Below are 57,671 nucleotides of genomic sequence, written 5' to 3' on the forward strand. Positions count from 1 at the left end.
CAAGGATGGATGGAGAATAATCTACCTAAACTCTTCCATGATATGGGTTGTATCTCTTTTATTGTGGATTGACTATAATAATAAAGCCTAATATGAAAATAGGTCACTTAGATGCTGAAAGCGACCATAAGTTTTTATCCGAATGTTACGTCGATAAAAAATCGATGGGCTTATTGATTAATGCTAGTGATAGTGAAGCATTAATTTTAGGAAGAACAGGAGCTGGAAAAACCGCTTCTTTGTTGAAGATAAAAGAAAAAGTTGATAGCGAGCGATCGAAAATAATAAACTTAGAAGAAATTTTTCTAAAATATATTGATAACTCTAATATAATAAAATTCCTATCTGAGTTAAACATTAATTTAGAGTTATTTTATAAATATCTTTGGAGACATATTTTAACTATAGAGTTTTTAAAACTAAAGTATCCAAAAATAAACGATAAGAATAAATTTTCACAACTCATTCAAGAATTAAGAAACTTAATAAGAAGAACGGAAGAAAAGTCTGCTTTACATTATTTGGAGCAATGGTCTGACAAATACTGGATTGAATCAGTAGAGAATATTGAGGAAATAGTAAAGAAATTTACTAAAGATGTGAAAGCGGGTTTTGATGCTTCTCTTTTCGAAAGTAAAATAACAGCTGAAGCCGCTAAAAACATTACGGAAGATCAGAAATCTCAGATTGAAAATAGAGTTAGAAATATCGTGAGCGATCTTCAAATAACAGAGTTGTCAAAAGTTATAAGTTTGCTCAACGAGCATATCTTTACAGATAATAAAAAACCATACTATATTTTGATGGATAAGCTTGACGAAAACTGGGTATCTATTGATGTAAAGTATAGTTTAATAAAGAGTTTGATTGAAGAAATTAAATACTTTAGAAATATTAATAACGTTAAAATCCTTGTGTCATTAAGGTTGGATTTATACCAACTAACTCTAGATAAAGTTTCCTCTCATGGGTTTCAAGAAGAAAAGCTATCTTCTTATATATATAAATTAAATTGGACTGATAAAGAACTGAAGGAGATTGTAGATAAACGTATAAACTTTTTGTTTAAACATCAATACTCGAACAATATGGATATAACTTTCGAAGATATATTTCCTTCCACAGTTAATAATAGAAATAGAGATCCTTGGCAGTACCTAATAACTAGAACTTTTTGGCGTCCAAGAGACATACTTCAATTTATTAATTACTGTCTAGAACAAGCAGTTGATAAAAGTCGTATCGAGTGGGGAAGTATTCATAAAGCAGAAAAAGAATACTCAAAGAATAGACTCAAAAATCTTAATGAGGAATGGCAAGATATTTATGAGTCTTTAAAATATACAGCATATTTAATATCTAATTGCGATGAAGTCTTATCAATTGATGGTTTTAAGGCGATGGTAAGTGATGATGCCTTAATTAATATTTATCCTTTATTAAAAAAAGAAAATATCAATGATTCAGTTGCTTTAGTAATTTATGAATATATTGATCGTAATGGTAGCAGGGAAGATATTATCACTGAACTTATCAGTTGCTTTTATAGGATAGGTATTATTGGAGTTTCAGATATGTATCCAGATAGCTTTGATTGGTCTTTTAGAGACATGTCTCACAAAACAAGCTTTGAATGTAGCAGAACTAGTTATATAAAAATCCACAAAATGTTTCATCAAGCTTTAAGAATTTCTATAACTTCTGTCTAATTTTAAGGATTATAAGTTCTACAAAATATATAGATTAACAAATAAGACCTAATTTTCGTGCTAAAATTAGCCCTATATTTAGGACACAATATTAGCGGAGAATGAATCATGCAACCGATATTTGCGACACAGACAGCTAGCATCTCAGAGCTCAAGACCAACCCTTCAGCACTGATTAAACAATCGGATGGTGAATCTGTGGCTATTTTAAATCACAATAAACCCGTGGCTTACTTAGTTTCCACAGACATGTACGAGCGTATGATGGAAGCCATGGACGATATGGCACTTAGCCAAACCGCTAATGCTCGCATGAATGACGGGCAGACACCGATAAAGGTTACATTGGATGACTTATAGTCTTGAGTTTCATCCTTTGGCATTAAAAGAATGGAAAAAGCTAGCGCCCAGTATTCAGCAGCAGTTTAAAAAAAAGCTGCAGCAGCGATTATCAAACCCACGTGTGCCTGCGTCAAAACTCTCAGGGCATCCAGATACCTATAAAATCAAATTGCGTACTGTGGGTTATCGTTTGGTCTATAGCGTCAAAGATGACGTTGTGGTGGTCTATGTGCTGGCCGTCGGCAAAAGAGAAAACAATAAGGTATATGAGAGCCTTGCAGTACGCCAACCATAGCTCAAGCATAATCAAAAAAAACCCTTTAACTTTACCGCTATAATCGCAACACATAAAGAATAAAAATGACGGAGGTCATAGACGTGCACTATACCGCAATCATCAAAGACGGTGGTTTGTTTATCCCTAACGTATTTTCAGATATTAATGATGGTAGCTCGCACATCGTACAAATAGAAGTCGATATCGAAGCGGTGCGCGAGCAATTGAACCCAAGCGTTGCCTTAAATCAAGAAAGCGCAAAAAAAGAGGTCGCAAAAGCCGCGAAAAAACCAGCAAAGCGTGTCACTAAAAAAACAGCGGCAAAACAGCCTCAAGACGAAGGATTAAGCCCGCAGCGTAAAAGCGCTATCGATGAATTGGAAGCTTTGGATGATGGTGAGCTCAGCGAGATGCTCAAAGCTTATGTCAACGAAGGGCAGATATCTTTGGAGAACTTGTAGGTTATTTGGTAAGACACCCTGTAGAATGTATTTAACGTTTATATCAATCAACTAGATATTTAAAAAGGCAGTTTCATGACTTATTCAATCTTTAATCAAACCCCGAATAATGCGCTTACAGAGCCGATGTTTTTTGGTCAGCCGGTCAATGTCGCCCGCTATGACCAACAAAAGCACCCGATCTTTGAGCAACTGATTGAAAAGCAGCTGTCGTTTTTTTGGCGTCCTGAGGAAGTCGATGTCTCAAAAGACCGTATCGACTTTAGTAATTTATCCTCGCACGAGCAGCATATCTTTATCAGTAACCTCAAGTATCAGACCCTACTCGACTCCATTCAAGGTCGTAGCCCCAACATCGTGCTGCTGCCACTGGTGTCGATACCTGAGCTTGAAACGTGGATTGAGACTTGGTCTTTCTCCGAGACCATTCACTCGCGCAGCTACACGCATATCATTCGTAATATCGTTAATGATCCGGGCCTTGTCTTCGACGATATTATGCAAAACGAGCATATTCTAGAGCGCGCCTCTGACATCGCAGGCTACTATGATGAGCTGTATCGTAACTCGCAGCTGTATAGCTTGTACGGTGCCGGCACGCATAAGGTCAATGGCGAAGAGATCAGTGTTGATTTGCGCTCATTAAAGAAGCAGCTCTATCTATGCATCATGGCGGTCAACGTGCTTGAGGCGATTCGTTTTTATGTGTCGTTTGCTTGCTCGTTTGCCTTTGCTGAGCGTAAGCTGATGGAAGGTAATGCCAAGATTATTAAACTGATTGCTCGTGATGAGGCGCTACATCTAACCGGTACACAGCATATGCTGAACCTCATGCGCAATGGTAAGGATGATCCTGAAATGGTAGAGATTGCCGCTGAGTGTTATGAGCAAGGGATCGAGATCTTCCGTAAGGCCGCTGAGCAAGAGAAGGAATGGGCGGGATATTTGTTCAAAGACGGCTCAATGATTGGCCTGAATAAAGATATTTTATGCCAGTATATTGAGTACATTACCAACCTGCGTATGGAAGCAGTCGGCCTGCCCTCCGCCTTCCCAAATTCGAAGTCCAATCCTATTCCTTGGATCAATACTTGGCTGTCATCTGATAACGTACAGGTGGCGCCGCAAGAGACTGAGATCAGCTCATATCTGGTCGGTCAAATCAATTCAGACTTATCCGATAGCGATTTTGATGATTTTGAGCTATAAGATTATCAGTTATAAGAGAGTTTTGATTTAGGTTTTATACTTGTAGCCAAGTTTAGGCTTCACTATGGAGCAATGACGCGTTATTGATGATGCTAGATGAATAATGTTAGGTGAATTATGACATGGGTGATGACCAGTAAGCAGCAGTTCTATTTACATGACGACGAGAGTCTATTGGATGGGCTTTTGCGTACCGGCCATGAGGTCAATTTTCAATGTCGAGAAGGTTATTGTGGTAGCTGCCGCGTACGCCGTATCGCAAGCTCTCACGTAGTGGACTATCCTTTTGCGCCACTGGCGATGATTGAGGACAATGAGATATTGGCCTGCTGCTGCCGCGTACAAGGCGTTATCTATATCGATCATGAAATGGTAAAAAATTGATTTATAAATAAACAAACCGCTCATAAAAAACGCGCTATCTTTAAAAGACAGCGCGTTTTTTTATTGATGAGTATTGCATATCACTCAAGACTACTTGGACAGTAGCGCTTAAGCAATATGAATCATTATTGAGGTGCGCCTTCGTTTTCGAATAGCTTCATTAGCTCCTCGCGCATACGGTCGCGCTCTTCTTCAGTCATCATCGGTCGATCTTGTGACTCACCGTGATAGTTATCTTCAGGGCCGCCTTCCATGATGACAGGACGCTGCACCGCTTCTTGCGTAGGCCGTTCTGCTAGCGTCACATCAATGCTCGCATTTTTACCATTGCGCAAAATTTGCGTATTCAATACCGTATTAGGGGGCTTGCGTGCTACGTACTGAATTAAAGTATTGGCATCGGTCATCTCAACCCCATCGATAGTCAAAATAATATCACCAGTCTCTAGACCACTAAGCGCGGCAGGACCTTGCGGTACGACGTTGAGCACTTCGACGCCAGTTGACGTCTCAAGCTGAGTTGGATCACGCAGCTGCGACTGAATTTCAATACCAAGCCAGCCACGGCTGACGCGGCCGTCTTTGATCAGTGCGTTCATTACTTGCTCAACGAGCGCGGTTGGGATGGCAAAACCAATACCCATAGAGCCGCCTGAGCGCGAAAAGATGACGGTGTTAATACCGACCAGCTCACCGCGCGCATCAACGAGTGCACCACCTGAGTTACCTGGATTGATAGCGGCGTCCGTCTGAATAAAGTCCTCAAACTTATTGACCCCAAGGCCTGTACGACCAGTAGCTGAGATGATGCCTTGCGTCACCGTTTGACCAACGCCAAAGGGGTTACCAATTGCTAGCGCAAGATCGCCAACGCGAATAGGCTCTTCACGAAACCCTAATGGCGTCAGCCCAGTCATATCGACTCGAATCACCGCCAAATCACTATCTGGATCCGTACCGATGACTTTGGCACGGCTCTTGCGCCCATCACTGAAAGCAACGGTAATCTCATCGGCTTTTTCGACCACGTGCGCATTGGTAACGATATAACCGTCTTCGGAAACAATAACCCCTGAGCCTAAATTAGTAGGTCCTGGGCCTTGCTGCTGGTCACCATGGTTTTCAAAGAATCGGCGCAATACTGGATCGTCAATGTAGGGATGCTCTGCCATCGCCTGCGTAGTATAGATATTGACCACCGACTGGGAAGCGCGCGCCACGGCATTGTGATAAGAAGAGATCGGCGCTGGCGTATCAGCGACTGGCGCTGAGGCTTCTTGTTCAGTAGGTGTCGTCCTTGGTGGCTCCCATGTTGCCTTCGAGGGCGTCTTCATGCTCATAAATAGCCAAACAAACGCTGCAATTACTATTAATAATAAAGCCCAAGGTAACCACTTTAAAAGCGATGTCTGGCTGTTAGGCTTTTGGGAAGACGACATAGAGAACCTCTGTAAATTTTATACTAATGAATAAAACGGTGATAAATATTATAGTTTAGATAAGGCTGCGATAAGCTTTTTTAAAGGCAAGGGCTATATGAAATAGCTGCGCTCACCAATTATAACTGTGCTTATTATACAGTAGTGAGGCATCGTGTAGCCTTTCAGTTATTATCCTCAAAGGTAATTTTATACCCGCTTCAAATAAGCTCAATTAATTGCCTTAATAGCAATATGCTAAACTAACCCCCGTTTAAACACTTCATTTCAGCTGAAACGCAAAACCTTTGCCCTACTTATTTAATTTTTACTACTTATATAAAGAATTAAAGCCATCAAATCATGAAAGCAATCAGGAGAGATCATGAACCAAACACATATCTTAGATTCTAATAACCCAACTGCTAGTGCTAGTAACAGCAGCAATAACGAAGCGCGATCCATAAGCGCACAGGCCTTGGCCAAATTCTGTGATGATTATCTAGACACTAATGCGTTTAAAGACTATTGCCCTAATGGTCTACAAGTCGATGGCGGACGTCCTATCCAGCGTATTATCACTGGCGTAACCGCTTGTGAGGCGCTAATAGATGCTGCGATCAAGGCTAATGCTGATGCCATTATGGTGCATCATGGCTATTTTTGGAAAGGTGAACCTGAGCCTATCACGGGTATGAAAGGTAAGCGTATCCGTAAACTCATGCAGCATGGTATCTCCTTAATTGCTTATCATCTACCGCTTGACGCGCACCCACTAATAGGCAATAACGCCAAACTTGCTGAAAGTTTAGGACTGACCATAACTGGTGCTCTCTACCCTCATGAGACGCATCCCGTTGGTAATATTGCTACTGGTAAGCCGCAAAGTGCAGCAGATTTGATTGAGACGATTACCCAAACTCTACAGCGTAAACCTTTGCACATTGCAAGTGACTTTTCACTCGCTTACAGCAATACTGATCAGTCACTTGCCCATAACACAGAAAAGAATAGTACAAACGCTACCCTCACAGCAAAATCAACGCCTAAGCAAATTGAGCGTATCGCTATATGTACCGGGGGCGCGCAAGATATGATCGAGCAAGCAGCGCTGATGCATTGCGATGCTTATATTTCAGGAGAAATATCTGAGCGCACCACACACAGTGCTCGCGAATTAGGTGTCGATTACTTTGCTTGTGGTCATCATGCGACCGAACGCGGCGGTATACAAGCGCTAGGAGAATTAGTTGCTGAGCAGTTTGGTTTGCCTGTTACTTTTGTCGATATTGTCAACCCTGCGTGACTGTTAAGTTTTATTACTGCTTTGTTAACGTAACTTGAATAATTGCTATATATTCCTCATAAAGTATAATTGTAAGAGAATGTTCTGTCATGAGACTTTTCATTAATATAGCCTCCGGTTATGACCTTGATTGAGTCCCTTTTTAGGTTTTAGCTATGATGATTTTCATAGCAATAAAGGTATTCATTTCAATGTTGCGCGAGATGCTAGTTTTTTGAAGATAGTCAATTACCATAGATTATCATTATAAAAAGTTAACATCGGCGCTGGATAAGGGCTTATGAGTAGCAGGCGCAATATTGTTAGCGGCTTGTTATTCATAGAAGGGAATGCTGATTAAAGGTTTATTTACTTTTGATCCGGTCTATCGCTTCTGCTTTTATCGCAATAACTTTTTCATGGCCTTACCTTAGTATCTTATAGCCTTACTGCATAAGTATTTTGATGCCTAGTGAAGAAACTATACCAAGTTACTCTCTTCATTGAGTTTAGTGCATCCTTAAGCTTATGGATGTTAAAGGCTATTGATAGCACTGCTCTAACCAGCAGCTTCGACAAGCTCGTTTAGTCGACTATCTTATAAAGGTACCAAGCAACACTTTGCTTATCAAACTATTGTCTTAGTGATGAGTTTGAGAGTGTTGAAGACCTACATTTATGTGAAAACAGAGAACTTTGAGTATAAATGTCAGTCTAAGGGTAAGCAGGATGGCTACAATTAGGAGACATCCATGCAGCGTATTACTTATCGTGTAAAAGTATCCGCGCAAGGTGCTAGACGTCGTATTTCATATATATTACGTCCAGCCAGCCGCACACTTAGCACCAAAAGTAAGATCGTTCCATCGGCTAAAGTAACTCGTTTTGCCAAATCCAAAAAAATTGCTCAAATATCTAGTATTGCGTTATTATCTTTGCCCGCTAGAAGCCTTACCACTATGGAGGTACCGATACCGGCTTATGATCAGGTCATGTTAGATAAAACCTTGACTATAGCTGCTGTACCTGGCGATAGCACCTACTTCGCTACTGATGGTTTTCAGCACGGTTTTGGTTATGATCTGGTGCGCAGCTATGCCGACGAGCTTGGCGTCACTATCGATTTAAAAGCTTATGCGACAGAAGAGACGGCGCTTGCGGCATTAAAAAACGGCGAGGCTGATATGGCTTTGACTACAGCTAGTACTCAGCTCACCAATCAGCTTAATCTTGCTTCAGTGAATCTAAGCTGTGGTTATGATACTAGCTTGACTAATAACGGTCTAAATCCAAAGGTAAGCTGGACGTTCAACGATGCTAGTGATTTGTTATCACAAACGGCTAGTAGCTACCTGTGTGATAATATCAAGATCAATAACACACAGAAATTGGCGGCTTTTTATAATCAAAAACTGCTCAAAGATGCTTATAGTCAAAATCACTTTCAGCAGACCTTGACAGAGAAACTACCTGATTATCAGACTCAGTTCGAGCAGCAAGCACAGAACTACAATCACGATTGGGAGCTGCTAGTAGCGATGGGCTATCAAGAGTCGCATCTAGACGCTAACGCTGTCTCCCCCACTGGGGTACGAGGTATCATGATGCTGACCAATAGCACCGCAAAAGCTATGGGCGTCTCTGATCGTGTCGATCCGTATCAAAGCATCGGCGGCGGCGCTCGCTATTTAGAGCAAGTAAAAGCTGACTTTGCTGATGTGCCAGAATCGGATCGGATTTGGTTCGCGCTTGCCGGCTACAATATGGGGCCTAATGCAGTTAAACGAATTCAGCGTAAGCTACGTGAGCAAGGGATCGATGATAAAAGCTGGGCGAACGTATATGCCTACTTATCAGATAACAGAGCTTCCAACAGCCGCTACGGTCAAGCCATGCATTACGTCAGTAATATCAGAAGCTATCTTGAAACTATCAAGACTTATAGCGTGTAATAGAAAATATACTTAACTTCTGGTTTCTTATAAAAAGCATTGAACAATAAAAAGCTGCTCTTAATAATAAGAGCAGCTTTTTATATTCTCATCAATTAGCTCAGTGAGCTGACTTAAAGAACAACTAGCGATTAGGCACGGTTAGACGCTGACCGCGCTGTAGCATCGTATCAGTGGCAATATTATTCATATCAGCCAGCTCTTTGGTAGAAACGCCATATTTACGCGCTAGCCCAATCAAACTATCGCCAGAACTCACTGTATAGCTGACCGTCATTTTTGGCACTTTAAGCGTCTGACCGCGCTGCAATTGCGCGTTTGTGGCTAGGTTATTGGTAGCAGCAAGGTCTGCAACTGGTACCCCGAAGCGTGCGGCCAAAGCTATTAAGCCATCGCCTGATTGTACTTTATAGTTCTCGGTATTACTGAGGCTTTTACCGGTACTGGCTTTACTAGTCGATGAAGCGCTACTAGCAGTGCTCGTCGTAGTATTAGAGCGACCGCCTTCGGCTGGAATCGTCAAGCTGCGTCCTAATATTAGATTCGAGGTGGTGCTTAAATTATTAGCAGCGGCCAAATCACTGACGCCAATCTTATAGCGATTGGCTACGCCAATGAGAGTATCGCCCGAACGAATCTTATAGCTAATGGGCTTATCATTGAGCTTATTATCCACTTGTGATGCTGATACTGGTACTTTAATCGTTTGACCGCGTTGCAGGCGAGCTCGTTCATCAAAGCTACTATTAACAGCTGCCACTTGCGCTGCGCTCACACCTAAACTATTGGCGATACCTATGAGCGTCTCCCCAGATTTTACTTTATAGTTAGTGGTTGCGACCGAGCTATTTGAACGACTAGCCGAGTTGTTACTTGACGCTGTCGTATCGGCATTTGCAGGTATCTTTAGCGTCTGGCCAACATATAGCGAATCTGTACTGCTTAGACCATTGAGATCAGCTAAAGCCTGGGTTGAGATACCAAACTGCTTAGCAAGTGCTATAAGACCGTCGCCTGATTGGACTCTATAGCTCTTGGTCGCGGTAGTCGACTTTGCCCGATTACGCGGAGGAGCAGCAGGAGTAATAGCAGGCGCGGTTACTTTACCTGGCACTAACCAAAGCTTTTGACCTCGCAGTAAATCAGCGCGGCTACTTAGATTATTATAAGTCGCTAACTGAGTGACTGATAAGCCAAAGCGATTGGCCGTACCTATCAGCGTATCGCCGCCTTGCACCACATAGCTCTCAGGCTGAGCTGGTGTATTAGCACTGCTTAAAGGCTCGATAGGTTTGGCATTATATAAGTATAGAGTACTGCCAGAGAGTAAGTTAGCTTTAGGATCTATTTGATTCCACTCGGCAATCTCACGCCAGCTTATCCCAGCACGGCTGGCAATATTAGATAAAGTATCGCCACGTTTTACGGTATAAGTGCTGCGTTTGCCTTGTGGCTTTGCTTTACTGTTAGCGTTAGTTGCAAAACTAAGCCTTTTTTCTTTACCGCTAGCTTCTAATACAGATTGCTGAGTCTGTACGGCTGATAATTTGATATTACCATCAACCGAGCTGACCACCTCACGCTGATCTGGAGTTTGTAATTGAATCTGTTTGGCAATAAAGTCGCGCTCTTCTTGGCTAAGCGGCGGCTCTTGCACAATAGTGTTGTTGCTGGTTATCTGCGCAGAAGTCGTCGGTAAGCTGTTACTGCTTTTTAGCTCAGCGTTGATTTTTTGGGTTTCGCTACTAGTGATTGGTGGCTCAGTTCTACTATTGTTATTACTGCTATACACCGAGCTACTCGATGGCGTAGCAGCCGGCGAGATATAACTGGTCGTTTGCTGCGGTACGCTAGCGCTAGCAGCATATTCAGCCAGTCCGCCTCCCGTTGAAGGTAGCGATCCGCTGCTATAAGGCTTGCTATTATAAGTAGTCGATCCTGATGTGCTTGGCGTAGCTGAGGTGCTAGAGGCAATGACGTTACTACTGCCATTACCTCGTAGTGCGCTTAGTTTTGCGTCTATATTGACCGCGACATCATTAGGGATAATGACTCGCTGTGGGCCTGAACCATCAATACGGCCAGAAGTAAGTGCGGTATTTAATCTTTCAAGCTCATCGTAGCTGACACCAGTGATCTGAGAGACTTCAGCCAAACTGACGCCATAGTTGGCAGGGACACTGCGAAAATGCTGACGGTTGGCGATGGCAGGCAGATAAACCCCAAACTGTGACGGATTCGCGACAATTTCAGCGACTGCTAAAAAGCGTGGCACATAATTCATCGTCTCAGTAGGTAATCTTAGTGACCAATAATCTGTTGGCAATCCTCGCGCAGCATTGGCATCAATAGCTTTTTGAACGCGTCCAGGACCTGCGTTATAAGCCGCCAAGGCCAGCTCCCAACTGCCGAACTGATTGTGTAGTGCCGTCAAAAAGTCATAAGCGGCCCGCGTCGATTCAATAACATCGCGGCGACCGTCGTAAGTACTGCTCTGATTAAGACCATAGATGCGACCAGTACTTGGGATGAACTGCCACAGGCCTGCGGCGGCCGCACTACTAGTACCACTAGGATCATACGAGCTCTCGATAACTGGTAATAATGCCAACTCGGTAGGAATGTTGCGGCGCTCCGCCTCGCGCACGGTATGATATAAATAGCGACTGGCGCGCGCGGTCAAACGGTTAAGATAGTCTTGTCTACTCGTAAACCAACCCTTTTGACCCTCAATGCGTTGATTATAGATAGGGCGTCCAGCATTCATCCGATAACCGGCGCGCAGGCGATTCCATAAATCACCGTACTGCTGAATGGCAAGTTTATTGCCTTCAACCATAGTCATGTCACTGGCTTCTAATAGATCTGCCAATTCATCTAAGCTTTCTGCATCCAAATAAGCCGTTGAATAGTCATCGCTAGCTGTTGTTTGCGACGCCGCAGTTGGCCGTTTGACAACGACAGGGGTTTGGTTTTTAACGCCCGTGTTTTTTACTGCTGAGGTATTACTACAAGCACTGATAAGTAGAGCTGATACGGCAAGAGTCAAGGGCAATGCGATGAACGAACGGGAGTTTGACGGCACAATAGACATGATAATGGCGGCTTCCTAGCAACAAGAATAGATAAAAATGAGAATGGATAGCTGACTTAAGGTAAATCCTCAAGACCTAGATAACAGTAAGCTCTTAATAAAGCATAGTATAGCTCTTAACAAAGTTAGCTTCTAGAAGATAGTATAGTATGCAACATGAGACAAAAACCATAACTATTGCAAAGTTAATTGCCGGTTAAGCGTATGGTTATCATGCCTCTTTTTGCTTACTTTGATAAGTCTAAACTCGCATTTTATAAGCGACCATATCGCGAGCTTTAGCAAATGACTCAATAGTTCAGACCAACTCATCAGTCATCATTCACTACTTATCATTCAGCAATTACAGTTTATTGATTACGACTTATTAATTAATAATCACTTGTGACACCGCTCTTAATAGTACGGCATTACCCGTTGACAAGGTTAATGTCACTCTTGAGGTAGTCACGAATGAGACATTATTGCCATCCTTAACCCAGCTCTCCGTCGTGTTAACGTTAGCTTTGGCTTGGTCTCCGGTAATAACAATATTATCGATATTAATATCGTAACGATAATTGGAGGTCTGATTCCAACTGTTTTGTAATAATTTTAGATACGCATCTTTATCTAGGCTGGTTGATTTACCTTTTCTAGATAAAGAGATAAGCGCATCATCAGACACCAAACGCGACACTTGGCTGATATTTTTATTATTAGCGGCGGTCTTCATTGAGCTGGCATAGTTTTGTACTAAACTTTGGCTCATCGTAGCGGCTTGCGCGTTAATAGCGACTACGCTTACACCGGTGGCTAATGCTGTGATACTAGCGCCTTTGATTAACAAAGCCAGTAAACCCTTACTCCCCAATCGTCTCATTTTCGTCCTCAGCGGTTATCTTGAAAGTTTTAGCCTATCACTAATTTCTCACAGTCATGTAACACCCTGTGTGATAATTGCATGTCTAATAACGCGATCTTATCTTGCCTTTTAGCCCTATTTGAATCACTTTACCCAGTTTCCTGACTTATCAATTATTAACTAAAGCTTAGGTTTGTCAGTACTTTTGTCAGTACTATGGTTCTCACCCACTCCGGGGTAATTCTCATGCTCGTCGTCGCTGAGCTTCATACCTAAACGCTCAACTCGGCGATCCATCATCTGCCTAGCTAATGCTTGCATATCCTCGACTCGGTCGATCTCATCGACAATCTCAAGGCCCAATAAGGTCTCAAATACATCTTCTAAAGTTACCAGTCCTTTAACCTCACCGTACTCACCGACGGTAATAGCAATATGAATTCGATTTTTTAGCATCAGTTCAAGTAAGTCAAACAATTTCATCTTGGAGAAGACAAACGTTATTTCTCGTTGAAACTGAGTTAAAGGCTTATGGGTAGCGTGATTAACTTTTGCTAATAATATATCTGTTTTTAGCACAAAACCGGTAATATTATCCAAGTCACCATCATAAATAGGCAACCGTGAAAAAGTCAGTTTAGGGCGATCCGCTAGCAATTCAGTGACAGTTTTGTTTTGTTCAAAGGCGAGCATCACTGAACGCGGAGTCATAATATCTTCGACTTTTATGGCGCCAAATGCTAAGAGATTACGAATAATACGCGACTCTAGCGGGTCAATCTGACCGGCCTCCTCCCCTATACTAGCAAGTGCCGCAAACTCACGGCGACTAAAGACATCGCTCTCTTTGCTTCTGACTAGCAGCTTAGTGAGACGCTCTGATACCCAAATTAGCGGATATAAGATCACAATAATACCGCGAACAAAATAGGCCACCATACCGCTGAGCTGACGCCAATAAACCGTTCCAAGCGTTTTGGGTATAATCTCAGATAAGAATAAAATAGCTAACGTCATAAACGCTGAAAACACGCCAAACCAAGCACTACCAAAGACAATCGTCGCTTGTGCCCCAGCGCCAATAGAACCAACCGTATGCGCTACCGTATTCAAAGTTAAGATAGCTGCAAGCGACTGATCGATATTATCGACCTTAAGACGTTTGAGCATCAAAGCTTTGTTAGGGTTCGTCTCTTGTACATCAGCAATATAAGAAGGAGTCATAGTCAGTAGCGCTGACTCTGCAAGCGAGCAGACAAACGAGATACCGATCGCTAATAGTACAAATAGCACTAGTAATAGCACACTGCTCGTAGTCGCTTGTGCTGCGACATCTACCGCTGCAGTTGAGCTCGCTGCTAGTACGGAAGTCGGCAGCAAAAGCAGTAAACCACTAAACATAGCAGTGCAAACAGATAGTATCCATTTATAACAGCTTGAATTTTCTATAGGGGGAGGCTCCGCTGAAGCTTGTTTACGACAAGCGCGTAAGCGATATAAACGAGAAGTAACCAAAGAGGTAAGCAGCAAGTTGGGTAACCTAAGATTTAATAAAAGGTAAAGCGAAAAAATAAAGCGCCGCTATAAAGCCAACACTTTTACAAGCATTTGATATTATCATTGATACTCGGGTTTCACAATATTTTGTCTTCGTGCAATGGAGCTACGGGTGTTTCAGTCTTAAATTTAGCAGTCTCAATAACATTTTTATCGGTATACTGACGCTTATAGCTATATTTGTCAGGTCAGGTAACTTAGTATTTTACTGTATTTATATTAGGTTTATAGTGATACGGACGCTAACCTACTTTGCGCTGCCCATGTTTAGTCGCAATTGACGACTAGAACTAGCATCTAGAAGCATTTATCTGCGCTGATACTTGCTATCAAAAGCGCTACGCCCATTATCAGTCTAAGAAAAATACGCTCGTGTTATGATTAACAGTTACTAAGTCTTAGATTTTTTGTTACTATGCGTCTAATTTTATTATTGTACATCACTTATTGAGAGAAATTATGAGCTTTTTTATCCAGTCAGCCCATGCCGCTGAAGCAGCGGGTGGTGCCGCCGGTGGTGCGTCACTATTTGGTCAGCTACTACTGCCAGTCGCTTTTTTTGCCATCTTTTATTTTTTGGTTATTCGTCCGCAGTCTAAGCGTACCAAAGAGCATCGCGCGATGGTAAGCTCACTCACGGTGGGTAGCGAAGTTATTTTCGCTGGTGGTTTGATGGGCCGCATCAAGCAAATCGAAGGCGATTATGCTGTCGTTAGCTTAAACAACAATACCGATGTAAAAGTGCAGCGCGCATCTGTGATCTCAGTACTTCCTGCAGGCACTATTGAGAGCGTTTAAGTCTTACCTCAGTGCTGCTTGATAGTATGAGCTAGATTATAGTCATTTAGAGGTTATAGTCCTTTATTATAGTCACTTATATTGTAATGACCGTTCATTAATTACGGTCATTTTTGGCTATTAGATACCTTGTTATCTACTCACTCACGGTCTGCATCGCCAGTCTTTTATCAATATAAAGAAGTCATTATGCAATATCCCGCATGGAAATACCTAGTTATCATTGTCGTGCTTATCGTGGCAGGTCTTTACGCGGCTCCTAACCTTTATCCTGATGAGCCTGCGGTGCAGATTACGAGTGCTGCAGCAGGTACTCAGCTGTCTGAGGGAGTCTTAACGGAGTCTGAGCGTCTGCTTAACGAAGCCAATATCGACTTTCACGACGGTAGTTTTGAGGGCAACAGCGCCTTAGTTCGCTTAGATACTCCAGATGAGCAGCTAAAAGCTCAGGAAGTCCTACGCCAAAACTTGGGCGATGATTACGTCGTCGCGCTGAACTTAGCGCAAACAACGCCGCAGTGGTTACGCGATATTGGCGCTAAGCCTATGAAGCTCGGTTTGGATCTTCGCGGCGGGGTACGCTTTGTACTAGAAGTGGATATGGATAAGGCGCTAGAGCAGCGTCTTAGCAGCGCTAGTCGTGATGTGCGCCGAGATCTACGTGCTGAGCGAGTGGCGGTAACGGGTATCAAGACTGAAGGCCAAAGCATCGTTTTACACTTCTCCGACACTGACACTCGCGGACGTGCACAAAACATCCTACAAGCCTCAATGGGTAACGATTTTGCGCTACAGTCAACCATCGATGACCAGGGTCCTGCGCTAGTCATGTCTTATAACGATGCAATGGTCGATGAGATTAACAGTTACGCGGTCAATCAAAACTTAACGACTTTGCGTAACCGGATTGCTGAGCTTGGGGTGGCAGAGGCATTAGTACAGTCGCAAGGCGCTAGCCGTATCGTAGTGGAGCTGCCGGGCGTACAGGATACTGCCGAAGCCAAACGGGTACTTGGACGTACTGCCAACCTTGAGTTTCGCATGGTCGCTAAAGATGCCGAAAACTATACCGGCGGTATCCCCCCTGCGGGCACTGAAGCCTTTCCTTTCCAGTCCTTAGATGGTCCTCCAGTCCTACTAGAGCGTCAAGCTATCGTCACCGGCGACAAAGTCACTAATGCGCAGACAGGCGTCGATGAGAGCGGTACACCTGAGGTAAATATTACCTTAGATAGCGCTGGTGGTAGACTGATGCAAAACGCTACGCGCACTTCAGTTGGCGAGCAAATGGCAGTATTGTTTATTGAAAATAAGCAGCGTATCACTTATGAAGAAGATCCAGCGACTGGGGAGACGACTGAGATTCGTACCCCTTATGCTGAGACCAAAGTCATCAACCGCGCCAACATTCAAGCGGTGCTGGGCTCGTCGTTCCGTATTACCGGCTTAGATAGTAGCGCTGAAGCTGCAGAACTGGCGTTACTATTACGCTCAGGTGCTCTAGCTGCGCCGATGTATTTTGTAGAAGAGCGTACTATTGGTCCCTCACTCGGTCAAGAAAATATCGATAAAGGTCTGTTCTCAACGCAAGTTGGCTATCTATTAGTATTCGCCTTTATGATTGTTTTCTATCGCTTGTTTGGGGTGATTGCTAATGTTGCGTTAGCTGTTAACGTAATCATTATTATCTCAATCATGTCGATATTAGGCTCGTCTCTTACTCTACCTGGTATCGCCGGTATCGTCTTAACCATCGGTATGGCGGTCGATGCCAACGTGCTGATATTTGAGCGCATACGCGAGGAGATTGCGAACGGAGTACGGCCAAAAACCGCTATCGTCGCAGGCTTTGATCGGGCTTTTAGTAGTATTTTTGATGCCAACATTACCACGCTATTGGTGGCTTTTATCTTATTCGCTATCGGTACCGGTCCGATCAAAGGCTTTGCTATTACTTTAGCGATTGGTATTGTCAGCTCACTGTTCACTGCTATTTTGGTAACGCGAGCGCTAGTACAAATCGCTTACGGTAAGCGCAAATCTATCAAACGTTTGAGCATCGGTTAGGAGACTACTATGGCGATCGATCAGAATAATCCGAACAATAAAGACAACCTGCCGACCTCGAATAGCTCAGGCAATCAGTCAGGTGGTAGTGGCTCAGATAATAATCAAAAAGGCAATAAACGTCGCCGCCGCAATAAGCCGCGCCGTGATGGTAAAGGTAGCAACACTCAAACCAATACCCTAAATAAAACGTCTAAAGGCAATAAACGCGACAACGCTCCAGACTCACAAGCACTAGGGCCTGTCAATGCAGTAGATCCGAGTCACTTCGATGGTGACGCCGCTGATGACGCGGCGGCGGCGGCCGAAGGCGGCATAAAAGCCATCGGCAACCAGCGTATTATTCCTTTCATGAAGTTAGAAAAGCCTATGGGCCTACTCTCTATCTTTATGGTTATCGCTAGTATTATTGCTATTGCTGTTAATGGCTTAAATTTAGGACTTGATTTCACCGGCGGAGTATCAGCTGATGTCAGCTACGGGCAATCTGTCGAGCAAGTGGCTGTGGTTGAGGCCTTAGCCGATAACGGTTTCGATGACGCTGTCGTTCAGTACTTAGGTACGAACAAAGAGCTGCTAGTACGACTACCGCCGCAATCTGATAATATCGATGGTCTCAATACTAGTTTAGACACTGCATTAGATTTACCTAATAACCCAGCTAGCATTAGCAACGTCAACATTATCGGTAGCCAAGTAGGTAACGAGGTCTATCTCAACTCAGTCATGGCATTGGTATTAGCACTTGTGAGTATGCTAGGTTATGTGGCGCTACGCTTCCAGTTTAAGCTATCATTAGGCGCAGTATTATCGTTATTTCATGATGCTATCGTGACTATTGGCGTCTTTGCGCTGTTTGGCTTTCCGTTTGATCTAACCGTACTAGCAGCGGTACTCGCGCTCATCGGTTACTCATTGAATGATACGATCGTCGTCTATGACCGTATCCGTGAGAATTTCCGCCGGGTTCGCGGTATTACTCCGCGACAAACTATTGATTTGTCGTTAACTGAGACCTTGCGCCGTACGATCATGACTATCTCAACGGTATTACTAGTTGTGCTGGCTATGATGTTCTTAGGTGGTGATGGCTTATACTGGTTCTCAGTGGCGTTATTTATCGGTTTACTTGCTGGTACTTACTCTTCTACTTATATTGCCAGCTCTATCCCGTTAGCGATGGGTCTATCACGCGATGATTTTGTGGTAAAAGTAAAACCTGAATTTGAAGAAGAAATCGTTAGCTTCAATGACCCAAAAATGTTTGAATAACTTTTGTAGTTAATTTCTTTTTTAGCTGCTAATGATTAACAATAGTTAGCAGCAAAACGGTTTTTAAAAAAGCACCTGACTCATTACTGATGAGTGTTGGGTGCTTTTATTTTTGTATTATTGTGAAACGCAGAGCAATTTAGGCGTTTAAAAACAGCGATATTTTATGGCCATGACCACAACAGCAGCGCCCCAACCTATCGATACGCGCTATCGGCATATCATCTCTATCGCCGTGCCTGTCATGTTGGCCAATTTGGCTATGCCGTTACAAAGCCTCATCGATACTGCGGTCGTTGGTAATATGAATGAGGCGGCCAATCTTGCCGGTATGGGGCTTGCGATACAGTTATTATCGTTATTATTAGTCAGTTTTAACTTTTTGCAATACGCCTCCTCTGGCTTATCGGCTCAAGCTTTGGGTCAGCTCAGTGATAGTAACTCGTCTAATAGCTCAAGCTCAAAGCAAATGGCTTCAGCCTTATTGTCTATTTTGCAGCGAGCTTTGGTATTAGCTTTTATTATCGGTGCGCTATTACTCTTAGCAAAGCCTTGGCTGATCGAGTATGGCTTGCATGCGCTATCGGCTAACCCAGCGAGCGGGATCGCTGCCAAGACCTACTTAGATGTGCGCTTTTGGGGAGTCATCGCTGAGCTGATGAACTTTGCTTTTATTGGCTGGTTTGCAGGGCAAGGTAAGACGCGTTATATGCTCTATCAGCAAGGCTTTATTGCACTATTAAACATTATACTGACGCTATTCTTTGTCTATGTTATGGGTCTAGGGTTAGTCGGTGTCGCGTTAGGGACTACCATCGCTTTTTGGTCAGGAGTGCTGTTAGCACTTTGGCTGAGTCGCCAGCATTTACAGCTGTCATGGTCGGCACTTTTTACTACTGACGCTGAGCATTTTACGCGCTCGAAAATGCTTAGGCTATTTTCTTTAAATAAAGATATTTTTATCCGTACGCTTATTTTGACTTTGAGCTTTGCTTGGGTCACTAGACTGTCAGCGCAAAGTGGCGATTTAGTTTTGGCCGCTAACGCTATTCTTTTGCAAGTCCTCAGTATTTCAGCCTTTGCTTTAGATGGCGTAGCCGTGTCTGCAGAAACACTCGCCGGACAAGCTGCAGGACGACGTGATTGGCGACGCTTTGCTATCATTGTTAAGCGCACTGGTATCGTCAGCTACGCTTTGGCACTTTTGCTCAGTCTGCTGTGGTTACTGGCCATGCCCACTTATCTGCAGACGATGACCAATATCGAACCGGTGCTCATGCTCACTCGTCAGTATCAGAACTATGCGATACTACTGCCGCTGATAGGCGTAGGCGCTTATTGGCTTGATGGTATATTTTTTGGATTAACTGCCGGTAGCGTGATTCGTAATGCAGCCCTACTCTTAGCCGTAGTTTTCTTCCCTATCAGCTGGCTACTTTATGAGCGCTATGATATGACCGGTATTTGGCTCAGTGTCTGGTGTCTTTTAGCATTACGATTAGTTATTCTCGGTGGATTTTTATATCGTGCTTATCGCACCGGCAATTATGAAAAGCTGCAACCCAACTAAAAAATAGAATGAGCTGAAAAATAGAATGAGCTAAAAGTAAAACTGTAGCCACCAATGCAAATTTACTAGAAGTGCTAAACCTTATAAATACAAGCTGCATCTAATATATAAAAACATTGAAAACTCGGGGCTTAACGTGACAACTTCTTACTCCAAACAACAAACACAAGCCTCCTACCGGTGGGCTGATGGCTTTAAAAAAAGCTTGGCGGTAGCGATGGGCTATTTGCCTGCTGGTATTGCCTTTGGTGTCCTCGCACAAGTGGCGGGCATTCCTATTTGGGCAACTTTGATGCTTAGCTTATTTCTCTATGCAGGCGCAGCGCAGTATGCTTGCTTGCCCATGCTAAGCGCTGGTCTGCCTGTGGGTAGTATCGCCACCAACATTGCCGCGATTAACTTACGTCATGTTTTTTATGCTATGCCTTTGTTGCAAACGATGCCTACCCAAAAGCTTGCCAAGACCTATTGTTTATTCGCGCTGACCGATGAGACCTTCTCGGTAATGACAAGCCTGCCTGTCGAGGAGCGCCAAGCGTTAATACTGCCTATCAGCCTATTTAATCAAAGCTGGTGGGTATTAGCGTCACTCATTGGGGTGATGATAGGTAGCGCCCTTAACGACTTAGTGCCGCATCTAGATTTTGCCTTAGTCTGCTTATTTGCAATATTAGCCTATGAGCAGTTTCAGAACGTTAAACGGCTATTTCCTATCGCTATCGCAGTTATCGGTCTTATACTGGCTTCCTTATTCACCAGTGATTGGCTATTATTAGTTGCTATTAGCTTTTGTATGCTACTTATTTTAGCGCGTGGATTTTGGTTGCAGTACCATGTAACAGGAGAGAGCTCTGATGACTAGCCAATATCTAATCATAGCCACTTTCGCTATGGCAGCCGTGACTTTTATCACCCGAGCTATCCCCGCTTTAATACCCAAAAAGATACTAGACACGCCTTGGCTACACAGGCTTAATGAGAGCTTACCCTTATCGGTGATGGTGCTGCTCATTTTGACCAGCTTAGCTTATCAAGACTTATCGCTGCGCCATAGTTTAGCCAGTCCTGAAGTGCATCTATTGTTAGCTCAGATTGGCGCATTAGCTCTGGTATTTTTGATTTATCATTTTAGCAAGCAGCTGTTAGTGAGTATGATAGTTGGTATAGCGGCTTTAAATGGTTTGCTTTGGGTGTTTAGTCAGTTCTTAATTTAAACGCTATTCAATAAAAGCGCCATTAGAAATGCACATTCAGACATCGAGCAATTAAATATCGACATTAAAAAGCGAGCTTCCCTATATAGAGAAGCTCGCTTTTTTTTGAGTACGACAATCAATAATGCTATCAATCTAAAGATTATATCTCTTCAATACCCATCATATCGACTGGCGTATCAGCGACAATTTGCACACCTTTCTTACCCGTCTTCGCGGTATCATTACGCTGAGCCTGTAGATGATCAAGATAAGCTTCATTGATTTGTCCAGTGATATAACAGCCATTGAATACTGCACAATCAAAGCCTTCCACCTTACTGTGCTTAGTATCTTTTACCGCATCAATCAAGTCATCCAAATCTTGGAATATTAGACGATCCGCGCCGATGATCTTACGCACTTCTTCAACGCTATGACCTGAGGCGATCAGCTCGCTGCGCACTGGCATATCGATACCGTAGACATTGGGATATTTCACCGGTGGCGCCGCACTAGCGAAGAATACTTTACGCGCACCTGCATCTCGTGCCATCTGAATGATCTCATGACAAGTGGTTCCACGAACAATAGAATCATCAACCAATAACACGTTTTTACCTTTAAACTCTAACGGCACAGCACTGAGCTTTTGGCGTACTGATTTTTTGCGTTGCTGTTGACCTGGCATAATAAAGGTGCGACCGATATAACGGTTCTTCATAAAGCCTTCACGGTACTTAATATTCATCTTCAGCGCCAGCTCCATCGCTGAGGTGCGCGACGTATCGGGAATAGGAATGACCACATCGATATCATGATCATCGCCCCACTCGGCAAGGATTTTATCGCCTAGTTTCTCGCCCATACGCAGACGCGACTTATAAACTGAGATGTTATCCATAATCGAATCGGGACGCGCAAAATAGACGTACTCGAAGATACAAGGCGTATACTCTTGCTGCTCGACGCACTGATGGGTGTGCAGATTATGATCTAAATCGATAAAGATCGCCTCGCCTGGCTTCACATCACGAATGATAGTAAACCCTGAACCCGTTAGCGCTACTGACTCTGAGGCTACCATATATTCTGTACCGCCATTAGCGGCCAAGCGCTCACCGAACACCAGCGGACGAATGCCATTAGGATCGCGAAAAGCTAATAAGCCGTGACCAGTAATCAGAGCCACTACCCCATACGCGCCTTCGCAGCGATGATAAACCGCTTTTACCGCCTCAAAAATATCATCAGCGCTAGGATTCGTTTTGCCTAAGTTTTGCATCTCATGCGCGAGCACGTTTAATAGAACCTCAGAGTCTGAGTCGGTATTGAGATGGCGACGATCCTCAATATATAGCTCTTTGGCTAAGGTTTCAGCATTGGTCAAGTTACCATTATGCGCTAAAGTAATACCATAAGGCGAGTTGACATAGAATGGTTGCGCCTCAGCACTGCTAGAAGTACCAGCAGTAGGATAGCGCACGTGGCCGATACCAAACTTACCGACCAGCTTGATCATATGGCGGTTCATAAACACATCGCGCACCATGCCGTTCTCTTTACGCAAATACAGACGCCCGTCTTGTAAAGTGACGATACCTGCTGCATCCTGACCGCGATGCTGAAGCATAGTCAAGCCATCATAAAGAATTTGGTTAACGGGCTCATGAGCTGCAACCCCAACGACTCCACACATAGTTATGTCCTATTTTAGAGCAAAGATTAGTAATGAGAAGATTTAGCGTTCATTCATACTAGTGGTTTGATACTAATAAATTAGTATTGGTTAGAAATTTGGAAACTTGAAAGTTTAGAACCTTGAACATTTAGAAACAATGCAACTGCTATATGATATTGATGCGTCTAAAATTAAAGAGTGAATCTTACCGTAATAACGCCAGTCTGTGAGATAATTTTTTAGTTTTATTCTAAAAAACCGCTATGCTAATGAGATTAAAAACGAACTCAACCGTCAGTTAATATGGGCTCGCTAAGACTGGTTAATCTGTCCCCAAGCCACGCCTAGCATGTCGGTAGCCAGCTCCTTACCCATTGGTGCATACGGCATTAGCTCGGGTGCGAGCACTGAGGTCTGCCACTGCGGCAGCTGTACCAATAAAGGCGCACTGATACTGAGTACCACTAAGACCATCAAGACGTTCTTCGCGGCTCCCAATACGCCGCCTGCCATCTTATCGAGTACGCTAAGATTTAACGTCTTAAGCGCGCTTGAGAAGATAAACGCTAGTACATGCATAACCGCTAAAATGACGATCACTATTATCAAAAAAGCTAAAGCCGTCTGCAATACTGGATTGGCGACTAGGCTTGATAACTGCGGGGCAATTGACGTTGCTAGCCGAGTGGCGGCAATCAGAGCGACAAACCAGCCCATTAGTCCCACCGCCGTTTTTATCAAACCTACCTGAAAGCCGCGCCATAGACCAATAAGCACCACGATAGCAATGATAATATCTAGACCACTCATCTCTACTGCCTCATTCGTTTAGGGAAAGGTACAAAAGTATTTTTATCAATAGCTATCGCTAAGTATATCAATCAAATACATAGATAAATGGTTAGCGTCTGTTGAGTATTCACAAATGAGCACTGCTGATCGCTAAAACCCATCTAGTCTAAGTAAAAACTTGCAGTTAATGCTTATTACATTGGCTAAATTTTTACCACGTGTAGAGGGTTTTAGCATCAGCTCCTCTTTATAAATAGCTGAAGACAGGACTAATTACTCTTGCGTGGTATCATAGGAAGTATCATAAATAGCGTCGTAATAACCGCCGATAGCTTGAATACAAGATTGTACTAATCCTGGTCCGCGATAGATAAGGCCAGTATAAAGTTGCACTAAATCAGCGCCGGCTTTGATTTTTTTGACTGCTTTGTCGCCACTATCGATACCGCCAACGCCAATCAACGCAACTTTTCCCTCTAACTGATCGGAGAATTGCTGCAAAATTTGGGTACTCGTATGGCTCACCGGACGGCCTGATAAACCGCCCGCTTGATCGCCGTCGCGTAAGTCCTCTACCCCGACTCGGCTCAAGGTGGTATTAGTCGCAATCAAGCCATCAATATCAAAATCTATCAGCTGCTGCGAGATATAATCGACTTGCGGCGGCTCCAAGTCAGGAGCGACTTTTAGCACTAAAGGCACATAAAAGCCGTATTCAGTAGCCAATTGACTATGACGATTTTTGATCGTGTCTAGTAGCTGGGTCAAAGCTTCACCGCTTTGTAAATCGCGCAGATTAGCAGTATTCGGAGATGAGATATTGACAGTAATATAAGAGGCATGGGGATAAACGCGCTCTAAGCAATAAACATAATCATCAGCGGCTTGCTCAACAGGCGTGCTAGCGTTTTTACCGATATTGATACCGATATTGCCTTTATATTTGCAGCGTTTGACATTATCTATGAGGTAATCGACCCCTTGGTTGTTAAACCCCATACGGTTGATAATAGCATCAGCCTGTCTGAGTCGAAACAAACGTGGTTTGTCATTGCCGACTTGCGGTCGCGGCGTCACGGTGCCGACTTCAATAAAGCCAAAACCTAATTCAGCTAAAGCATCGATATAATCGCCGTTTTTATCGAGGCCTGCAGCTAGTCCTACCGGATTGGTAAACTGTAGACCCATACAAGTGGTGGGCTGCATCGGTTGACCGTAAACCAACCCTAAAGTACGGGCTTTATGTGCTTTGTCCAACAAAGACAGCGTCATATCATGAGCGCGCTCAGGATCCATCTTAAACAAAAACGGACGAAGTAAGGCGTAGGACATAGTGACAACAAACCCTAATTAAATAGTGAATAGAAAAGGCAAAATGATCGCCGTAGAGCGCTGCGATTATATCAGCTTGCTTTGGGCTTAGCCAAAACAACCCCGAATATTACCTATAAATTTTAGCAATCAACAACTTGTAACAACTTGATTGTTAGATAGACTGAGCATCAGCTAACGTTATTTGTTAAGTACAACAGCCATCAAGGAACAGGCCGCTTATCGCTCAGAGCAATCCAGCCACGAGCAATTCTATATAAATGCCAAATGATCGTAAATAAGATAATTAAGATACCTAAACCGGTAAATAACCCTGAGCCGATAGCTAGATTATTGCTTTCGGCTAGCACACTGATACCTAAGCCGCCAACTGCCACGAGCGTTATCATAAGACCGATAACAAACCAGATGATACTATACCAAAAAGTCTTTATTTGCCAATCAAAATGCGTGGCCAGCCAAGTGCCATCAGCATCGTGACGCTTAGCATAGTTCATAGCGATAGGAACAATCCACAGCAGCCCTGCCGTCAGATAACTAATCACATAAAGCAGATAGGTAAGATGGTTATAAGTGATTAACGAGCGCTGCTGTTTATCACTAAGAGTAGTATTTTGTCTGGAGCGTGTGAGGTCATAAGTCTCTTCAGCATTAATGCTATTTTCAAAGCGTGACCCTGACTTCTCTAAGGTCGGCTGAGATGATGAGTTATCAGAATTAGGGTTAACAGGTGAGGTCATAATAAGTATCCCTATCGCGCTTGACAGTAATGATGGCAAAAAATTAAAGCGCACAACCATAAGAACGAGTCATAGCTTCAATCATAAAGCTTAGATGCTCAGTAGCGCCCATCTATCTGATATTGCGATTATAAAAACGATTTTCAAGATTGAATGCTAGCTGAACCGTTACAAAGCGAGCGTTGCTTGTACTTGAATTTGCTCGGTATTGATATCTTGCTGCATATTGAGCTGAGTGATCTGCCAACCTTGCTCGCTCAGCTCACTAAGCGCGCTGCTGACAAGCGCTTGGCTTGGGTTGGCAAAGCTTAATTGTACCGTATCGCCAACCGCTGCAACCTGAGCATTCGCAATACCCGCCTTATTTAACAGCGAACTGACCGCAGTGGCAGGAGCAACGACTTGGCCATCAGTACTGGCATTAAGTGCGTTGTTATCAATATTACCTGCCTGCGCACGCAACCAAAAATAATCGGCAACTTGCTGCTGGTACTGTTCTTTACTGTCTTTCGCCGCTTGATTAACGCTATAGCCACCATAACCGCCGATAAACAGTAATAAAAATAGCGATAAAACCCCTAAAGCCAACTGGTCGCGCGGAGAAAGCGCTTGCCAGCGTGTCCATAATGTCGACTGGTAGCGGCTTAAACGCTCAGAAAAAGTATTACTAGAGACAGGACTGCTAGTCGCCATATTTGAAGAATTTGAAAGGTTTGTGATATTACGTTTATTACGACGCTGCGGTCTATTCATCACTGAGCCTTATTTTTACCTAAATGATAATAAGTTGTAAATAGTCAAAATGACCTATCGTATAACACTGACGAACCGGCTTATGAAGATGATAACTCGCCAGTTTCGAAGTTATTATCTCCTATATTTACCGTTACTTGCCCACTGAACTCGCCTTGCTCATTGCCATTGACGCTTTGCAAACTGGCTGCGACTCCTTGGGTGACTAGCGTGTTTGCAAACTCATCGAGGCTATTGCGATTAGGCGCAATAAGCGTAAAACTCAGGGAGCTTGGCTGCATAACTAGGCTTTGCGCAGTTAGTGAAGACTGTTTAATGAGAGGCGATATACGCGCCAGAATCGCCATATGGGCAGATTGAGCTTGGCTATTTTTGCGCAATTTAGCTTCCATTTGTGTCTGTAATAGCGTACGTGGATTAAGGCGATCTTCTGGAAACCAAGACTGAAATTGTTTACCGATAGCGCTTTGGGTTGCCACACTTGCTTGGTTGTAGCGATAAGCTTGCAAACCATCAGTAGCTATTTGTAATACCAGTGCTGATAGCGCCACCATAGCGGCCACCCGCAAATAAGGGGAGAGTTTAGTGTCTGAGGTTTTTATAAAAAAGTTTAAAGCGTGACGGTCGGGTATATCGACGGGCTCAGGCTGAGCGGAAATCTGAGTAAATAGTAATTGCAGAGCGGCGAGCTGAGACGTCTCTATACTCGCTACAGACTCATCGACAGCGCTTACTAGGCATAGCTCACTGAGATGAGGTAAACGCTCAACTACCAATGGTAAGTAGCTGACCGCCATGCCCTGCTGCAACGACTGACGTAGCAAAGTAGTGTGCTTATCTTGATACAGCACTACTTGCTGACCTGCGCCCTCCTCGGGCACCGGCAATAACAAAAAATCAGGCAGCAGTGCGCCAATACTAAACCCTGCCAGTATCGCGCTTTGTTGCCATGAGTCACTATCTTCTTTCGCGAGCGCATAGAGATGATGGTAACTGGCGTAACTCTGCTGACGCACCATCAACTGCTCGACTGGCGTGATTGAAGTCTCTTCAAATAAGTACTGCTTACCAGTATCACCTAACTGCTTAAGCTGATTAACGCTTAGCTCTGTATCCACATGTAGCAAATGACTAGAAGGAAAATACAGACATAGCCGCTTGTCATTACTGCCTTTATAACTGTTATAACGCTCTTGCAGCTGCTGCCAGTCGTTTACTAGCTGCCACTGCTTAGCCTCTGCTTGCCAAACTGCGAGTGGGCTATGCTGCTGTCTTAACCAAACATGTAACAATAGAGACGTCCTTTAGTGTTTAGCGGTTGAAGTTGACTGTTTTTTGAGAAGGCACGATTTATTAACGCTGATTAAGGCTGCCTAAAGTTGCATAGGCACAAAACGGTCACTCTCTTTAGCCATTCCTGACATCACAAACTCCATCTCAAACACTCGCGCTTCAGCTAATGAGAACGCCTCAGGGCTAGCGCCGGTTAGTAAGCTGGCAATATTGGCTATAATAGACATATGACATACCACTACCAGACAGTTTGCTTCAATATGTCCAAGCGCTATCAGTGCTGCATGAGCATCATCTGAGGGCGTAATATTATCTTGTACACTGACTGGCACATCGGGGGCACGCGCTTGTAGCTCTGCTAGCGTCTGCTGCGCCCTATCGTACGGACTGACCACAAAATGATCAGGACGATAATGCTCGATAATATAAGCAGCCGTTTGCGCTGCTTGCTGACGACCGTATTCGGTCAACTGCCGAGCACTGTCGGATCGATTACCATCTGGATGCGGATAGTCCTCAGCTTGTCCATGACGCATAAGTATAATCTTCATAGCACTCCCTTTGCTAATCTTTATTTGCTTTACCTTTAATAAGAATTATTTATTCTTGTCGTTATTACTATCATTGTTGTCAATGCTGTTGTCGCGACTATCGTCATTACTGTCACCTGTACTACTAGCAGCATTCATCTGCGCGGTGAGCGACGCATTACTATGGTCATGCGGCATGACAAACTCTACATCACTGCGAAAGCCTGCTTCCATCAAATGTAGCGCGACTCCTAACGCCGCTTTGTCTTCGTAGATGACCGCGTGTAGAGCATGCGTGATGGGCATATAGATACCCTGCTTACTGGCTTTTTCGTGTACTTGCTGAATAGTATTGACACCTTCAGCGGTTTGCCCTAGCTTTTTAACCGCCGCATCGATAGTCATACCGCGGCCTAGCATGTTACCAATTCGAAAGTTTCGGCTCAGCTCTGAGTTACAAGTGGCATAAAGATCGCCTACGCCTGATAGACCTAAGAAAGTAAGCGGATTTGCGCCTTCTTCTACGCCAAAGCGACTCATCTCAGCTAACGAGCGTGTCAACAGCATGGCTTTGGTATTTTCACCGACATCATAAGCGGCAGCCATGCCCATAGCGATAGCATAGATATTCTTAAGTGCGCCGCCAAGCTCAACACCGCGAATATCATCACTAGCGAAAACTCGGAAAAAAGCGCTATGTAGCGCCGCTTGTACGGCATGGCGTAGCGGCTCTGACTCACTGGCGATGACCGTCGCTGACGGCATATTTTTCATGATTTCAACCGCCAAATTTGGCCCTGACATCACCCCGAAGTTCACTTCCGGCAACTCATCTTTAATGATATCGCTCATCATTGCAAAGGTATCTTTTTCCATGCCCTTCGTGAGCGAAACAATCGATTGGCCACTAATAAACGGTTTGATGTTCTTGAGAGTCTCGCGAAAGGCTGAGCTGGGTACTGCTAAAAAGATAATATCTCTATCTTTAACCGCAGTTTCTAAGTCGTAGCTGTACTTTAAGCGATTATCCAGCTTATACCCTGGCAGATACTTTTTATTCATCTGCGTTTTTGCCATAGACTTGACGGTGCGCTTATTACGTACCCAAAGGGTGGTGTCACAGCCGTTTCGCGCTGCTAGGTTTGCCATTGCGGTACCGAAACTACCGCCGCCCAATACTGTCAGACGTATCTTTTCTGGGTTTTTATGTATTTGATCCATTTGTTTGGCTACCGCCGCCTCAACTTTATTAGGGTTTAATTTTTTGCGACCAAAGCCTGATTTAGTAGCCCGATCAAGGATACTAGCGATCAGGCCAGTAGGTTTGTTTTCATTACTATTGCCGTTATTATTACTATTCTCACGGACTGCATCTTCTTTAGTTTGATGATTTTCGACCTCTGTGTTATCAGCGTGATTCGCATTTTTATTTTGCTTTTCTTTATCTGAGGAGCTTGTCATATACTTATATCCATATTGTCAGTGCTTAAAGAACGAAGCCAGTAGCTTTCAAGCGCTTTATACTTTTTATCGAAAATATTTTGGCGCAACTTTTTTAACGCAAATCTAGGCCAACCATCCTTACTCTTAACCGTAACAAGTCTTTAAGACTCAAAACGCAGCAGTGGCTCTATATCCATAGGTTTTCTGCGAGGTTTTGATTTTGGACTCGTACCAGTATAAATAAAGGCGACCACATAGTCATCAGCAGCGACATCGAAATAAGCTTTTACCGCAGGCTCATTACATAGCAGACCCGTGCGCCATACGGTACCGAAGCCTTGCGCCATTAACGCTAATAGTAGATTTTGTACCGCTGACCCGGCACTTAGCATCTGCTCAAAGGGCGGGACTTTTTTGTGCTCTTGCATCTTGGTGACGACCGTGATGATCACTGGCGCTCGCATTGGCAGATTGGCAGTCTTTTTTCGAGTCTTATCCGATAGCGTCTCGCCTACTCTTGCCGCTTGCGCTTCTGCCGCCTCAAGTAACGCTTGCCCCAGCTGCTGACGCGCCTCGCCTTCGCTTATAATAAAGCGCCAAGGCCGCAATTTTTTGTGGTCGGGCGCGGTTGCCGCGCAGCCAATCGCTGCTCTGATTTGTTCATGAGTAGGCGCAGGCTCTTGTAGATTGCCAATGGTGCGCCTAGATTTAATCCACTCAATTAACTGCTCATCGCTGAGCGTCATACTCTCCGAAAGTGCAGTCTCATCTAGCGGCTGCTTGCCTGCCACATTGCTTTCATCATTGTCGCTCTCAAGACTGCCATCTTCAAAATTTGGAGTCTCCTTGGTTGCTACGCTCTGTTCATCTTCCTCGGTGATTAAGTGCTCTATTGGCGTACTCATTTGTCATCCTTTTATAGTAGTCAGCTGTTATCATTATTATTGTTATCATTTTATAAAGAATTTTTACGCTGTTATCATTTGAATTATCAGATAATTAACGCTATAAGATACTTATGCAACATCATCGAGTCGATGCTTCATTTTTAGATAATCCTCTGATTGCATCTCCAGCAAACGTGAACGGGTACGCTCAATCTCAAAAGCTAATTTCTCTCCTTGATAGAGATCAAGAATAGACTGCTCAGCACGTACCAAGAGTTTGACCCTACGATCATAAAACTCATCAACTAAGTAGATAAAGCGGCGAGTTGGATCACGCAGATCGTCGTTTAACGCCGGTACAGCATTGATTAAGACAGTGCTAAAACGATTGGCAATCTCAATAAAATCAGCAGCGGAGCGCGGCTGCATACATAAGTGGCGAAAGTCGCAAAATAAGATATCTTCGGTGCGGGCATTAATCTTAATCTCGCGGCCATTGACGGTGATAGGCTCGCTACTAATTTTGAGATTATTAGATAAGCTAGCAAAACGGTTGGCAAGCCAGTTATGGTTCTCACGTGTCATAGGTGATTTATACAGCTCCGCCTGCTGTAGCACTCGCAAGCGATAATCAATACCTGAATCGATATTCATCACCTTAGTATGCGTCTCAACTTCTTTGATAGCTGGCATAAAACGATCACGATGGAGACCATCTTTATACAGTCCTGCAGGCTCAATGTTTGAAGTGGCAACCAAAGTCACGCCGCGATTGAACAGCATCGTAAACAAATCGCCTAAGATCATCGCGTCTGAGACGTTAGAAACAAAGAACTCATCAAAGCAGATAATCACGGCTTCGTCATAGATAGTATCGGCTACTTTTTCTAACGGATTAGGCTGCCCTTGGAGCTGGTTAAGCTCTTTGTGCACTCGCTGCATAAAGTGATGGAAATGCTGACGCATCTTACGTTCTATGGTTAGCGAATCATAAAACATATCCATCATCCAGGTCTTGCCGCGGCCGACACCGCCCCACATATACAGGCCTTTTGGCGCAGCAGGTTTAGACTTAAAAAACCCAAAGATGCCTTTTTTTTCTTCGACCGTATTATTAAGCTGATGATAAAGATCATCAAGATAGCTCATGGCTATATATTGTTGTTCATCTCGGGTAAAGTCTTCAGAGCTGATGGCTTGCTCGTAGCGCTGTAATGGAGATAATCTCATAATACGACTCATATTTAACAAAATGAAAAAAGTGTTTTGGCCGTCTATTCTTACTAACTTATGTCTTTTGCACTGAGACAATAAGGATAGACTCGTCAAAATAAGGTGTGCTGAAGCAGTTGTGCTTGCTATACCAACCCTACTCTCTAGACCAACACGGCTAAATGTTTACGACTATATTGCAACTTATATAAAGCAATCATTATTATTCTAGCTATACGGATACTATAACGTGCCCTAGTGCTATTATTCTATAGCTATTCTATGATACCTGCTATGTAGCACCTACATAAATAGCACCTGCGCTTTTAAGCGCTCAATTAGCTATCAGGACCGAAACTATGCTGCTCTAATAGCTTTTTTAACTCCGTTAAACGCCCGTGAAAAAAATGCCCCGCGCCTTCGACTACACTGACCTCAATCCCTAAACGCTCAGCAAAATCTTGCATATTGTCAGGTGAGATGACCTCGTCCGCATCGCCATAAATTTCAAACGTTTTCTCAATCGGCAAAGCAATGTGCTCGCTATCATTTTTTTCGATTGAAGGCGAGATGAGCGCGACATTCTCAATCTCAAAGTCGCTTAATCCCCAGACGTGCGGCGACACTAATACTTGCTCGGCGGTACGAGCAATCACATACCCACCAAAAGAGAAGCCCCCCAACCATAGTTTGCGGGCATCGGTCTGTCCTGCCAACCATTGTAACACGGTCATGGCATCGACAACCTCACCTTCAGCGTAGTCATGTTCTCCTGTCGACTGCCCCACCCCGCGAAAGTTAAAACGTACCACGTGCATGCCACTGTCACGGGCAAAACGGTACATCGTAGTGACCACTTTATTATTCATCGTGCCCTCAAATAGCGGGTTCGGATGACATAATAGTGCCACAGTATCGGTGTTAGGATCGCAAGGATTGTCTTGTTGCCAAAGCGCATCAACTTCTAGCACGCCAGCAGGAGCAGGAATTAAGGGCATAAGAATAACGACTGATTAAAAGAGTGAGGTCAATTATGCTAGAAATGAGTTATATTTCAAGTGATTTGCTGTTTTAATCCTGATACCGACTAACCTAGGCTCTATCAAACATTCAACCTTGGCACTGACAGCAAATAAGTATATACAGTAAGACTCTAGACGCTAAGGTTGCAAATAGGTTAAATATATAGGGTTTATAGATACTGATAATTTTTTTAATCTTTTGAAGCTGTTCGTCTCACAACATTAACAGGAAAATATCTTATGACCATATTTAATATAACACCTAGCAATACTTATAGCGTCATAAAGCCTATAAGCTTTGCAGCAACCTTGATAGCAGCACTGGCACTCAGCGCGTGTCAAAGTACGCCTTCATCTCCCGTTATCCAGCGCGCTGACTCAACTTATGAGACCACTGGACTTGGCGAAACTAAAATACAAGCTCAGCAAAACGCCATTACTAGTGCCAACAAAACTTGTCGTAGTAAGCAAGTCATCGTCGTCAAAGACACCGTTAGATATAATGGACTTCTAAATGAGCGTACTGGCCGCATGGTCGGGCAAGCTGGTGCGGTAATAGGAACTATACTGGGTACTGGCTCTCCTGAATTGTCACGCGATGATGATTATGAATATACGATTAACTTTCGCTGCCAGTAAGGCTAAAAGCTTATTTAGCATGTGGTCCTTTCCTTAAACACATGAGCTGCCTATTTAAACTTGAGCCATTTTATCAATTTGGTTTAGCTTAGCGCTATGTTTTAAGGTAAAGTAGAGGGCTTGAATGTCGTAGCAACTTATCTTTTTGTCGTTCATTTTTTATTCTCCCTACTCGGTCTGATTCTATGCGCAAACCTAACCTGAGCTCTGTTAACACGTCCAACGCCAAAACTTTAGCGCCTGCCAAAGATTTAGCAACTTTGGAAGCAGAATTAGCTGAGGTCGAGAGTAGTCTAGAAAATAACCTTGAAGATACCGTTCTGCGTCTAAGCGATTATTTAAGCGCGGTTGAAATGGTCGTCAAGCAAACTTTCGCCCACCGAGTTTGGGTGAAGGCTGAAATTCGTAACCTCTCGAGCAAAGGCGGCCACTATTATTTTGAACTGGCCGAAAAGGACGATGACGGTAAAGTGGTTGCCAGCTGCCGAGGCAACCTTTGGCGCTTTAAAGCCTCGCGCGTACTTGCTAAGTTTGAACGCGCTACAGGTATGGCGCTCAGCCGTGATCTGACTGTCCTGCTTAAAGTATCGGCGAACTTTCACCCTCAATATGGGTTCTCCTTAACGATTGAAGACATTGATCCAAGCTACACGCTAGGAGACTTGGCGCGGCAATACGCGCAGATGGTTGATCGCTTAAGCGGTGAAGGCCTGATACACCTCAATCAGCAGCTAGAGTCCCCTTTCGATATCGAGCACGTTATTGTCATTGCGCCAGAAAAGGCCGCCGGATTAGGTGACTTTCAAGCGGATGCCAATCGTCTAGCGACAACTGGTGCTTGCCAATTTCATTATCATCACGCTACCTTTCAGGGCAATCATGCGCCAAGCGAGATACGTCAAGCGATCGTTAGCGCTCAGCAGCAGTTTTATGACAACTATCAGCGCCTACCTGATCTCTTAGTGATTATTCGCGGTGGCGGCGCGGTTGGTGACTTAGCTTATCTCAATGACTACGAGCTTGCGGCATTAGTCGCTGAGCAGCCGGTGCCGGTTTGGGTTGGTATCGGTCATGAGCGCGACAAAGTTATCTTAGATGAAGTGGCACATAGCAGTTTTGATACGCCATCCAAAGTGATAGCCGCGATTATCGCTCACTTAGCCCGCTTAGTAGCGCAGGCTTTGACTTATCAAACACAAATCAAGCAAGCGGCGCAGCGTCAGCTCAAAGTCGCTCAGCAGCAAAGTATCAGACAACTGAGCCAACTCCAATCACAGACTATCGGGCAACTTACCGCGCTGCAAAAAGACAGCAATTACGCTTGGCAAAGTATTCAGCAAAGCGCGCAGCGTCAAGTCAAACAAGCGGCTAGAGTGACTAGCGACTGGCAAGCTCAAATACAGCAAGGCGCGCACCAGCAATTGATGGCAGCTAGTATCGCAGCCCAAAATTATCAGAAAACGATACTACATAGCGCCGAGCAGCAGCTAGCGCAAGCGCAGCGCGACAGCGAACATCTACGCGATATTGTCCTACTGCATCGGCCTACGCGAGTGCTGAAACAAGGCTATAGCATGCTAATGGCTGATAAAGGTCAGCAAGTATTGACTAGCAGCAGCCAGCTCTATCCTGACCAAACCATCAAAATTATACTAAAAGATGGGCAAGCGACGGCGCAAATCTTAAACGTTAGTAGCGCTTATTAGGATTAAAGATATTACCGCGTAGGGTGCGTTCTACGTACCATTTTATACAATAAACTCAATAGTATTTACTATCTAAGCTTCAAAAAACTTCAAACTAATATTAATCCCTTATCAATAAAGGAAACCCTATGGCCACTTCGACTCGCAGACGTAAAAAAGCCGCCCCAAAAACTTTCAAGGCGGCCTACGATATTCTAAAAACCAATGCCGCAGAACTACAGCAGCAGGATGAGCCAGATATCGACAATCTCATGACCACAGTTGAAGAGTCTATCGCGGCCTACCGTGTCTGTGAAACTCGCATCAACGCCGTACAGCAAGCGCTAGATGCCGCCTTCGCTGAAGAGGTAATTGAGGAGAATGAAGAGCAATAGTTAGACTCATCTACTCCTCTTCGACATCACAACCTCAAATAAGAACTTGCTGGGTTAAAAATCCAGCATACGCCACTAATACAAAGCTACCCTACTCTGGCTCATCAACCTCAAACACTTGCCGCAAATACGCCAGATAAGTGTCATTATTGATCATGGTTTTGCCAGGGCTATCCGATATTTTTGCTACTGGCTGACCATTACACTCCACCAGTTTGAGTACAATGTTTAATTGCGTCAGACCCATGTCATTAGTGAGATTAGTACCAATACCAAAGCTGGTTCTAATGCGATCCTTAAAGTACTGATGCAGCTCCCACGCTTTTTCTAAGTTTAAGCCATCGCTGAAAGTGATAATCTTGGTTTTTGGATCGATTTTTAGCTTTTTATAATGGGCGATAGCTTTATCCCCCCAAAGATAAGGGTCACCGCTATCGTGTCGTAAGCCATCAAATAGCTTAGCAAAGTACAAATCAAAATCGCGTAAGAACGCATCCATGCCTACCACATCGGTCAAAGCTATACCCAAATCGCCACGATATTCATGCACCCAAGCTTCTAGTGCCGCCTTTTGTGAGTCACGCAGACGCACATCTAAAGCCTGAAACGCTTGCATAAACTCATGCGCCATCGTGCCTATTGGCGTCATCTTTAGTGTCTTAGCCAAGAGCACATTAGAGGTACCACTGATAATTTTGGGTTCGGCCTGATGCAAAGTCTTGACCACATGTGCTTGCCAGCGTTTACTAAAGCGCCGACGCGTGCCAAAATCAGCAACGATAAAGCGCGGTACATCAAGCTCATTGTTGTCCTGCTGCTCGGCATACTGATGCAGTAAAGCCACTTTAGCATCTAAGCGGCGCTGCCCCTCTGCGATGACTTGCGGATTGGATAACGCATTGAAATATAGCTCATTAACGATAGCCAGTACAAACACCTCAAAGAACATCGCTTGGATCATTGGCCCTTCAATATCGATAAACAAGCGTCCTTTGCTATCAGTACTCACAGTGATAAAGCGCCGCTTGAGCTGAAATAGCTCCAAATAATCGACAAAATCTGAGCGCATAAAGCGTAGCGTTCGCAAGTACTCTAATTCATCAGGTAAAAACCGCAGCTGACATAGGCTATCTAATTGCTGCTCTAGTGACTCTTTTATATTGGCTAGCGGATAAGCGGCATCATTGTTATTGCGGCAGCGAAAACGATACACCCCATGCGTCTGCGGAAACTGATGCAGCATTGCTTGTAGCATAGTGAACTTGTAGAGATCATTATCTAGCAGTGAGGTAATAATTGGGGTAAAAGTAACAGCCATGCGGTAACCTTAGCGTATGAATTTTCTGTAATAAAGAGATTTTGTGACGAACAGCGATAAATAAAAACAAACAAAATAGGGCTTAAGTATAACGCCATTATCTAGCATTTGCTTATCTGCCGCTTAATAACCTCAAGACGGTTACGATTTAACCAATTTCACTAACGGTGCATACCCTGATTGCGGCATGACACTGACGGGGATAAATTGTAACGCTCCGCCATTAATGCAATAGCGCAAACCGCCGCGATCTTTTGGCCCATCGGGGAAGACATGACCCAAATGTGAGTCGGCTACCCGCGAGCGAATCTCAGTACGTACCATGTTATAAGATAAATCATCACGCTCAGTGATCACTTGCTTGTCGATAGGCTTAGTAAAACTCGGCCAACCACAGCCCGACTGATATTTATCGGTCGATAAAAATAACGGCTCGCCGCTCACCACATCGACATAGATGCCTGGCGCAAATAAGTCATCATATTCATGACTGAACGCGCGCTCAGTGCCCGCCTCTTGAGTAATATTGTATTGCGCTTTAGTTAAGGTATTCTTCAACGCGCCTTTATCGAAGTCAGAATAGCGTTTTGGGTCTAAAGTCTCAGCAACGGTGCTGACGGGTGCAAGTTTAGTCGGTTTATTGCCGTTACCGCCAGTCTCTTCTGGCTTATCATCAGCTAAGCTCAAATCAACATGACAATAGCCGTTAGGGTTTTTGGCTAGGTAATCTTGATGATACATCTCAGCTAAATAGAAGTTATCTAGCGCTTTATTTTCAACGACTATGGGCTGCTTATATTGACTCTGCACCCGTGTCAGCGCCGCGTCAATAACAGCTTTGTCTTCTTTATCGGTATAATAAATTCCTGAGCGATACTGCACGCCGCGATCATTACCTTGCTTATTAAGGCTAGTCGGATCAATCACGCGTAAGTAGTATTTTAAAATCGTCTCTAAGTCGGTCTTATCGGCATCATAAGTGACTTTTACCGTTTCGGCATGCCCTGAGCCGCGTATCACTTGCTCATAGCTTGGATTGGCAGTATCGCCATTGGCATAGCCGGACACCGCATCGACAACGCCGTCAACACGCTCCATATAGGCTTCTACGCCCCAGAAACAGCCACCCGCTAAGTAGATGCTGCGCGTATTAATGGGCAAGCCCTTATCATTATAATAAACGCCATCTTTTTGCTTAATCGTCTCTATCTTAGAGTTATCATCTAAGGCCCGCGCTTGCACTGGTTTGGTTTGGCCGCTCTTTAGTTCTGCAAAGTCATTATCCGCATTATCCGCTAGCGCATAGGCTTGCTCGGCTGAAATATTGCCTTTGACCAAATGTACCAGATTGCCTTTTTTATCGAGTATTGCCCAGCTTGGATAGACTTGGACGCCAAGGGTGCTAATCAGCTCACCAGCAGTATCTACTAATACGGGCAATTTAGGATAGTCGGCTTGAATACCAGCGTACCAGCTTGCAAACTCTCTCTCTGTTTTTTCATTGAGATGTCCCGGACTGGCTACGGTGATGACATTTAGATCAGCAAACTTAGGATCTGTGCGCCACTCTTGGGTCTCCTCGAGCGTTCCTAAACATAACGGGCACCAGCTTGCCCAAAACTTTATCAAGGTCGGTTTGTTTGGATCAATAACTGAGGAGCCATCGCTACCTAGGCCTTGGGTCAATTGCGGCAAGGCTTGTATTTGTTTTAGCATATCAGATGGCAGCATATCACGTGAGCGGCTCACCCCTTTATTTTGACTTTTTGGCGTGTTATTCGCGCCACTTTCAGCGTTACTGACTTGACCGCAGGCTAGTAATAATCCAGCGCTTAATACCGTCGTTAAGCTTGCCGCACTGATACGCTTGAACCAAAGTGGCTGAGGCTTATTGTTTTTCATCATGTTACTTATCCCAATTCGTTGTATTTATAGCGTTGATCGTTTTTTCTTTAAGCGCGGTATTTATTTTTGACAAAACCTTTTGCATAACACTTTTGATATAAAAAGGTCATTATGGATTCGTGAAAAATGAGAGCCAACTTGGAAAAGGTTTTATGAACTTTATAGAGTAGATATTGGAGAGAAAAAAGTTTTGGCTGACCTTTTTCTCTAGATTGATAGTATTATGAATTTAAACGTACTACGTTATTTCTGAAGCGAATCGACTCTGCTTTATGCATCCTATTTTGGCTATATAATATGAGCATTATAGGGCTAAAACAATGAGCTAATGTTAACAGTACTGTCTGGATATTAAGATTCTGTTAATAAGTAATGATATTTCGTTCAAAAGAACGCCATGCAATACCTAATTATAGGCAGGTTTTTAAGCGCGAAATATCATTATCTATCATGGCTTAATGCTTAGCGCTCATAAACTGCGCGACATAGTCATCGGCAGGATTATCCCGCAGCTCGTTTGGCGTCCCTGTTTGTACTAAGCGGCCGCCGTTTAAGATGCTAATACGCTGACCGACCTTGACCGCTTCGTCGATATCATGAGTGATAAAGACGATGGTCTTATTGAGCCGAGCCTGTAGCTCTAGTAGCTGATCTTGTAGTTGACTACGAATGAGCGGATCGAGTGCGGAGAAGGCTTCATCCATCAGCAGTATTGGATTATCGGTGGCTAAAGCGCGCGCCAGCCCTACCCGCTGCTGCATACCGCCTGATAGCTCATCAGGATAGCTATGCTCCAAATTAGGCAAACCGACTTCATTTAGCCAATGACGAGCAATCTCATGACGCTCGCTGACACTCATCTTACGCACGCGCAGTCCGTAAGCGACATTCTGTATCACGGTTAGATGCGGCATCAGACCAAAATGCTGAAACACCATACTGACCGTATGCTGACGATACTGCTGCAAGCCTTTATCATCCAGATCTAAGATATTGATCGCAGAGTTGGCGTTATGGGTTAGTGAAGACTTTTGGCTAGTCTCACTTGGCTTGTGAGTGGCGCTGTTATCTAGTTGCGTATTGACCCAAATCTTGCCCGTAGTAGGATCAATTAAGCGATTAAGATGGCGTATCAACGTAGATTTACCAGAGCCTGATAAGCCCATAATACAGTGCAGCTCACCAGCTTCGATTGCTAAATTGACATCGTATAGACCGACCGAATAGCCGGTTTGTGCTTTAACACGCGTACTATCCATGCCGTCAGCCAATAAGTCTAAGGCTGACTGCGCTTGCTTTGGGCTTGCATTATAAATCTTACTGATATTCTCTAATTTAATATGATCCATCATTTTTCTCAGTATTTATTATTTATGTCAGTGCTTGCTATTTAGTTGTTATTAGTAAGGACGAATCACAAATACGGCTTAACCGATCGTTGGGCGCCTGCCTTCTTCGATAGTCTTTTGCCGCGCACGCTTACCTTGACCAAAAGCTTGGCTGATACGGTCAATAATAATCGCCACAATGACGATTGCGGTTCCCGCTTGTAGCCCTTGACCAATATTGAGCGTTTGAATAGATTGCAGTACATCTTCGCCAAGTCCCGGCGCGCCAATCATCGAGGCTAGTACCACCATCGCCAGCGACATCATCACTGCCTGATTGATCCCTGCCATAATACTCGGTAGCGCTTGCGGTAGCTTAATCCATATCAGCAGCTGCCAGTGCGTACTACCAAACGAGCGACCCGCTTCGATCATTTCATGATTGACCTGCTTGATTCCTAAAGTCGTCAAACGTATCAAAGGCGGTAGCGCATAAATAATGGTAGCGAACAGCGCCGGCACCTTACCGATACCAAATAGCATCAGCACGGGTATCAGATAGACAAAGCTTGGCATGGTCTGCATGACATCGAGAATAGGGGTAACGATTTTGCGTAATAAGGCGCTCCCCGACATCGCAATACCGATAGGAATACCGATGACGACAGTAACTAGTACCGAGACGATTAATAAAGCTAAGGTATCGATCAAAGCGCCCCACAGTCCAAACGCGCCAATCAAGAATAGCCCTACTCCGCAAGCGATAGCGAACCATATTTTGCGCACCCCAAACCAAGCTAATACCGTCACTAACGCGATAATCAGCCAAGGGGGAATCACCGTTAACAAGCGCTCAATAGGTAATAATAAATATGTCAAGGTCACGCGACTAATACTACGAAACACCTCTCCATAATCTCGAACGACCAATGCTAACGCTTTATTGAGCGGGGTCTCAAGCGACCATTCTGGAAAGCTTGATGACAGACCTAATAAGTTGTCCGATTGGGCGGCGTCATTGAGCGGTGAGTCAATGCTCGTATCGCCAGCGCTAGCACCTGTCAAGCTTATTCCTAGATCAGTTGCTAATGCAGTGGCGGCTTCTGTAGAGAGCCAGTTCTGCCAAATATCAGGGTTTTGTTGCAAAAACAGCAAAGCTTGCTCATCACCGCTACGCTTATTCTCGCTCATCTCCAAGATCGCGCCATTGAGCTGGTCGGGAGTGAACTGCACTTTTTTGAAGGCTTGCGTCAATTCTGGATTGCTATCGACAAACGGAGTAGATACTGCGATAGCTAACGGCGAAACGGGAAAGCCGGTCACACAATCAGAAGTACCATTCGCTAATAATAAATCATCCCAGCACTTCTTATCATGCTCAGGAAACTCAAGCGGTGCAAAGTCGTATTTCGCCATCAGTCCTGTCGGCTGCCAGTAATAAAACAATAACGGCTTACGCTGCTCAAATGCTGAGGAAATCTCAGCATCGAGCGCCGCTCCTGTTCCAGGGCTAGTGACATTAAAGATACGATCTAAGCCGGTGTTTTTGAGTAGACGCACATTGAATATCTCACAAGTCCAGCCTGCAGGACAGTTCATAAAACGGGCTTCATCAGGGCTTTCAGGATCAGTGAATAGCTCAGCGTACTCTGGCAAGTCTTGATAATGACGTAGACCCGGATTATCATCCATTACGTATTGCGGCACATACCAGCCTTGCGTCGCACCGCCTTTTAGCGTATCGCCAATGATCGTCACTTTATCGTCTTCAATAGCTTGCTCTAAGATGGGTGAGCGTCCTATCCACTGCTCGCCGATGACTTGTATGTCATCTTGCAATAGCGCGTTCTCAAGCGCTGGCCCCGCTCCGGGTACTTCTTCAACGACGCAGCCGTAGCCGCTCTCAGTAATGTACTTGAGGACGCCTGTAGTGAACTGCCCGCTCTCCCAAGTAAGCGCGCCAAACTTAATGGGGGTCTCACAAGACGATGTGGAAGCTGCAGCCGAGGCAGATAAAGGCAGTAATAGTGAGCTTAATAGGAGTAAGCTAAAAGCAATCCATTGGCGCATAATAAATCCTATATATGGTTTTAGCGATGACTACTTATGATCAAAGCGAGCTTTTATGACTATTGGTCTTTATAAATATTAGCTTGTATAGCCTTTCGCTGGTAGCTATGAGACGGTAATCGCAGCGCCATAAAAGATGGGTATGAAATATGAGTAATGAATAGTATGTAGAACCTTGGCAGGTTTTGACAGTATTTTTTCAAAAAAATAGCGCTTATCAAAATAAACGCTATTTTATTATTCTATTCATTTAAAAAGAGCTATTTCAGCATTAAGCCCATTGCTCTTTTAAAGAAACCACCATAAGGCGGCAATAGTAAATTCATACCATTTAATTTATTTTGTACAAAAATAGGCTTCATATGGCTCAAGCGCTCAAATCCTGCTTGGCCATGATAAGCACCCGTACCTGAATGACCAACACCGCCAAACGGTAAATCATGCTGCACGACGTGCAATATTACTTCATTGATACATAGGCCGCCTGATACGGTATGTGAACGCACTTGCTCAATCTCATTTTGATCATCGCCAAAGACATACAATGCAAGAGGACGCGGACGCGCATTGACATAATCGATAGCGTCTTCTAGCGTGTCATAGTGCACTAGCGGCAACACAGGGGCAAAGATCTCATTTTGCATCACTTCACTATCATCGTTAGGCTCGCTGACGATAATCGGCGGCATCAAGCGCGTGTCGATATTAGGCTCGGCATCGGTTAGTAGATGCACATCCTCACCGGGCAGCTGATCGAGATAGCCCTTCACGCGTTTGAACTGTTGATTATTAATGATGCGTGAATAGTCTGGATTGTCGGCAATATTAGGATAGTGCTTATCCATCCACTCTTTGGCTAAGCGGATAAACTCCTCATGATCTTTACGCTGTACTAGCACATAATCAGGTGCGATACAGGTTTGACCCGCATTGAGAGTTTTGCCCATCATCACGCGGTTAACCGCTGACTCAAGATTAGCACCATTTAGCACGATGACCGGCGACTTACCGCCAAGCTCAAGCGTCACTGGCGTCAAATTAGGCGCAGCAGCTGCCATGACTTTTTTGCCGACAGCGGTTGAGCCAGTGTAGAGCAAATGGTCAAAGGGCAGCTTGCTGAACTCTTGAGCAATATCAACCTCCCCTAACACTACACAGACCATATCTTGCGAAAAATAGCGCGCCACGGCCTCTGCAAACGCTTGCGCAAATTTCGGCGCCGCTTCACTCATTTTTACCATGACGCGATTACCTGCCGTGAGCGCATCTATTATCGGCCCTACCGCCAAAAATAATGGGTAATTCCAAGGCACCATAATACCAACCACGCCTAGCGGCTGCGGCTGAATCTCATTATGAGCGGGCATATAAAGTGCTGAGATGGAAGCACGGCGCGGTTTCATCCATTTTTTGCCGTATTTTCTAGCGTGACTGATACCGGTAAAGCTTGGGAATAGCTCTGCAAATTGCGTCTCAGACTCACTACGATAGCCAAAATCGGCACTGATCGCTTGCGCTAAGCTATGTTGCTTATCACTTAACATGAGCTCCAAGTTATCTAATTGCTCAACGCGAGTTGTCCAATCATTGATAGGCTGATCACGGCTCAGCTTATATAAGCGCGAAAACTGCGCTTGCATCTCATCAATAGTCGTCGCAATGCTTAGCGACTTATTCGTCTCGTTTGCCATATGATGACGAGTTTGCTCAACAATGTGATCATCGGCTTGATAGTTATTTTGCTGTGTATCTGTCATTTGTCGTCCTTGTCATAAAAGCTAGCGTCAAGACGCACTAGCGGGTTGCTATCTAATGTAGCGTATTGATTAGCGAATGAAAAGCACGATTAACAAACTTATAGGTTCGCATCTGTTTACTCTTTTAAGCACAGTTGATGCCTTAAGCAACTTTTTAAGCGACTTTTCATACGGCTTTCATAAAAACTGCTACACTAAATACCCTAATTATTTCAATAACGGCAGGCTGCTGATTAAGGCGCGTCCTGATTGTGAAAATAGAGATAAAAATGGCGAAATCGATGCTCAAAATTACTGATATGCTCGTTAGCAAAACCCTACACGCTGCTGACTATAATCCGACCAACGATGCTATGCGAGAGCGCATATTAGAACGTATTGCGCTAAAACAGCAGCAAGGCTTGCGGACCCCCGATGAGCTATGGATTGTCGATCACAACGATGTCTATACTTTAGGTCAAGCCAGCAAACCCGAGCACATATTGCAGCAAACAGATACCCCTATCATTCAAACCGATCGCGGCGGACAAGTGACTTGGCATGGACATGGCCAGTTAGTGATCTATTGGCTGTTCGACTTAGACAGCTTAGGCTGGAGCGTACGCAATTTAGTTTCTCACGCAGAGCAAGCCTTAGAAGATGTGATCAATGATTGCCTCAAGAGTCACTGCTCCAGTGAAAGCGCAGCATCAGACTTTAAAGCCAAAGCCCGGCGTGATGCCCCAGGCGTCTACATCTACTCAGGGACAGTTACCGATGAAGCTAATACTGAAGCTCAGACAACTGATAATATTATGCTCGGTAAAATCGCCTCATTAGGATTCAAAATAAAGCACGGTTTTAGCTATCATGGTTTAGCGCTCAATATCAACTGCGACTTATCAGCTTTTAACGCCATTAACCCTTGCGGTTACGCGGGCATGCAAATGCTGCGCTTGGCAGATTTTGTCTCTATTGATAATAACGACGTGGATAATCACAAAATGAATAATAACGAAACGGCGCTCAGTTACAAGCGAGTCAGCCAGATGCTTATTGATAATATTGCACAGCGCCACGCCGGCGATATTGCTCTGCGTCCTGTACCGCCAAAGTCTTAGACTGCATAATATCGTGCCAGTATAGACTTAAGGCAAACAAGAAAAATAAATACAAACTTGTTATACTCGCACTCGGCAGCCATTAAGCACTGCGAGATTTGTGGTTTAATGGCGCGGTATAAACACAGATATTCTTTTTTAATATTCAATAATAGCAACAGTTGGAGACCCTTTATGGCAGATTTTAATCAGATTTTGGACGCCGGTGATGTTGATGGCGGCGTTATCAATGTAGTCGTTGAGATACCTACTGGTAGCAGCCACAAAATCGAATGGAACCGTGAGCTTGCTGTATTCGAGCTTGATCGTATTGATCCGCAAATCTTTGCTAAGCCTTGTAACTATGGCTTTATCCCGCAAACCCTTGACGAAGATGGCGATGAGCTTGATGCGCTAATCATCACTGAGCAGCCACTGCCAACAGGTATCTTTTTGAAAGCTAAAGTTATCGGCGTTATGAAGTTCGTTGATGATGGCGAAGTCGATGACAAGATCGTTGTCGTGCCTGCCGATGATCGTGATACGGGCAACGCTTATAACAGCTTAGAGGACTTACCTAAGCAGCTGATCAACCAGCTAAACTTCCACTTTAGTCACTATAAAGACCTCAAAAAAGCCGGTACTACGGTCGTTGAGTCTTGGGGCGATGTTGCGGAAGCCAAAGAGGTAATCAAAGAGTCTATCCAGCGCTGGAAAGATCTATAAGTGAATACTTGCGTTTTATGACGCCGCTCTTCATTTAACAGTCATTATGTTGCTTAAAAAGAGCGAGCTTTTATTTGCTGCAATCCGAATGGGTTGCAGCATTTTTTTTGAAGATTTGGGTAACGATTTGCTTGTCCCTTAGCGCTTTTAGAGTTGCTATAATAAACCCTATCTGACCAAATATTACTATCAAAAAAGGCTCCTTATGTTTAATCCAGACGCCAGCTCTCAAGCCATCCGTAAAAAACTGCCAAAGTCGGTCGTCATAATGATCGAAAAAGGTAATCTTGTCATGGCCATCAAGACGTTAGCCGCTGACGAGGGTATCAGTATGGACGCCGCTAAAGCGCGTATCGATGAATATGAAGCCGCCCTCAAAACCAAACAACACCAACAACTCACTTCTATCGCCAGTAAGCAAGGCATTCCAAATAGTGCTATTAGCTCAGATAGAGAGGTCGCTAATGAAGATACTGCGCCTCTACAAAAACAACGGGTGAAATCTACGCCTCCTGAAGCAGGCTTTAAGAGCTTGCAGCGCGGTGTCGATAGTAAGCTCGATTATATCGGCTATAAAAAACCCCTACTGCCCTATTGGGCTAAACGCCTATTAATTATCGCTGTCGTGATGTTAGGGTTATTTTGGATATTGTGGCGTATTTTTGGCTAGATGACAGTTTCGTGAGTCTGTTATAGGTGGTTGTTTAATAGTGGTCTTTAAATAGGTTTACAGGGTGAAATGACTGGTTCAGTTGGGGTATACGCTATAAAAACTTTCTGGTTTATGACCCCAAGCCGATAACAATAGTGCCTAACTAGGTAGATTAGGGCTATCTAGACTGGATTTTTTATCCGTATCAGGATTGGTATTCGTTAGAGTATAAGGCGCAACAAACTTAAAAATGTTTTTATCATTTGAAATGTTCAACGCAGTGATATTAGTATAGTCAAGCCATGCTGCATAATGTTCATTGTTTGACAGGACGCCTTTTACATAAGGCTTTTCATTTTTACTAGTGCTCAACTTGGTAAACTCTGTCAATTGGATTTGATTCTTATGATCGGGAAAAGTGATATAAATAGGCATCAAAAGATATCATGTGAAAATGGGCAACGTTGTTTTATTAACCACTTTTCTCACTGATAAGTGGGTATGTATGTCTTTAACGCTAGTCAGCTTATGCAACTTACGCGTAAACTCTTCATAACCGTTGAGGTCTGCGCTGACTACTTCCAATAAGTAATCATAAGGGCCCGAGAGCACATGGCCGTTGATGACTTCGTCCATCTCAGATAACGCATTTTCAAAAGCGATAATTGACGCTTCTTGATGATTATTGAGACTAACTTCCACAAAAAAGCTCATCTTAATACCAGCTTTCACTCTACTGACGTTCGCTTGGTAACCCTCTATATAGGATTCATCTTCTAAACGTTTCAGGCGCCTAGCACAAGGTGAGGGTGACAGACCAATGCGCTCAGCTAATTCAGCTGTCGATAAGCGTCCTTCTTTCTGAAGCACTTCCAAAATATGACGGTCGATTTTATCCATGTATTGCCTTTCTGGTTTTTTAAGACAATAATTCTACATTAATTGGCATTATCCACTAAATAAGTATAGATTTGCAATAAAAAAATAAAGATAAAAGCGCGATATTTGATTGATAATTAGGCTTTGTATATAAGCTTAAGATATCGACATGAATACAATCTTTCAATCATCTCCGCGCAAAAACACCTCATTTGCAATGTCTCCGCTAGCGAAAGGCTATGTGGCTATGATTGTCGTGCTACTTATTTGGTCAGGTTTTGCATTGACTGTCCGAGCTATTGGTGGGTCATCGCTAAGTATTGCTGATGTCATGCTCATTCGATTTAGCGTGCCATTACTTTTATTGACACCTTGGGCATACTCCAGTTTGAGGGAGATCAAAAATATCAAATGGTTTGATGTCTTATTTATATTATGTGGCGGCGTGCCCTTTCTTTTACTAGCTTCCTTTGGCGCAAGAACTGCTCCTGCTGCTTACGTTGGTACTATTTTGACAGGGACGCCAGTATTCTTTGCCGCCCTCTTATCTTTTATTTTTTATCGTCAAAAGATATCGTTAAAAAAGTTTTTGGCATTCATTCTGATTCTGTTTGGTGTAACCGCTATGATTATAGGGAATGCAGGGTCTTCGCCTGAAAGTTTGCTACATGGCGTGGCCTTCTTATTGCTTGCAAGCTTGGTCTGGGCAGGTTATACCTTGGGTCTTAAAAATACAAAGTTAAGTCCAATAGCGGTGGCTATCGTACTTTCTTACACATCATTTTTTATAGTATTAGTGATGGTTCTTGTTGGCATTCTAAAGACAAACCTAGGAGTCGTTTCTTTTGACGACGCGCTACCTTTTATTTTGGTACAAGGCGTTGGTGTTGGGGTGGTCTCAACCATTGGGTTTTCTTATGCAGTCAACAAGCTGGGCTCTATTCGCACCTTGCTACTTGGTTCCTTGTCTCCTGGACTGACCGCCTTACTTGCAGCGTTAATACTTCATGAGCCTTTAACAATAGTAGTGGTATGCGGCATAATGTTAAGCTCAATTGGCGTTATTTTATCTAATCGAGTGAAGTAAATGAAAACCAGTAAGCTTGCTAAAAAACCGTAGAGCTGATTTTAATAAACGCATAATTTTTAGTTTGATTATTATTGTTGAGCTATATAACTAGAACCTCCCAAGTTAGAGCGTGTTGAACATTCACAAATGCGCACTGCTGATAGCTAAAATAGTTCTAGTCGTCGTTAAAATTGCAGATAATGCTTATTGCATTGGCTAGCTGATTTTATTTAAACAGTCGCAACGACTAGGGCGATTTTAGCATCAGCCCTTACTACAACAATAGGGACAGGACTATTTTTTGCCGCTTTATTGATAAAAATAGACGCTTAGAACGACTAAACTTACCATTTTTATCTGCAAATCGCCTAAAAAATAGTCTCTGTCAGTGCCATGGTCGAATGTTCAACACGCCCTAATATCTATAGATTTGACAGCACAGGTCAGTTCGATGACTGTATAGCGTACCGATTACGAATAGAGTATGTATGATAGGTACACCATGAGGTACACTGAAGCTGTTTCAATGAGTAGAGATATTGATATCATTAGCTCCTAGACAAAGGTTCAAGTTCTCACTAGGGAACCACTTGTTGTTCCCTTAACAAAACTGACGACAAACTAAAATGCTATTTTAATGATGCTCGCCTGGCAGGATTCTAGCAAAGGCGCGCTGCGCTAAAGTAGGCTTAGTATCTGTCGTTTGCGCAGCCGATGAGCTTGGGAAGATACGATAGCCGATAGACTGAATGCCAACGTTGATGGCTGGCGCTAGCGAATAAGTTGCAGAGGCAAACTTACCCATGCCGCTGGCGATACTATTGGGTTTTTTCACGATAGCTTTGGCTACCATCATAGCCGCCTCATTAGGCATCAGTGCTGGCATGTAGCGATATAGTTTGGTCGGTGCAATCATCGGCGTGCGCACCAGCGGCATAAAGATATTGGTAATGGTAATGTTATCGCCTTTGACCTCAGCAGCTAAGCAGCGACTAAAAGCATCTAGAGCAGATTTTGAGGCGACATAAGCGCCAAAACGTGGACTATTGGCTAGTACACCAATCGAGGATATATTGACGATTTGACCGGTTTTTTGCTCTATCATGCCGGGTAAGAAAGCCAAGATAATCTTAACTGCGCCAAAATAGTTAATATCCATGGTGCGCTCAAAATCATGAAAGCGATTGACTGACTCATGAACGGAGCGGCGGATGGAGCGGCCTGCATTATTGACGAGTACGTCGATACTGTCGAAGTCTTCTTGGATGAGCTGACTGGTCTTTTCGATATCGTCCATGTCGGTCAAGTCACAAGGATAATAGCTGGCCTTGCCGCCTAATACTTCGATATTTTCTTTGACGACCTTTAGCTTCTCTTCAGTACGGGCAAGTAAGATAACGTGTGCACCGCACTCACTAAGTAAAAAAGCCGTACGCTCGCCGATACCACTTGAAGCACCGGTGATGATGATATTTTTACCTTTGACGACTTTGCTAATTTTTTTCTTTGAAGGGTTTGCCATAAAACATCCTTGTTATTTAATTATTGTATATGTGACTGCCCGACACTACTGCCTGTGTGTACAGCGTAACCTCGAGCAAAATATAGCCCCTACTCCTATAAAGACTACATAGTAAGACCTGCATCTTTGACTTTACTTGATTTGGAGAATATATACAATGGTCATAGAGACACTCTTAAGCGTAAAAGGTGCTTAGCGAGTGTTTTGTCTAGTGACTTCATCTCAGCTTTGACGCTGCATACCGTTTGAGCAGAAAAATAAAGGCTTACTATCATTCGTGCGCTTGTAAGAACTCCTCCACTACTCGAAACTGCCCTGCCGTACTCTCCTCGCCATACATCGCTTGACGAAAGGCGTTAGAACTAGGAATACCTGTGGTGTACCAAGCGATATGTTTACGTGCGATACGGCATCCTGAATACTCACCATAAAAGTCATACAGCTCTTGCAAGTGTGCTAACACTATATCTTTGATCTCGCGGATAGTAGGCGCAGCTAATTGTTCACCGGTACGCAAGTAGTGCTCAATATCGCGAAACAGCCACGGCTGGCCTTGTGCGGCGCGGCCTATCATTACCGCATCACAACCGGTTAACTCATAAACCTGTTGAGCTTTTTGTGCACTATCAATATCACCATTGGCAATCACCGGAATGCTCACACTGTCTTTGACCGCGCGTATCAACTCATATCTAGCATGACCTGTGTACATATCCTCACGCGTACGCCCATGAATAGCGATAGCAGCGATACCCGCCTGCTCTGCGCGCTTGGCTACTCGTAGGATGTTCTCGCGACCATTTTCAAAGCCTAAACGTGTTTTTAAGGTCACAGGGGCATCAACAGCATTTACCGCCGCGTCGAGCAATCTTGCGACTAAATCCTCATCCTGCAATAGCGCTGAGCCTGCCAGCTTACGGCAGACCTTTTTGGCAGGACAGCCCATATTGATATCGATAATCTGCGCACCGTTATCGATCTGATAACGCGCCGCTTCGGCGAGCTTATCGGGTTCCGCGCCCGCTATTTGCGCGGAGATAGGCGCGATCTCCCCATCGAAGTTGGCGCGGTATAGTGATTTTTTACGCGCATAGAGCGCAGTATCCGCAATAATCATCTCACTGACCGCGTGACCGGCGCCAAAAGACTTACATAGTTTACGAAAAGGATTGTCCGTCACCCCAGCCATTGGCGCGACCATTAGACGGTTTTCAATGCTCAGGCCGCCAATAGTCAGTGGCTGGAGCAAGGGATGATCATGAGCGACGGGTACGGGCATATTACAAGACTCTAAAGGCACAATGTTCAAAACAGACATAAAAAATGGCTTGTTTTTACGAATATACTCGAATAAAAACAAGCCGTTATTCTAAGGGTTTATAGCTAGATTGCAAGGTATCAACCTAGCCGTTATTAGATAAATTAAAGCTTATAAAAGCCATTTAATAACTAATAGCTACTTATCAAACACACCGCCTTGCTCTAAAGTAATATTGTCATCATGTTCCTGCATGCGCCACGGTAAACTATTAGGTGATTCGTGCAAGAACTTTAAGTACTTCTCGAATTGATCAATAATGTCATTGATCACCGACTCTGACTGATAGCCATATAAGTCATAAGTTTGGGCACCGCGGCGCAGGTACACTTGCGCACGATGATAATGCTCTTGCGATAGTCCATTTTTTGATTCATCTGGATAATAGTCAGGTGTATCGTGATGCGACAAACGCACTTCGTACCAAAACTCAACATCATCGCCGCGCTGTAGCTCTAGTACCGCGCGATTGTTAGTTTCATCGTAATTGACCTCAGGAACCCAACCTGTCTCTTTAAACTTCTCAGCCACCTTAGTCATCGACGACATGACCGTACCCTTAATATAGTCTAGCACCTCATCACGGCTGGGCTGCTCGGTGATATAGTCAATACGATCACGCCATGACTCAAGTTTGAGCAAATGCGGCGGAAGATGGTTGTCATTGGCAAGGCTTTGATTGCGATGACCTTCAATAAGCAGCGCGCGCCACATGCCAAAGATAGAAATTAAGATAATAATGGCAAAAGGTAACGCGCTAACGATAGCCGCCGTCTGCAATGCTGTCAGACCACCTGCGATGAGTAAAACCGCTGCAACCGCACCCTCTGTCACTACCCAAAATGAGCGCTGCCACCACGGTGTATCGCTACGACCACCCGCGGCTAGCGAGTCAATAACCAGCGAGCCTGAATCTGAAGAGGTCACAAAAAAGGTAATAATCAACAATACCGTAATAGAGGATATGATCTGTGTAAAAGGTAAATTCTCAAGTAGTTTAAATAACGCGATAGCTTGGTTGTTCTGTACCTCAGTAATCAGTGAGTCATAGCCTTGAACCATGATCATATGTAGCGCGGTATCACCAAATACTGAAAACCAAAAAAAGGTGAAGATCGTCGGTACTAGCATGACTCCCGCAATGAACTCACGAATCGTCCGACCACGGCTGATTTTGGCAATAAACAACCCAACGAACGGCGCCCAAGCGATCGTCCATGCAAAAATAAATAATGTCCAACTACCAATCCAATCACTAGACTTATAGGCCTGTAAACTAAAGCTACGCTCGACGATATTACCCAAATAACTGCCCGTATTTTCCATAAAAGCGTTGAGAATAAATATTGTGGGACCCACAACGAATACAAAAATCATGAGCGAGGTTGCTAACACCATATTTAGGATAGATAAGCGCTTGACCCCTTTGTCCATACCTGCCAACACTGATATCAGCGCCAAACCTGTTATCGCGGCAATCGTGATCACTTGTACCGTAGTATTGACGGGAATGACGTCTGGCAACAGATAATTAAGACCGGCATTAATTTGTGCGACAGAGAGCCCTAAACTTGTGGCAATACCGAACATCGTGCCCAAAATCGCAAAGACATCAACGGTATGACCAATAGGTCCATGGATTTTATCGCCGATGAGCGGATACAAAGTGGAGCGCACAGATAAAGGTAAACCATGTCGAAAGGCAAAATACGCAAGCGATAAGCCAACCACTCCGTAAATGGCCCAAATATGAAAACCCCAATGGAAATACGCAATTTGCATCGCCTCTTTTGCTGCGGCAATGGTCTCAGGCGTAGATGACGGTGGACTAGCAAAATGTATGACTGGCTCGGCTACCCCATAAAATAGCAGCGCAATACCGTAACCTGCTGAAAACAGCATCGCAAACCATTCAAGAAATTTATATTCCGCCTCACCATGATCGGGGCCAAGCTTGATACTGCCATAAGATGAAAACGCTAGCATAATGATAAAAATCAAAAATATAGCGACTGCTAGCATATAAAACCAGCCGAAAGTATCGGTAATAAAACCGAGCACATCACTAAACACCGCACCAGCAGCTTCTGGATTAACAGATGTACCAATAACGAGTAAAATCATGATGATAGCTGCTGGCACAAATACCGGCAGCAAAATAGTAGAACGAGAGGATCTATTTTCCATAAAGGTGGTCTCTTATTATTATAAAAGCTCGTTATGCCAACGGAGTTTTATTACTAGCTAGCCTTTGGTCATTGAGCATTGATCACTAAGCATTGAGCAGTTACCGCCGCTAAACATGAATAACAACCCCCTCTTGTTTTAGACCTGTTGTAAGGCTGCTTCAAGCGCATGTCATAAACAATAGAAGTTGTAAGCGATAATAATTACCATAGTCGCTGGAGAAACCCCAGAAAATGTCCTGTTGTATAACAATATATTAACGTTTGTTACTAGATAGTTACTTAAAATTAAGGAAGGCTACTTGTTAGTAGCCTTCCTTGCTGTTGAACAGTGCGTACACCTTCAAAATACTTTATTCAATTATTTTTTTAGCAAGCTGCTGTGCAATATCGGCTAACTCTACATTATCCGCCTGAACTGCAGCGTGACGACCCAGCTCATGAATGCTGCTTGGAATCAGATGAATATGATAATGAAACACCGTTTGCCCAGCTTCACTACCGTTTAGCTGCATTTGAATAACACCTTCGCGCGCAAATACTTGCCGCTGGGCTGCCATCACTTTTTTGGCCGTCATGAGTACCGCTGCCGCATATTCTGGCTCAAGACCGGCTAAATCTACCGCTTTTTGCTTAGGGATAACGAGGACGTGACCTTTAGCTTGCGGCATGATATCCATAAAAGCTAACGTTTTATCATCTTCATAAACCTTATGATAAGGAATATCACCATTTAGCATTTTGGCAAAGATGTTATTGTCGTCGTAGGTATTCTGGCTCATTATTTTAATCCTTTATTTGTTAGAAACTGACTCTACATTATAGTGGACGAATATTTACCTTAGTTCAAGTCGTGTCTCATCCGAAAAACCCTAAATTGATGACGAGACAGGTTATAAAAAATGTTATATTAGTAGCCTATTCTTATCACTTTGAGCTTATGAATTTGACTGCCTCAACGACTGCTTCGCCGACTCAATTCGTCAATACTATCGACACTCATATCGAGCGAGAAGACGATGGTCTTACTAGTCATGCAGTTTCCGATGATAATGGATCTATAGCAGCTGATAATCATAAAAATATAGACCCGAGCGCGATTATCTTAGCCGAAGCGTTAACTGATAGCGCTATTGCTTGGCGTATCCATAACTGCAAAGTTAACAAAAAAACGGTAACGCAAGACTTACCACTGCCCTTTTTATACCATTACGATCGTTTAGACGACGTGATTAAACAGGCGAATCCGTTAACGCCACATTTACTGTCGCAGTTTAATACACCCATGAGCGCTATCGCGGCGGCAAGCCTTATAGGTATTGATACCGCTCTCATCACGAGCCCTTGGCATGTCAAAGTGACAGGCTCGTTAGTGGTATTTAGTGAAGCGCTGCAACTGGCAGTACGTTTGCATTGGACCAATACGGGCAAAGCGACGGAGCAGATCTATACTAAGGATGCCAATGATGCGCTAATAACTGCCTTCGACGACTGGCAGTTTTTTGGTCGTATTGATGTGCTCTATAAAAACGCCAAGCAGGCATTGGTTAGTATCGATGAAAGCGCCACAGGTCATGAGCAAGTGCTTAGCTTTGAGGCCAGTACTGACTATCAATACTTGCCAGCGACTCATGCCTTGACTGTTATTGCTAAATTAGAATCAGATAAAGCCGAGCTACCTTGGTTTGAATCGGCTATTTTGGAGCGGCTTGCATAGCGTTAATTGACTTCATCATTTACGCTTGAACGATTCAACATCCTAAAGCTATTAGCGGATTATTTTGACTTACTCATAGCTGATGGTAAGGTAGCGACTTAGTATTATTCACTTGTCATCAGATTTTATTAAAAGCACAATAATTACACAAAACACTATGACGTTATTATATTTGTAGGTAAAAATTTAAATTATCTCGCTCAATCGTAAGGAATATCATATGGATTATCGCTCAAAAACCTCTACTGGTGGGCGCAACATGGCAGGCGCACGAGCGTTATGGCGCGCAACGGGGATGACTGATGGCGACTTTGGTAAGCCTATCATTGCTATTGCCAACTCTTTTACTCAGTTCGTACCCGGTCACGTACATCTAAAAGACTTAGGGCAATTGGTCGCGCGTGAGATCGAAAGCGCAGGCGGTGTGGCTAAAGAGTTCAATACTATCGCTGTCGATGATGGTATTGCTATGGGTCACAGCGGTATGCTCTACTCCTTGCCCAGTCGTGACTTAATCGCTGATTCAGTTGAGTACATGGTCAACGCACACTGCGCCGATGCTTTAGTTTGTATCTCTAACTGCGATAAAATTACTCCGGGTATGTTGATGGCAGCTATGCGTCTTAATATCCCAGTAGTGTTTATTTCAGGCGGGCCGATGGAGGCTGGTAAAGTACTGGCCAGTACGGTCGGTCACAGTCATAATAATGATGGCGAAAGTGATTCGCAGGGTGTCGATAGCAAAGGCAATGCCATTCGCAAACTCGATCTTGTCGATGCGATGATGGACGCCGCTGATGACAGCATTAGCGATGAAGAAGTGCTGGCCATTGAGAGCTCGGCGTGTCCGACTTGCGGCTCTTGTTCTGGTATGTTTACCGCCAACTCGATGAACTGCTTGACTGAAGCCTTAGGATTAGCATTACCGGGCAATGGCTCGCTACTTGCCACGCACTCGCTACGCCGCGAGCTATTCTTAGAAGCTGGTCGTACTATTGTCTCTCTTGCCAAGCGCCGCTATGAGCAAGATGATGACTCGGTGCTACCGCGCTCTATCGCTACTAAAGCGGCCTTTAAAAATGCCATGACCCTAGATGTCGCTATGGGTGGCTCGACCAATACTATTTTGCACTTATTAGCTGCGGCTAATGAGGCCGAAGTCGATTTTAAGATGTACGATATCGACCAGTTAAGTCGCAATGTGCCTTGTTTGGCTAAGGTTGCTCCAGCCTCGCAAAAGTACCACATGGAAGATGTGCATCGGGCGGGCGGCGTATTTGCGCTGTTAGCTGAGCTGGATCGGGCGGGCTTGCTCACCACTGATTTGCCGACTATTCATAGCGCTACCATGAAAGAGGCGATCGATAAGTGGGACATTATGAACCCTGATAACACTGAGGCACGAGCGCGCTATCTTGCCGCCCCAGGTGGCGTACGTACTACGCAAGCCTTCTCCCAATCAAAAGAGTGGTCAAACCTCGATGTCAATCGTGAGTCAGGCTGTATCCGTAGTGCCAAGCATGCGTATACCGCAGATGGTGGCCTTGCGGTGCTGTACGGTAATATCGCTGAACGTGGCTGCGTGGTCAAAACCGCAGGTGTCGATGAGAGTATCTTAGTCTTCACTGGACGCGCGCGCATCTTTGAATCACAAGATGATGCCGTCACCGCCGTGCTCGATAACAAAATCGTCGCAGGCGATGTGGTCATCATTCGTTATGAAGGCCCTAAAGGCGGCCCGGGTATGCAAGAGATGCTCTACCCAACGACGTACCTAAAGTCTAAAGGCTTGGGTAAAGAGTGCGCCCTACTCACCGATGGCAGATTTTCGGGTGGTACGTCCGGCTTATCCATTGGACATGCCAGCCCTGAAGCCGCTGAAGGTGGTGCTATTGGTCTAGTGGTCGAGGGCGATACGATTCACATTGATATTCCTAACCGTACCATCAATATGGACGTAAGTGATGCAGATTTAGCAGCGCGCCGTGAAGAAATGGAGAGCCGTGGCAGTGATGCTTGGAAACCTGTCAGCCGTAATCGTTATGTGACTCCTGCACTGCGCGCCTATGCCGCAATGACAACTAGTGCGGATACTGGCGCGGTACGCGATGTCAGTCAAGTAGAGCGCTAATAGTTTCTTTATAAACCCTTCTCGATAGCCTTAAAAAAAGCCAGCCGACGTGCTGGCTTTTTGCTATCTAAAAACAGCTGACTTATCTTTAGTAACCTCTATTAACCCTACCCGCCACTACCAAAAACCAACGTATTATTTAAAGTGATAACGTTTTTTTGTGGAAATGCTAAGACTT

The 57,671-nt window shown here is 44.1% G+C and carries 50 protein-coding genes; 24 read left to right on the forward strand and 26 right to left on the reverse strand.

Annotated features, from left to right (window positions below; genetic code table 11):
* The first annotated feature begins 92 nt into the window (after window positions 1–92).
* The 6 genes from ACS8FD_RS00005 (at window position 93) to yfaE (ending at window position 4,382) form a co-directional block, all read left to right on the forward strand.
* On the forward strand, window positions 93–1,709 hold the full coding sequence (locus ACS8FD_RS00005; protein ID WP_439273851.1) for a P-loop ATPase, Sll1717 family: 1,617 nt from the start codon (window positions 93–95) through the stop codon (window positions 1,707–1,709).
* A gap of 108 nt (window positions 1,710–1,817) precedes the next feature.
* Window positions 1,818–2,069, forward strand: a complete 252-nt coding sequence (locus ACS8FD_RS00010; RefSeq protein ID WP_105246089.1) for a type II toxin-antitoxin system Phd/YefM family antitoxin — start codon at window positions 1,818–1,820, stop codon at window positions 2,067–2,069.
* On the forward strand, window positions 2,059–2,346 hold the full coding sequence (locus ACS8FD_RS00015; RefSeq protein WP_439273852.1) for a type II toxin-antitoxin system RelE family toxin: 288 nt from the start codon (window positions 2,059–2,061) through the stop codon (window positions 2,344–2,346). The genes ACS8FD_RS00010 and ACS8FD_RS00015 overlap by 11 nt, the downstream gene beginning before the upstream one ends.
* A 65-nt stretch (window positions 2,347–2,411) precedes the next feature.
* Complete coding sequence (locus tag ACS8FD_RS00020) at window positions 2,412–2,789, forward strand: hypothetical protein (protein ID WP_439273853.1); 378 nt, start codon at window positions 2,412–2,414, stop codon at window positions 2,787–2,789.
* Between the two features lie 75 nt (window positions 2,790–2,864).
* Window positions 2,865–3,998 carry a class Ia ribonucleoside-diphosphate reductase subunit beta gene (gene nrdB, locus ACS8FD_RS00025; protein WP_439273854.1) on the forward strand — a complete coding sequence of 378 codons (1,134 nt, stop codon included), beginning with the start codon at window positions 2,865–2,867 and terminating at the stop codon, window positions 3,996–3,998.
* Window positions 3,999–4,115: 117 nt separating this feature from the next.
* Window positions 4,116–4,382 carry a class I ribonucleotide reductase maintenance protein YfaE gene (yfaE, locus tag ACS8FD_RS00030; protein ID WP_439273855.1) on the forward strand — a complete coding sequence of 89 codons (267 nt, stop codon included), beginning with the start codon at window positions 4,116–4,118 and terminating at the stop codon, window positions 4,380–4,382.
* A 125-nt stretch (window positions 4,383–4,507) separates the two neighbouring features.
* On the opposite strand, the gene ACS8FD_RS00035 is transcribed toward yfaE, so the two are convergent.
* Window positions 4,508–5,821 (reverse strand): S1C family serine protease, encoded by a 1,314-nt coding sequence (locus ACS8FD_RS00035; RefSeq protein ID WP_439273856.1) that lies wholly within the window; start codon window positions 5,819–5,821, stop codon window positions 4,508–4,510.
* A 364-nt stretch (window positions 5,822–6,185) separates the two neighbouring features.
* Here ACS8FD_RS00035 and ACS8FD_RS00040 point away from each other — a divergent pair, with 364 nt between their 5' ends.
* Entirely contained in the window at window positions 6,186–7,106 is a 921-nt protein-coding gene (locus ACS8FD_RS00040) for a Nif3-like dinuclear metal center hexameric protein (RefSeq protein ID WP_439273857.1), read from the forward strand.
* Between the two features lie 731 nt (window positions 7,107–7,837).
* Window positions 7,838–9,037, forward strand: coding sequence for an MltF family protein (locus ACS8FD_RS00045; protein ID WP_439273858.1), 1,200 nt, complete (start codon window positions 7,838–7,840; stop codon window positions 9,035–9,037).
* A gap of 124 nt (window positions 9,038–9,161) precedes the next feature.
* On the opposite strand, the gene ACS8FD_RS00050 is transcribed toward ACS8FD_RS00045, so the two are convergent.
* From ACS8FD_RS00050 to ACS8FD_RS00060, 3 genes are all read right to left on the reverse strand, one after another.
* Window positions 9,162–12,131, reverse strand: coding sequence for a LysM peptidoglycan-binding domain-containing protein (locus ACS8FD_RS00050; protein ID WP_439273859.1), 2,970 nt, complete (start codon window positions 12,129–12,131; stop codon window positions 9,162–9,164).
* 367 nt (window positions 12,132–12,498) lie between these two features.
* Window positions 12,499–12,993 carry a nuclear transport factor 2 family protein gene (locus ACS8FD_RS00055; protein WP_439273860.1) on the reverse strand — a complete coding sequence of 165 codons (495 nt, stop codon included), beginning with the start codon at window positions 12,991–12,993 and terminating at the stop codon, window positions 12,499–12,501.
* Between the two features lie 162 nt (window positions 12,994–13,155).
* Window positions 13,156–14,376, reverse strand: coding sequence for a CNNM domain-containing protein (locus ACS8FD_RS00060; RefSeq protein WP_439273861.1), 1,221 nt, complete (start codon window positions 14,374–14,376; stop codon window positions 13,156–13,158).
* Between the two features lie 615 nt (window positions 14,377–14,991).
* Between ACS8FD_RS00060 and yajC the strand changes: the two genes are divergently transcribed.
* The 6 genes from yajC (at window position 14,992) to ACS8FD_RS00090 (ending at window position 21,453) form a co-directional block, all read left to right on the forward strand.
* On the forward strand, window positions 14,992–15,330 hold the full coding sequence (gene yajC / locus ACS8FD_RS00065; protein WP_439273862.1) for a preprotein translocase subunit YajC: 339 nt from the start codon (window positions 14,992–14,994) through the stop codon (window positions 15,328–15,330).
* A 189-nt stretch (window positions 15,331–15,519) separates the two neighbouring features.
* Window positions 15,520–17,397, forward strand: coding sequence for a protein translocase subunit SecD (secD, locus tag ACS8FD_RS00070; RefSeq protein ID WP_439273863.1), 1,878 nt, complete (start codon window positions 15,520–15,522; stop codon window positions 17,395–17,397).
* A 9-nt stretch (window positions 17,398–17,406) separates the two neighbouring features.
* Entirely contained in the window at window positions 17,407–18,669 is a 1,263-nt protein-coding gene (secF, locus tag ACS8FD_RS00075; RefSeq protein ID WP_439273864.1) for a protein translocase subunit SecF, read from the forward strand.
* Between the two features lie 166 nt (window positions 18,670–18,835).
* Window positions 18,836–20,239 (forward strand): MATE family efflux transporter, encoded by a 1,404-nt coding sequence (locus tag ACS8FD_RS00080; RefSeq protein WP_439273865.1) that lies wholly within the window; start codon window positions 18,836–18,838, stop codon window positions 20,237–20,239.
* 217 nt (window positions 20,240–20,456) lie between these two features.
* Window positions 20,457–21,101, forward strand: a complete 645-nt coding sequence (locus tag ACS8FD_RS00085; protein WP_439274036.1) for an AzlC family ABC transporter permease — start codon at window positions 20,457–20,459, stop codon at window positions 21,099–21,101.
* Window positions 21,094–21,453, forward strand: a complete 360-nt coding sequence (locus ACS8FD_RS00090; RefSeq protein ID WP_439273866.1) for an AzlD domain-containing protein — start codon at window positions 21,094–21,096, stop codon at window positions 21,451–21,453. The genes ACS8FD_RS00085 and ACS8FD_RS00090 overlap by 8 nt, the downstream gene beginning before the upstream one ends.
* 142 nt (window positions 21,454–21,595) lie before the next feature.
* On the opposite strand, the gene purF is transcribed toward ACS8FD_RS00090, so the two are convergent.
* The 11 genes from purF to ACS8FD_RS00145 form a co-directional block, all read right to left on the reverse strand.
* Window positions 21,596–23,131 carry an amidophosphoribosyltransferase gene (gene purF / locus ACS8FD_RS00095; protein ID WP_439273867.1) on the reverse strand — a complete coding sequence of 512 codons (1,536 nt, stop codon included), beginning with the start codon at window positions 23,129–23,131 and terminating at the stop codon, window positions 21,596–21,598.
* A 294-nt stretch (window positions 23,132–23,425) separates the two neighbouring features.
* Entirely contained in the window at window positions 23,426–23,923 is a 498-nt protein-coding gene (locus ACS8FD_RS00100; protein WP_439273868.1) for a CvpA family protein, read from the reverse strand.
* A 255-nt stretch (window positions 23,924–24,178) separates the two neighbouring features.
* Window positions 24,179–25,237, reverse strand: a complete 1,059-nt coding sequence (locus ACS8FD_RS00105; RefSeq protein WP_439273869.1) for a quinone-dependent dihydroorotate dehydrogenase — start codon at window positions 25,235–25,237, stop codon at window positions 24,179–24,181.
* Between the two features lie 203 nt (window positions 25,238–25,440).
* A complete protein-coding gene (locus ACS8FD_RS00110; RefSeq protein ID WP_439273870.1) occupies window positions 25,441–25,977 on the reverse strand; it encodes a DUF4870 family protein in 537 nt (178 codons plus the stop codon).
* Window positions 25,978–26,145: 168 nt separating this feature from the next.
* Complete coding sequence (gene gspM / locus ACS8FD_RS00115) at window positions 26,146–26,730, reverse strand: type II secretion system protein GspM (RefSeq protein WP_439273871.1); 585 nt, start codon at window positions 26,728–26,730, stop codon at window positions 26,146–26,148.
* A gap of 80 nt (window positions 26,731–26,810) precedes the next feature.
* On the reverse strand, window positions 26,811–28,022 hold the full coding sequence (gene gspL / locus ACS8FD_RS00120; protein WP_439273872.1) for a type II secretion system protein GspL: 1,212 nt from the start codon (window positions 28,020–28,022) through the stop codon (window positions 26,811–26,813).
* Between the two features lie 81 nt (window positions 28,023–28,103).
* Window positions 28,104–28,574 carry a SixA phosphatase family protein gene (locus ACS8FD_RS00125; RefSeq protein ID WP_439273873.1) on the reverse strand — a complete coding sequence of 157 codons (471 nt, stop codon included), beginning with the start codon at window positions 28,572–28,574 and terminating at the stop codon, window positions 28,104–28,106.
* Between the two features lie 45 nt (window positions 28,575–28,619).
* The gene (locus ACS8FD_RS00130) at window positions 28,620–30,014 is read right to left on the reverse strand and encodes an NAD(P)H-dependent glycerol-3-phosphate dehydrogenase (RefSeq protein ID WP_439273874.1); all 1,395 of its coding nucleotides are present in this window, start codon (window positions 30,012–30,014) and stop codon (window positions 28,620–28,622) included.
* Between the two features lie 143 nt (window positions 30,015–30,157).
* Window positions 30,158–30,901 (reverse strand): nitroreductase family protein, encoded by a 744-nt coding sequence (locus ACS8FD_RS00135; RefSeq protein WP_439273875.1) that lies wholly within the window; start codon window positions 30,899–30,901, stop codon window positions 30,158–30,160.
* A gap of 111 nt (window positions 30,902–31,012) precedes the next feature.
* The gene (gene zapE, locus ACS8FD_RS00140) at window positions 31,013–32,113 is read right to left on the reverse strand and encodes a cell division protein ZapE (protein WP_439273876.1); all 1,101 of its coding nucleotides are present in this window, start codon (window positions 32,111–32,113) and stop codon (window positions 31,013–31,015) included.
* Between the two features lie 320 nt (window positions 32,114–32,433).
* Complete coding sequence (locus ACS8FD_RS00145; RefSeq protein WP_439273877.1) at window positions 32,434–33,093, reverse strand: alpha/beta hydrolase; 660 nt, start codon at window positions 33,091–33,093, stop codon at window positions 32,434–32,436.
* Between the two features lie 264 nt (window positions 33,094–33,357).
* On the opposite strand from ACS8FD_RS00145, the gene ACS8FD_RS00150 reads away from it, so the two are divergent.
* From ACS8FD_RS00150 to xseB, 3 genes are all read left to right on the forward strand, one after another.
* Window positions 33,358–33,756 (forward strand): hypothetical protein, encoded by a 399-nt coding sequence (locus ACS8FD_RS00150; RefSeq protein WP_439273878.1) that lies wholly within the window; start codon window positions 33,358–33,360, stop codon window positions 33,754–33,756.
* Window positions 33,757–33,941: 185 nt separating this feature from the next.
* Window positions 33,942–35,462, forward strand: coding sequence for an exodeoxyribonuclease VII large subunit (gene xseA, locus ACS8FD_RS00155; RefSeq protein WP_439273879.1), 1,521 nt, complete (start codon window positions 33,942–33,944; stop codon window positions 35,460–35,462).
* A 128-nt stretch (window positions 35,463–35,590) separates the two neighbouring features.
* Window positions 35,591–35,836: an exodeoxyribonuclease VII small subunit gene (gene xseB / locus ACS8FD_RS00160; RefSeq protein WP_439273880.1), complete on the forward strand. Its 246-nt coding sequence runs from the start codon at window positions 35,591–35,593 to the stop codon at window positions 35,834–35,836.
* 91 nt (window positions 35,837–35,927) lie between these two features.
* Here the strand turns inward: xseB and pncB are convergent, their stop codons facing one another.
* The 5 genes from pncB to ACS8FD_RS00185 form a co-directional block, all read right to left on the reverse strand.
* Window positions 35,928–37,154 carry a nicotinate phosphoribosyltransferase gene (gene pncB, locus ACS8FD_RS00165; protein WP_439273881.1) on the reverse strand — a complete coding sequence of 409 codons (1,227 nt, stop codon included), beginning with the start codon at window positions 37,152–37,154 and terminating at the stop codon, window positions 35,928–35,930.
* A 141-nt stretch (window positions 37,155–37,295) separates the two neighbouring features.
* A complete protein-coding gene (msrAB, locus tag ACS8FD_RS00170) occupies window positions 37,296–39,056 on the reverse strand; it encodes a bifunctional peptide-methionine (S)-S-oxide reductase MsrA/peptide-methionine (R)-S-oxide reductase MsrB (protein ID WP_439274037.1) in 1,761 nt (586 codons plus the stop codon).
* Window positions 39,057–39,514: 458 nt separating this feature from the next.
* On the reverse strand, window positions 39,515–40,408 hold the full coding sequence (locus ACS8FD_RS00175) for an ATP-binding cassette domain-containing protein (protein WP_439274038.1): 894 nt from the start codon (window positions 40,406–40,408) through the stop codon (window positions 39,515–39,517).
* 78 nt (window positions 40,409–40,486) lie between these two features.
* Window positions 40,487–42,457: a glycine betaine ABC transporter substrate-binding protein gene (locus tag ACS8FD_RS00180; RefSeq protein ID WP_439273882.1), complete on the reverse strand. Its 1,971-nt coding sequence runs from the start codon at window positions 42,455–42,457 to the stop codon at window positions 40,487–40,489.
* A 260-nt stretch (window positions 42,458–42,717) separates the two neighbouring features.
* Window positions 42,718–44,148, reverse strand: coding sequence for a coniferyl aldehyde dehydrogenase (locus tag ACS8FD_RS00185; RefSeq protein WP_439274039.1), 1,431 nt, complete (start codon window positions 44,146–44,148; stop codon window positions 42,718–42,720).
* A gap of 142 nt (window positions 44,149–44,290) precedes the next feature.
* Between ACS8FD_RS00185 and ACS8FD_RS00190 the strand changes: the two genes are divergently transcribed.
* From ACS8FD_RS00190 to ACS8FD_RS00205, 4 genes are all read left to right on the forward strand, one after another.
* Complete coding sequence (locus ACS8FD_RS00190; RefSeq protein ID WP_439273883.1) at window positions 44,291–44,512, forward strand: hypothetical protein; 222 nt, start codon at window positions 44,291–44,293, stop codon at window positions 44,510–44,512.
* Entirely contained in the window at window positions 44,484–45,314 is an 831-nt protein-coding gene (gene lipB, locus ACS8FD_RS00195; RefSeq protein WP_439273884.1) for a lipoyl(octanoyl) transferase LipB, read from the forward strand. The genes ACS8FD_RS00190 and lipB overlap by 29 nt, the downstream gene beginning before the upstream one ends.
* 174 nt (window positions 45,315–45,488) lie before the next feature.
* Window positions 45,489–46,019: an inorganic diphosphatase gene (locus tag ACS8FD_RS00200; RefSeq protein WP_025644142.1), complete on the forward strand. Its 531-nt coding sequence runs from the start codon at window positions 45,489–45,491 to the stop codon at window positions 46,017–46,019.
* Between the two features lie 205 nt (window positions 46,020–46,224).
* A complete protein-coding gene (locus ACS8FD_RS00205; protein ID WP_439273885.1) occupies window positions 46,225–46,689 on the forward strand; it encodes a hypothetical protein in 465 nt (154 codons plus the stop codon).
* A gap of 141 nt (window positions 46,690–46,830) precedes the next feature.
* Here ACS8FD_RS00205 and ACS8FD_RS00210 read toward each other — a convergent pair whose 3' ends face one another.
* Entirely contained in the window at window positions 46,831–47,043 is a 213-nt protein-coding gene (locus tag ACS8FD_RS00210) for a hypothetical protein (RefSeq protein WP_439273886.1), read from the reverse strand.
* 72 nt (window positions 47,044–47,115) lie between these two features.
* Window positions 47,116–47,571, reverse strand: a complete 456-nt coding sequence (locus ACS8FD_RS00215) for an Lrp/AsnC family transcriptional regulator (protein WP_439273887.1) — start codon at window positions 47,569–47,571, stop codon at window positions 47,116–47,118.
* 148 nt (window positions 47,572–47,719) lie between these two features.
* Between ACS8FD_RS00215 and ACS8FD_RS00220 the strand changes: the two genes are divergently transcribed.
* Window positions 47,720–48,637 carry a DMT family transporter gene (locus ACS8FD_RS00220; RefSeq protein WP_439273888.1) on the forward strand — a complete coding sequence of 306 codons (918 nt, stop codon included), beginning with the start codon at window positions 47,720–47,722 and terminating at the stop codon, window positions 48,635–48,637.
* A gap of 616 nt (window positions 48,638–49,253) precedes the next feature.
* Here the strand turns inward: ACS8FD_RS00220 and ACS8FD_RS00225 are convergent.
* The 4 genes from ACS8FD_RS00225 to ACS8FD_RS00240 form a co-directional block, all read right to left on the reverse strand.
* On the reverse strand, window positions 49,254–50,141 hold the full coding sequence (locus tag ACS8FD_RS00225; protein ID WP_201602533.1) for an SDR family NAD(P)-dependent oxidoreductase: 888 nt from the start codon (window positions 50,139–50,141) through the stop codon (window positions 49,254–49,256).
* 271 nt (window positions 50,142–50,412) lie between these two features.
* Window positions 50,413–51,420: a tRNA dihydrouridine synthase DusB gene (dusB, locus tag ACS8FD_RS00230; protein WP_439274040.1), complete on the reverse strand. Its 1,008-nt coding sequence runs from the start codon at window positions 51,418–51,420 to the stop codon at window positions 50,413–50,415.
* 177 nt (window positions 51,421–51,597) lie between these two features.
* Window positions 51,598–53,646, reverse strand: a complete 2,049-nt coding sequence (locus ACS8FD_RS00235) for a BCCT family transporter (RefSeq protein WP_439273889.1) — start codon at window positions 53,644–53,646, stop codon at window positions 51,598–51,600.
* Window positions 53,647–53,998: 352 nt separating this feature from the next.
* Window positions 53,999–54,427 carry an HIT family protein gene (locus ACS8FD_RS00240; RefSeq protein WP_439273890.1) on the reverse strand — a complete coding sequence of 143 codons (429 nt, stop codon included), beginning with the start codon at window positions 54,425–54,427 and terminating at the stop codon, window positions 53,999–54,001.
* A gap of 158 nt (window positions 54,428–54,585) precedes the next feature.
* Between ACS8FD_RS00240 and ACS8FD_RS00245 the strand changes: the two genes are divergently transcribed.
* Both ACS8FD_RS00245 and ilvD read left to right on the forward strand, forming a co-directional pair.
* Window positions 54,586–55,362, forward strand: coding sequence for a hypothetical protein (locus tag ACS8FD_RS00245; RefSeq protein WP_439273891.1), 777 nt, complete (start codon window positions 54,586–54,588; stop codon window positions 55,360–55,362).
* A gap of 220 nt (window positions 55,363–55,582) precedes the next feature.
* Window positions 55,583–57,493: a dihydroxy-acid dehydratase gene (gene ilvD / locus ACS8FD_RS00250; RefSeq protein WP_439273892.1), complete on the forward strand. Its 1,911-nt coding sequence runs from the start codon at window positions 55,583–55,585 to the stop codon at window positions 57,491–57,493.
* Window positions 57,494–57,671: the final 178 nt, after the last annotated feature.

It is taken from the genome of Psychrobacter sp. 1U2 (assembly GCF_051847575.1).

What these genes read in the sequence shown, in the direction of transcription:
- ACS8FD_RS00005 (WP_439273851.1), top strand. Translation starts at nt 93, where the DNA reads ATGAAAATAGGTCACTTAGATGCTGAAAGCGACCATAAGTTTTTATCC.
- ACS8FD_RS00010 (WP_105246089.1), top strand. Translation starts at nt 1,818, where the DNA reads ATGCAACCGATATTTGCGACACAGACAGCTAGCATCTCAGAGCTCAAG.
- ACS8FD_RS00015 (WP_439273852.1), top strand. Translation starts at nt 2,059, where the DNA reads ATGACTTATAGTCTTGAGTTTCATCCTTTGGCATTAAAAGAATGGAAA.
- ACS8FD_RS00020 (WP_439273853.1), top strand. Translation starts at nt 2,412, where the DNA reads ATGACGGAGGTCATAGACGTGCACTATACCGCAATCATCAAAGACGGT.
- nrdB (WP_439273854.1), top strand. Translation starts at nt 2,865, where the DNA reads ATGACTTATTCAATCTTTAATCAAACCCCGAATAATGCGCTTACAGAG.
- yfaE (WP_439273855.1), top strand. Translation starts at nt 4,116, where the DNA reads ATGACATGGGTGATGACCAGTAAGCAGCAGTTCTATTTACATGACGAC.
- ACS8FD_RS00035 (WP_439273856.1), bottom strand. Translation starts at nt 5,821, where the DNA reads ATGTCGTCTTCCCAAAAGCCTAACAGCCAGACATCGCTTTTAAAGTGG.
- ACS8FD_RS00040 (WP_439273857.1), top strand. Translation starts at nt 6,186, where the DNA reads ATGAACCAAACACATATCTTAGATTCTAATAACCCAACTGCTAGTGCT.
- ACS8FD_RS00045 (WP_439273858.1), top strand. Translation starts at nt 7,838, where the DNA reads ATGCAGCGTATTACTTATCGTGTAAAAGTATCCGCGCAAGGTGCTAGA.
- ACS8FD_RS00050 (WP_439273859.1), bottom strand. Translation starts at nt 12,131, where the DNA reads ATGTCTATTGTGCCGTCAAACTCCCGTTCGTTCATCGCATTGCCCTTG.
- ACS8FD_RS00055 (WP_439273860.1), bottom strand. Translation starts at nt 12,993, where the DNA reads ATGAGACGATTGGGGAGTAAGGGTTTACTGGCTTTGTTAATCAAAGGC.
- ACS8FD_RS00060 (WP_439273861.1), bottom strand. Translation starts at nt 14,376, where the DNA reads ATGTTTAGTGGTTTACTGCTTTTGCTGCCGACTTCCGTACTAGCAGCG.
- yajC (WP_439273862.1), top strand. Translation starts at nt 14,992, where the DNA reads ATGAGCTTTTTTATCCAGTCAGCCCATGCCGCTGAAGCAGCGGGTGGT.
- secD (WP_439273863.1), top strand. Translation starts at nt 15,520, where the DNA reads ATGCAATATCCCGCATGGAAATACCTAGTTATCATTGTCGTGCTTATC.
- secF (WP_439273864.1), top strand. Translation starts at nt 17,407, where the DNA reads ATGGCGATCGATCAGAATAATCCGAACAATAAAGACAACCTGCCGACC.
- ACS8FD_RS00080 (WP_439273865.1), top strand. Translation starts at nt 18,836, where the DNA reads ATGGCCATGACCACAACAGCAGCGCCCCAACCTATCGATACGCGCTAT.
- ACS8FD_RS00085 (WP_439274036.1), top strand. Translation starts at nt 20,457, where the DNA reads ATGGGCTATTTGCCTGCTGGTATTGCCTTTGGTGTCCTCGCACAAGTG.
- ACS8FD_RS00090 (WP_439273866.1), top strand. Translation starts at nt 21,094, where the DNA reads ATGACTAGCCAATATCTAATCATAGCCACTTTCGCTATGGCAGCCGTG.
- purF (WP_439273867.1), bottom strand. Translation starts at nt 23,131, where the DNA reads ATGTGTGGAGTCGTTGGGGTTGCAGCTCATGAGCCCGTTAACCAAATT.
- ACS8FD_RS00100 (WP_439273868.1), bottom strand. Translation starts at nt 23,923, where the DNA reads ATGAGTGGTCTAGATATTATCATTGCTATCGTGGTGCTTATTGGTCTA.
- ACS8FD_RS00105 (WP_439273869.1), bottom strand. Translation starts at nt 25,237, where the DNA reads ATGTCCTACGCCTTACTTCGTCCGTTTTTGTTTAAGATGGATCCTGAG.
- ACS8FD_RS00110 (WP_439273870.1), bottom strand. Translation starts at nt 25,977, where the DNA reads ATGACCTCACCTGTTAACCCTAATTCTGATAACTCATCATCTCAGCCG.
- gspM (WP_439273871.1), bottom strand. Translation starts at nt 26,730, where the DNA reads ATGAATAGACCGCAGCGTCGTAATAAACGTAATATCACAAACCTTTCA.
- ACS8FD_RS00125 (WP_439273873.1), bottom strand. Translation starts at nt 28,574, where the DNA reads ATGAAGATTATACTTATGCGTCATGGACAAGCTGAGGACTATCCGCAT.
- ACS8FD_RS00130 (WP_439273874.1), bottom strand. Translation starts at nt 30,014, where the DNA reads ATGACAAGCTCCTCAGATAAAGAAAAGCAAAATAAAAATGCGAATCAC.
- ACS8FD_RS00135 (WP_439273875.1), bottom strand. Translation starts at nt 30,901, where the DNA reads ATGAGTACGCCAATAGAGCACTTAATCACCGAGGAAGATGAACAGAGC.
- zapE (WP_439273876.1), bottom strand. Translation starts at nt 32,113, where the DNA reads ATGAGATTATCTCCATTACAGCGCTACGAGCAAGCCATCAGCTCTGAA.
- ACS8FD_RS00145 (WP_439273877.1), bottom strand. Translation starts at nt 33,093, where the DNA reads ATGCCCTTAATTCCTGCTCCTGCTGGCGTGCTAGAAGTTGATGCGCTT.
- ACS8FD_RS00150 (WP_439273878.1), top strand. Translation starts at nt 33,358, where the DNA reads ATGACCATATTTAATATAACACCTAGCAATACTTATAGCGTCATAAAG.
- xseA (WP_439273879.1), top strand. Translation starts at nt 33,942, where the DNA reads ATGCGCAAACCTAACCTGAGCTCTGTTAACACGTCCAACGCCAAAACT.
- xseB (WP_439273880.1), top strand. Translation starts at nt 35,591, where the DNA reads ATGGCCACTTCGACTCGCAGACGTAAAAAAGCCGCCCCAAAAACTTTC.
- pncB (WP_439273881.1), bottom strand. Translation starts at nt 37,154, where the DNA reads ATGGCTGTTACTTTTACCCCAATTATTACCTCACTGCTAGATAATGAT.
- msrAB (WP_439274037.1), bottom strand. Translation starts at nt 39,056, where the DNA reads ATGAAAAACAATAAGCCTCAGCCACTTTGGTTCAAGCGTATCAGTGCG.
- ACS8FD_RS00175 (WP_439274038.1), bottom strand. Translation starts at nt 40,408, where the DNA reads ATGGATCATATTAAATTAGAGAATATCAGTAAGATTTATAATGCAAGC.
- ACS8FD_RS00180 (WP_439273882.1), bottom strand. Translation starts at nt 42,457, where the DNA reads ATGCGCCAATGGATTGCTTTTAGCTTACTCCTATTAAGCTCACTATTA.
- ACS8FD_RS00185 (WP_439274039.1), bottom strand. Translation starts at nt 44,148, where the DNA reads ATGGCAAACGAGACGAATAAGTCGCTAAGCATTGCGACGACTATTGAT.
- ACS8FD_RS00190 (WP_439273883.1), top strand. Translation starts at nt 44,291, where the DNA reads ATGAAAAGCACGATTAACAAACTTATAGGTTCGCATCTGTTTACTCTT.
- lipB (WP_439273884.1), top strand. Translation starts at nt 44,484, where the DNA reads ATGGCGAAATCGATGCTCAAAATTACTGATATGCTCGTTAGCAAAACC.
- ACS8FD_RS00200 (WP_025644142.1), top strand. Translation starts at nt 45,489, where the DNA reads ATGGCAGATTTTAATCAGATTTTGGACGCCGGTGATGTTGATGGCGGC.
- ACS8FD_RS00205 (WP_439273885.1), top strand. Translation starts at nt 46,225, where the DNA reads ATGTTTAATCCAGACGCCAGCTCTCAAGCCATCCGTAAAAAACTGCCA.
- ACS8FD_RS00215 (WP_439273887.1), bottom strand. Translation starts at nt 47,571, where the DNA reads ATGGATAAAATCGACCGTCATATTTTGGAAGTGCTTCAGAAAGAAGGA.
- ACS8FD_RS00220 (WP_439273888.1), top strand. Translation starts at nt 47,720, where the DNA reads ATGAATACAATCTTTCAATCATCTCCGCGCAAAAACACCTCATTTGCA.
- ACS8FD_RS00225 (WP_201602533.1), bottom strand. Translation starts at nt 50,141, where the DNA reads ATGGCAAACCCTTCAAAGAAAAAAATTAGCAAAGTCGTCAAAGGTAAA.
- dusB (WP_439274040.1), bottom strand. Translation starts at nt 51,420, where the DNA reads ATGCCCGTACCCGTCGCTCATGATCATCCCTTGCTCCAGCCACTGACT.
- ACS8FD_RS00235 (WP_439273889.1), bottom strand. Translation starts at nt 53,646, where the DNA reads ATGGAAAATAGATCCTCTCGTTCTACTATTTTGCTGCCGGTATTTGTG.
- ACS8FD_RS00240 (WP_439273890.1), bottom strand. Translation starts at nt 54,427, where the DNA reads ATGAGCCAGAATACCTACGACGACAATAACATCTTTGCCAAAATGCTA.
- ACS8FD_RS00245 (WP_439273891.1), top strand. Translation starts at nt 54,586, where the DNA reads ATGAATTTGACTGCCTCAACGACTGCTTCGCCGACTCAATTCGTCAAT.
- ilvD (WP_439273892.1), top strand. Translation starts at nt 55,583, where the DNA reads ATGGATTATCGCTCAAAAACCTCTACTGGTGGGCGCAACATGGCAGGC.